The 53875-nt window shown below is 44.9% G+C and carries 69 protein-coding genes and 1 pseudogene (1 of these 70 cut by a window edge); 47 read left to right on the top strand and 23 right to left on the bottom strand.

Going from position 1 to position 53875, the window contains the following annotated elements:
- The 30 genes and pseudogenes from VGD82_RS12270 to rplQ form a co-directional block, all read left to right on the top strand.
- Positions 1-141 (top strand): annotated as a pseudogene (locus VGD82_RS12270) (elongation factor Tu); the annotation flags it as partial.
- Positions 142-206: 65 nt separating this feature from the next.
- The gene (gene rpsJ / locus VGD82_RS12275; protein ID WP_015831295.1) at positions 207-515 is read left to right on the top strand and encodes a 30S ribosomal protein S10; all 309 of its coding nucleotides are present in this window, start codon (positions 207-209) and stop codon (positions 513-515) included.
- A gap of 118 nt (positions 516-633) precedes the next feature.
- The gene (gene rplC / locus VGD82_RS12280; RefSeq protein ID WP_015831296.1) at positions 634-1284 is read left to right on the top strand and encodes a 50S ribosomal protein L3; all 651 of its coding nucleotides are present in this window, start codon (positions 634-636) and stop codon (positions 1282-1284) included.
- Entirely contained in the window at positions 1284-1910 is a 627-nt protein-coding gene (gene rplD, locus VGD82_RS12285) for a 50S ribosomal protein L4 (RefSeq protein ID WP_135277999.1), read from the top strand. The genes rplC and rplD overlap by 1 nt, the downstream gene beginning before the upstream one ends.
- The gene (gene rplW / locus VGD82_RS12290; RefSeq protein ID WP_019899752.1) at positions 1907-2221 is read left to right on the top strand and encodes a 50S ribosomal protein L23; all 315 of its coding nucleotides are present in this window, start codon (positions 1907-1909) and stop codon (positions 2219-2221) included. The genes rplD and rplW overlap by 4 nt, the downstream gene beginning before the upstream one ends.
- 11 nt (positions 2222-2232) lie before the next feature.
- Positions 2233-3066, top strand: coding sequence for a 50S ribosomal protein L2 (gene rplB / locus VGD82_RS12295; protein ID WP_015831299.1), 834 nt, complete (start codon positions 2233-2235; stop codon positions 3064-3066).
- A 4-nt stretch (positions 3067-3070) separates the two neighbouring features.
- On the top strand, positions 3071-3346 hold the full coding sequence (gene rpsS, locus VGD82_RS12300; RefSeq protein ID WP_015831300.1) for a 30S ribosomal protein S19: 276 nt from the start codon (positions 3071-3073) through the stop codon (positions 3344-3346).
- Positions 3347-3356: 10 nt separating this feature from the next.
- Positions 3357-3686: a 50S ribosomal protein L22 gene (gene rplV, locus VGD82_RS12305; RefSeq protein ID WP_013147044.1), complete on the top strand. Its 330-nt coding sequence runs from the start codon at positions 3357-3359 to the stop codon at positions 3684-3686.
- Between the two features lie 9 nt (positions 3687-3695).
- Positions 3696-4418, top strand: a complete 723-nt coding sequence (rpsC, locus tag VGD82_RS12310; protein ID WP_015831301.1) for a 30S ribosomal protein S3 — start codon at positions 3696-3698, stop codon at positions 4416-4418.
- Complete coding sequence (gene rplP, locus VGD82_RS12315; protein WP_019899750.1) at positions 4402-4818, top strand: 50S ribosomal protein L16; 417 nt, start codon at positions 4402-4404, stop codon at positions 4816-4818. The genes rpsC and rplP overlap by 17 nt, the downstream gene beginning before the upstream one ends.
- A gap of 16 nt (positions 4819-4834) precedes the next feature.
- Positions 4835-5029, top strand: coding sequence for a 50S ribosomal protein L29 (rpmC, locus tag VGD82_RS12320; protein WP_135277997.1), 195 nt, complete (start codon positions 4835-4837; stop codon positions 5027-5029).
- A 1-nt stretch (position 5030) separates the two neighbouring features.
- A complete protein-coding gene (gene rpsQ / locus VGD82_RS12325) occupies positions 5031-5276 on the top strand; it encodes a 30S ribosomal protein S17 (RefSeq protein WP_135277995.1) in 246 nt (81 codons plus the stop codon).
- 200 nt (positions 5277-5476) lie between these two features.
- The gene (gene rplN, locus VGD82_RS12330) at positions 5477-5845 is read left to right on the top strand and encodes a 50S ribosomal protein L14 (RefSeq protein WP_015831305.1); all 369 of its coding nucleotides are present in this window, start codon (positions 5477-5479) and stop codon (positions 5843-5845) included.
- A gap of 8 nt (positions 5846-5853) precedes the next feature.
- Positions 5854-6171: a 50S ribosomal protein L24 gene (rplX, locus tag VGD82_RS12335; protein ID WP_019899747.1), complete on the top strand. Its 318-nt coding sequence runs from the start codon at positions 5854-5856 to the stop codon at positions 6169-6171.
- A gap of 8 nt (positions 6172-6179) precedes the next feature.
- Positions 6180-6719 carry a 50S ribosomal protein L5 gene (gene rplE, locus VGD82_RS12340; protein WP_015831307.1) on the top strand — a complete coding sequence of 180 codons (540 nt, stop codon included), beginning with the start codon at positions 6180-6182 and terminating at the stop codon, positions 6717-6719.
- A 3-nt stretch (positions 6720-6722) separates the two neighbouring features.
- Positions 6723-7028, top strand: coding sequence for a 30S ribosomal protein S14 (gene rpsN, locus VGD82_RS12345; RefSeq protein WP_015831308.1), 306 nt, complete (start codon positions 6723-6725; stop codon positions 7026-7028).
- Positions 7029-7043: 15 nt separating this feature from the next.
- Positions 7044-7439, top strand: coding sequence for a 30S ribosomal protein S8 (rpsH, locus tag VGD82_RS12350; RefSeq protein ID WP_019899743.1), 396 nt, complete (start codon positions 7044-7046; stop codon positions 7437-7439).
- Between the two features lie 10 nt (positions 7440-7449).
- Complete coding sequence (rplF, locus tag VGD82_RS12355; protein ID WP_331020657.1) at positions 7450-7983, top strand: 50S ribosomal protein L6; 534 nt, start codon at positions 7450-7452, stop codon at positions 7981-7983.
- A 10-nt stretch (positions 7984-7993) separates the two neighbouring features.
- Entirely contained in the window at positions 7994-8347 is a 354-nt protein-coding gene (gene rplR, locus VGD82_RS12360; protein WP_015831311.1) for a 50S ribosomal protein L18, read from the top strand.
- A 27-nt stretch (positions 8348-8374) separates the two neighbouring features.
- Positions 8375-8887, top strand: coding sequence for a 30S ribosomal protein S5 (gene rpsE, locus VGD82_RS12365; RefSeq protein ID WP_015831312.1), 513 nt, complete (start codon positions 8375-8377; stop codon positions 8885-8887).
- Positions 8888-8889: 2 nt separating this feature from the next.
- Positions 8890-9087, top strand: a complete 198-nt coding sequence (rpmD, locus tag VGD82_RS12370) for a 50S ribosomal protein L30 (protein WP_019899741.1) — start codon at positions 8890-8892, stop codon at positions 9085-9087.
- Positions 9087-9527 carry a 50S ribosomal protein L15 gene (gene rplO / locus VGD82_RS12375; RefSeq protein ID WP_135277989.1) on the top strand — a complete coding sequence of 147 codons (441 nt, stop codon included), beginning with the start codon at positions 9087-9089 and terminating at the stop codon, positions 9525-9527. Before rpmD ends, rplO begins: the two co-directional genes overlap by 1 nt.
- A 47-nt stretch (positions 9528-9574) precedes the next feature.
- A complete protein-coding gene (secY, locus tag VGD82_RS12380) occupies positions 9575-10861 on the top strand; it encodes a preprotein translocase subunit SecY (RefSeq protein WP_414684502.1) in 1287 nt (428 codons plus the stop codon).
- Between the two features lie 7 nt (positions 10862-10868).
- Positions 10869-11087 carry a translation initiation factor IF-1 gene (infA, locus tag VGD82_RS12385; protein WP_015831316.1) on the top strand — a complete coding sequence of 73 codons (219 nt, stop codon included), beginning with the start codon at positions 10869-10871 and terminating at the stop codon, positions 11085-11087.
- A 46-nt stretch (positions 11088-11133) separates the two neighbouring features.
- A complete protein-coding gene (gene rpmJ, locus VGD82_RS12390; protein WP_013147060.1) occupies positions 11134-11247 on the top strand; it encodes a 50S ribosomal protein L36 in 114 nt (37 codons plus the stop codon).
- Positions 11248-11421: 174 nt separating this feature from the next.
- A complete protein-coding gene (rpsM, locus tag VGD82_RS12395; RefSeq protein WP_135277985.1) occupies positions 11422-11784 on the top strand; it encodes a 30S ribosomal protein S13 in 363 nt (120 codons plus the stop codon).
- A gap of 99 nt (positions 11785-11883) precedes the next feature.
- A complete protein-coding gene (gene rpsK / locus VGD82_RS12400; protein WP_013147062.1) occupies positions 11884-12273 on the top strand; it encodes a 30S ribosomal protein S11 in 390 nt (129 codons plus the stop codon).
- A 26-nt stretch (positions 12274-12299) separates the two neighbouring features.
- Positions 12300-12929: a 30S ribosomal protein S4 gene (rpsD, locus tag VGD82_RS12405; protein WP_135277983.1), complete on the top strand. Its 630-nt coding sequence runs from the start codon at positions 12300-12302 to the stop codon at positions 12927-12929.
- 101 nt (positions 12930-13030) lie between these two features.
- Positions 13031-14017 carry a DNA-directed RNA polymerase subunit alpha gene (locus tag VGD82_RS12410; RefSeq protein ID WP_135277981.1) on the top strand — a complete coding sequence of 329 codons (987 nt, stop codon included), beginning with the start codon at positions 13031-13033 and terminating at the stop codon, positions 14015-14017.
- Between the two features lie 42 nt (positions 14018-14059).
- Entirely contained in the window at positions 14060-14449 is a 390-nt protein-coding gene (rplQ, locus tag VGD82_RS12415) for a 50S ribosomal protein L17 (protein ID WP_015831320.1), read from the top strand.
- 87 nt (positions 14450-14536) lie between these two features.
- On the opposite strand, the gene VGD82_RS12420 is transcribed toward rplQ, so the two are convergent.
- Entirely contained in the window at positions 14537-14791 is a 255-nt protein-coding gene (locus VGD82_RS12420) for a glutaredoxin family protein (protein WP_331020658.1), read from the bottom strand.
- Positions 14792-14933: 142 nt separating this feature from the next.
- On the opposite strand from VGD82_RS12420, the gene mgtE reads away from it, so the two are divergent.
- Both mgtE and VGD82_RS12430 read left to right on the top strand, forming a co-directional pair.
- Positions 14934-16370 carry a magnesium transporter gene (gene mgtE, locus VGD82_RS12425; protein ID WP_331020659.1) on the top strand — a complete coding sequence of 479 codons (1437 nt, stop codon included), beginning with the start codon at positions 14934-14936 and terminating at the stop codon, positions 16368-16370.
- Positions 16371-16401: 31 nt separating this feature from the next.
- Positions 16402-17664: a mechanosensitive ion channel family protein gene (locus tag VGD82_RS12430; RefSeq protein ID WP_331020660.1), complete on the top strand. Its 1263-nt coding sequence runs from the start codon at positions 16402-16404 to the stop codon at positions 17662-17664.
- Positions 17665-17790: 126 nt separating this feature from the next.
- Here VGD82_RS12430 and rpmG read toward each other — a convergent pair whose 3' ends face one another.
- From rpmG to coaBC, 5 genes are all read right to left on the bottom strand, one after another.
- Complete coding sequence (gene rpmG / locus VGD82_RS12435; RefSeq protein ID WP_015831324.1) at positions 17791-17946, bottom strand: 50S ribosomal protein L33; 156 nt, start codon at positions 17944-17946, stop codon at positions 17791-17793.
- A 36-nt stretch (positions 17947-17982) separates the two neighbouring features.
- Positions 17983-18219: a 50S ribosomal protein L28 gene (rpmB, locus tag VGD82_RS12440; protein ID WP_015831325.1), complete on the bottom strand. Its 237-nt coding sequence runs from the start codon at positions 18217-18219 to the stop codon at positions 17983-17985.
- Positions 18220-18332: 113 nt separating this feature from the next.
- Positions 18333-18785, bottom strand: a complete 453-nt coding sequence (dut, locus tag VGD82_RS12445) for a dUTP diphosphatase (protein ID WP_331020661.1) — start codon at positions 18783-18785, stop codon at positions 18333-18335.
- A 114-nt stretch (positions 18786-18899) separates the two neighbouring features.
- A complete protein-coding gene (locus VGD82_RS12450; protein ID WP_331020662.1) occupies positions 18900-21059 on the bottom strand; it encodes a TonB-dependent receptor in 2160 nt (719 codons plus the stop codon).
- Positions 21060-21239: 180 nt separating this feature from the next.
- Positions 21240-22415 (bottom strand): bifunctional phosphopantothenoylcysteine decarboxylase/phosphopantothenate--cysteine ligase CoaBC, encoded by a 1176-nt coding sequence (gene coaBC, locus VGD82_RS12455; RefSeq protein ID WP_331020663.1) that lies wholly within the window; start codon positions 22413-22415, stop codon positions 21240-21242.
- Positions 22416-22557: 142 nt separating this feature from the next.
- Between coaBC and VGD82_RS12460 the strand changes: the two genes are divergently transcribed.
- The 6 genes from VGD82_RS12460 (at position 22558) to VGD82_RS12485 (ending at position 28111) form a co-directional block, all read left to right on the top strand.
- Entirely contained in the window at positions 22558-23322 is a 765-nt protein-coding gene (locus VGD82_RS12460; protein ID WP_331020664.1) for a hypothetical protein, read from the top strand.
- A gap of 101 nt (positions 23323-23423) precedes the next feature.
- Positions 23424-24098 (top strand): RadC family protein, encoded by a 675-nt coding sequence (gene radC, locus VGD82_RS12465; protein ID WP_331020665.1) that lies wholly within the window; start codon positions 23424-23426, stop codon positions 24096-24098.
- A gap of 34 nt (positions 24099-24132) precedes the next feature.
- Positions 24133-25371 (top strand): MgtC/SapB family protein, encoded by a 1239-nt coding sequence (locus tag VGD82_RS12470; RefSeq protein WP_331020666.1) that lies wholly within the window; start codon positions 24133-24135, stop codon positions 25369-25371.
- Between the two features lie 200 nt (positions 25372-25571).
- Entirely contained in the window at positions 25572-27641 is a 2070-nt protein-coding gene (locus VGD82_RS12475; protein ID WP_331020667.1) for a carbon starvation CstA family protein, read from the top strand.
- A 12-nt stretch (positions 27642-27653) separates the two neighbouring features.
- Positions 27654-27845: a YbdD/YjiX family protein gene (locus VGD82_RS12480; protein WP_331020668.1), complete on the top strand. Its 192-nt coding sequence runs from the start codon at positions 27654-27656 to the stop codon at positions 27843-27845.
- Positions 27836-28111, top strand: a complete 276-nt coding sequence (locus tag VGD82_RS12485; protein ID WP_331020669.1) for a TIGR03643 family protein — start codon at positions 27836-27838, stop codon at positions 28109-28111. Before VGD82_RS12480 ends, VGD82_RS12485 begins: the two co-directional genes overlap by 10 nt.
- Before the next feature lie 37 nt (positions 28112-28148).
- On the opposite strand, the gene VGD82_RS12490 is transcribed toward VGD82_RS12485, so the two are convergent.
- The 6 genes from VGD82_RS12490 to VGD82_RS12515 form a co-directional block, all read right to left on the bottom strand.
- The gene (locus VGD82_RS12490; RefSeq protein ID WP_331020670.1) at positions 28149-28364 is read right to left on the bottom strand and encodes a hypothetical protein; all 216 of its coding nucleotides are present in this window, start codon (positions 28362-28364) and stop codon (positions 28149-28151) included.
- 186 nt (positions 28365-28550) lie between these two features.
- The gene (gene lgt / locus VGD82_RS12495) at positions 28551-29336 is read right to left on the bottom strand and encodes a prolipoprotein diacylglyceryl transferase (RefSeq protein WP_331020671.1); all 786 of its coding nucleotides are present in this window, start codon (positions 29334-29336) and stop codon (positions 28551-28553) included.
- Positions 29337-29476: 140 nt separating this feature from the next.
- Positions 29477-29776 (bottom strand): hypothetical protein, encoded by a 300-nt coding sequence (locus tag VGD82_RS12500; protein WP_331020672.1) that lies wholly within the window; start codon positions 29774-29776, stop codon positions 29477-29479.
- A gap of 80 nt (positions 29777-29856) precedes the next feature.
- Entirely contained in the window at positions 29857-30252 is a 396-nt protein-coding gene (locus VGD82_RS12505; protein WP_331020673.1) for an RDD family protein, read from the bottom strand.
- 65 nt (positions 30253-30317) lie between these two features.
- Entirely contained in the window at positions 30318-30572 is a 255-nt protein-coding gene (locus tag VGD82_RS12510) for a hypothetical protein (protein ID WP_331020674.1), read from the bottom strand.
- Positions 30573-30591: 19 nt separating this feature from the next.
- Positions 30592-31014, bottom strand: coding sequence for a hypothetical protein (locus VGD82_RS12515; RefSeq protein ID WP_331020675.1), 423 nt, complete (start codon positions 31012-31014; stop codon positions 30592-30594).
- Positions 31015-31150: 136 nt separating this feature from the next.
- Between VGD82_RS12515 and VGD82_RS12520 the strand changes: the two genes are divergently transcribed.
- The 4 genes from VGD82_RS12520 to VGD82_RS12535 all read left to right on the top strand — a co-directional run bounded on the left by VGD82_RS12520 (position 31151) and on the right by VGD82_RS12535 (position 35697).
- On the top strand, positions 31151-32155 hold the full coding sequence (locus VGD82_RS12520) for an integron integrase (protein ID WP_331020741.1): 1005 nt from the start codon (positions 31151-31153) through the stop codon (positions 32153-32155).
- A 131-nt stretch (positions 32156-32286) separates the two neighbouring features.
- Positions 32287-34137 (top strand): dihydroxy-acid dehydratase, encoded by a 1851-nt coding sequence (gene ilvD / locus VGD82_RS12525; RefSeq protein ID WP_331020676.1) that lies wholly within the window; start codon positions 32287-32289, stop codon positions 34135-34137.
- A 64-nt stretch (positions 34138-34201) separates the two neighbouring features.
- A complete protein-coding gene (locus VGD82_RS12530; protein ID WP_331020677.1) occupies positions 34202-35140 on the top strand; it encodes a D-hexose-6-phosphate mutarotase in 939 nt (312 codons plus the stop codon).
- 227 nt (positions 35141-35367) lie between these two features.
- The gene (locus tag VGD82_RS12535; RefSeq protein ID WP_331020678.1) at positions 35368-35697 is read left to right on the top strand and encodes a c-type cytochrome; all 330 of its coding nucleotides are present in this window, start codon (positions 35368-35370) and stop codon (positions 35695-35697) included.
- Positions 35698-35791: 94 nt separating this feature from the next.
- Here VGD82_RS12535 and VGD82_RS12540 read toward each other — a convergent pair whose 3' ends face one another.
- The 7 genes from VGD82_RS12540 to dusB all read right to left on the bottom strand — a co-directional run bounded on the left by VGD82_RS12540 (position 35792) and on the right by dusB (position 44006).
- On the bottom strand, positions 35792-37207 hold the full coding sequence (locus VGD82_RS12540; RefSeq protein WP_331020679.1) for an amino acid permease: 1416 nt from the start codon (positions 37205-37207) through the stop codon (positions 35792-35794).
- Positions 37208-37323: 116 nt separating this feature from the next.
- Positions 37324-38664: a M18 family aminopeptidase gene (locus VGD82_RS12545; RefSeq protein ID WP_331020680.1), complete on the bottom strand. Its 1341-nt coding sequence runs from the start codon at positions 38662-38664 to the stop codon at positions 37324-37326.
- 6 nt (positions 38665-38670) lie between these two features.
- Positions 38671-39585, bottom strand: coding sequence for an oxygen-dependent coproporphyrinogen oxidase (gene hemF / locus VGD82_RS12550; protein WP_331020681.1), 915 nt, complete (start codon positions 39583-39585; stop codon positions 38671-38673).
- A gap of 18 nt (positions 39586-39603) precedes the next feature.
- Complete coding sequence (purD, locus tag VGD82_RS12555; RefSeq protein ID WP_331020682.1) at positions 39604-40872, bottom strand: phosphoribosylamine--glycine ligase; 1269 nt, start codon at positions 40870-40872, stop codon at positions 39604-39606.
- A gap of 91 nt (positions 40873-40963) precedes the next feature.
- Positions 40964-42550, bottom strand: a complete 1587-nt coding sequence (gene purH / locus VGD82_RS12560; RefSeq protein ID WP_331020683.1) for a bifunctional phosphoribosylaminoimidazolecarboxamide formyltransferase/IMP cyclohydrolase — start codon at positions 42548-42550, stop codon at positions 40964-40966.
- 167 nt (positions 42551-42717) lie between these two features.
- Positions 42718-42954, bottom strand: a complete 237-nt coding sequence (locus VGD82_RS12565; protein ID WP_331020684.1) for a helix-turn-helix domain-containing protein — start codon at positions 42952-42954, stop codon at positions 42718-42720.
- A gap of 8 nt (positions 42955-42962) precedes the next feature.
- Entirely contained in the window at positions 42963-44006 is a 1044-nt protein-coding gene (gene dusB, locus VGD82_RS12570) for a tRNA dihydrouridine synthase DusB (protein ID WP_331020685.1), read from the bottom strand.
- A 105-nt stretch (positions 44007-44111) separates the two neighbouring features.
- On the opposite strand from dusB, the gene VGD82_RS12575 reads away from it, so the two are divergent.
- A complete protein-coding gene (locus VGD82_RS12575) occupies positions 44112-45380 on the top strand; it encodes an MFS transporter (RefSeq protein ID WP_331020686.1) in 1269 nt (422 codons plus the stop codon).
- Here VGD82_RS12575 and VGD82_RS12580 read toward each other — a convergent pair.
- From VGD82_RS12580 to polA, 3 genes are read right to left on the bottom strand one after another with little or no spacing between them, the layout of a single operon-like run.
- Positions 45342-45611 (bottom strand): YkgJ family cysteine cluster protein, encoded by a 270-nt coding sequence (locus VGD82_RS12580; protein ID WP_331020687.1) that lies wholly within the window; start codon positions 45609-45611, stop codon positions 45342-45344. The two genes, VGD82_RS12575 and VGD82_RS12580, sit on opposite strands and share 39 nt — an antisense overlap.
- A gap of 33 nt (positions 45612-45644) precedes the next feature.
- The gene (locus VGD82_RS12585) at positions 45645-46397 is read right to left on the bottom strand and encodes a competence/damage-inducible protein A (RefSeq protein WP_331020688.1); all 753 of its coding nucleotides are present in this window, start codon (positions 46395-46397) and stop codon (positions 45645-45647) included.
- A 46-nt stretch (positions 46398-46443) separates the two neighbouring features.
- The gene (gene polA / locus VGD82_RS12590) at positions 46444-49254 is read right to left on the bottom strand and encodes a DNA polymerase I (RefSeq protein WP_331020689.1); all 2811 of its coding nucleotides are present in this window, start codon (positions 49252-49254) and stop codon (positions 46444-46446) included.
- Between the two features lie 198 nt (positions 49255-49452).
- Here polA and VGD82_RS12595 point away from each other — a divergent pair, with 198 nt between their 5' ends.
- The 4 genes from VGD82_RS12595 to VGD82_RS12610 all read left to right on the top strand — a co-directional run bounded on the left by VGD82_RS12595 (position 49453) and on the right by VGD82_RS12610 (position 52557).
- Entirely contained in the window at positions 49453-50181 is a 729-nt protein-coding gene (locus tag VGD82_RS12595) for a TIGR00730 family Rossman fold protein (RefSeq protein ID WP_331020690.1), read from the top strand.
- Positions 50182-50261: 80 nt separating this feature from the next.
- A complete protein-coding gene (locus tag VGD82_RS12600; protein ID WP_135277913.1) occupies positions 50262-50615 on the top strand; it encodes a DUF2782 domain-containing protein in 354 nt (117 codons plus the stop codon).
- 107 nt (positions 50616-50722) lie between these two features.
- A complete protein-coding gene (locus VGD82_RS12605; protein ID WP_331020691.1) occupies positions 50723-51664 on the top strand; it encodes a homoserine kinase in 942 nt (313 codons plus the stop codon).
- Between the two features lie 110 nt (positions 51665-51774).
- The gene (locus VGD82_RS12610; RefSeq protein ID WP_331020692.1) at positions 51775-52557 is read left to right on the top strand and encodes a BPSS1780 family membrane protein; all 783 of its coding nucleotides are present in this window, start codon (positions 51775-51777) and stop codon (positions 52555-52557) included.
- Positions 52558-52619: 62 nt separating this feature from the next.
- Here VGD82_RS12610 and VGD82_RS12615 read toward each other — a convergent pair whose 3' ends face one another.
- Positions 52620-53875, bottom strand: partial view of a UvrD-helicase domain-containing protein gene (locus tag VGD82_RS12615; RefSeq protein WP_331020693.1) — the 3' portion only. It continues 961 nt past the right edge of the window; 1256 of the gene's 2217 nt are visible here — the last part of the coding sequence; its start codon lies off the right edge, out of view; it ends in the stop codon at positions 52620-52622.

The raw sequence follows: 53875 nt of genomic DNA on the forward strand, positions 1-53875 counted from the left end.
GAAATGGTAATGCCAGGCGACAACGTATCAATCACTGTTACATTGATTGCACCAATCGCGATGGAAGAAGGCTTACGCTTCGCTATCCGTGAAGGTGGCCGTACTGTTGGTGCTGGTGTTGTAGCTAAGATTATCGAGTAATTTTTGTAGTTAAATCAAACGGCAGGGTGAACCCTGCCGTTTCGCTCTTTTGAAAGGCAGTAAAAATGACAAACCAAAAAATCCGTATTCGTCTTAAAGCATTTGATTATCGTTTGATTGATCAATCAGCTCAAGAAATCGTAGAAACTGCCAAACGTACCGGCGCTGTTGTTAAAGGTCCAGTACCATTACCAACACGTATCGAGCGTTTTGATATTTTACGCTCACCACACGTAAACAAAACTTCACGTGACCAATTCGAAATTCGTACCCATCAACGTTTAATGGACATTGTGGATCCAACTGATAAAACAGTAGATGCATTAATGAAATTAGATTTGCCTGCTGGTGTGGATGTTGAAATTAAGTTGTAAAAAACTTAAGTAGTAAAATCTAGTTGTAAAAAAAACTGAGGTTCGGTATAATCCGGCCTCTTTCACAGAAGTCGGTCAATTGTAATCGACTTTTTAACTAAAATATAAGGAAACGATCATGAGCTTAGGGCTTATTGGTCGCAAAGTGGGTATGACCCGCGTGTTTACTGAGGATGGCGCAAGCGTTCCGGTAACCGTGTTGGAAGTTGTACCTAACCGCGTGACACAGATCAAGACGACCGCAAGCGATGGCTATACTGGCCTTCAAGTAGCTTACGGCACACGTCGTGCCAGCCGTATCAACAAAGCATTGACTGGGCATTATGCTAAGTCAGGTTCTGCTGCAGGTGCTGGTATTCATGAATTCTCAGTCGGTGACGACGTTTTAGCTAATTACACGCCTGGTGCAAATATCACTGTTGATATTTTCCAAGCGGGTCAAAAAGTTGACGTTACTGGCACATCTTTAGGTAAGGGCTTTGCTGGCGCGATTAAACGCCATCATTTTAGTTCTAACCGTGCTTCTCATGGTAACTCACGTTCACATAACGTACCTGGTTCTATCGGTATGGCGCAAGATCCTGGTCGCGTTTTCCCTGGTAAGCGTATGCCTGGTCATTTGGGTGCTGTTAAAGTAACTACACAGAACTTGGAAATCGTTCGTGTAGACGTTGAGCGTAACCTGTTGTTGATTAAAGGTGCGATCCCTGGCTCTAAAGGCGGCGACGTTGTTGTGCGTCCAGCCATTAAAGTGAAAGGGGTTAAATAATGGAACTTAAGCTAATAGATAAAAATGGTAAGCCAGCTAAAAAAGGCGTGACTGTATCTGAAGGTACATTTGGTCGCGAATTTAACGAAGCTTTGGTTCACCAAGTTGTAGTTGGTTACATGGCAAATGCTCGTACTGCTACACGTGCTCAAAAGGGCCGTGACACAGTTGCGCATACGACACATAAGCCTTACGCGCAAAAAGGTACAGGTAACGCTCGTTCAGGTATGAGCTCAAGCCCTATCTGGCGTGGAGGTGGTCGTGCATTCCCTAACTCACCTAATGAAAACTTTAGCCACAAAGTAAACCGTAAGGCTTACCGTGCTGGTATGCAAACAATCTTGTCAGAATTAGTTCGTCAAGACCGTTTAAGCGTAGTTGAAGAGTTCTCTGTTGATACGCCTAAAACCAAGGCATTGGCAGAAAAAATCAAAGGTATGGGTTATGCAGGTGGCGTGTTAGTGCTAACTGATAGCTTTAATGAAAACTTATATTTATCTTCACGTAACTTAACTAACGTAATGGTGGTTGAAGCTCAGTTTGCTGACCCTGTTAGTTTGGTTCGCTTCCCTAATGTAGTTGCTACTGAGGGTGCAGTGAAGAAGCTTGAGGAGATGTTAGCATGATGAGCGCTATTACTAAAACTCAAGATCGTTTGTTACAAGTAATTTTAGCTCCGCAAATTACTGAGAAAGCAACTTACATTGCTGACAAACATCAGCAAATCGCATTTAAAGTGCGTACTGATGCTACTAAACCAGAAATCAAAGCTGCAGTTGAGCTTGTTTTTAAAGTTGAAGTAGCTAGTGTTGCTGTTATTAATGTTGGCGGTAAAACTAAACGCGCTGGCAAAAATATGGGCAAGCGTAAAGACTGGAAAAAAGCTTATGTTAGCTTGAAACCAGGCCAAGAAATTAACTTCGCAGCGGGCGAATAAGGAGAGAAGAGATGGCATTAGTTAAAGTCAAACCAACCTCCCCGGGTCGTCGTGGCGTACTTAAGGTTGTAACACCAGACCTTTACAAAGGTAAACCACACGCACCGCTGTTGGAGAGTCAAAGTAAAAACGCAGGCCGTAATAACAACGGTCATATTACAACGCGTCATCAAGGTGGTGGTCATAAACAGCATTACCGTTTAATCGACTTCCGTCGTAATAAAGATGGCATTCCAGCGAAAGTGGAGCATATTGAGTATGATCCAAATCGTACAGCACACATTGCTTTGCTTTGTTATGCTGATGGTGAGCGTCGTTATATTATTGCACCACGTGGCATTGCTGCAGGTGCGCAATTAATCAGTGGTTCAGATGCACCTATTAAAGTAGGTAATGCAATGCCATTGCGTAACATTCCAGTTGGTAGCACGATCCATTGTATCGAGTTGCAACCTGGTAAAGGTGCTCAATTAGCGCGTTCAGCTGGTACTTCAGTACAGTTGTTGGCACGTGAGGGCAGTTACGCTCAATTACGTTTACGTTCAGGTGAAGTTCGCCGCGTACACGTGGATTGCAAAGCAACTTTAGGTGAAGTGGGTAATGAAGAGCATTCACTACGTTCAATTGGTAAAGCTGGTGCGATGCGCTGGCGTGGTGTTCGTCCAACCGTTCGCGGTGTGGTGATGAACCCGGTTGATCACCCTCACGGTGGTGGTGAAGGTAAAACAGCTGCTGGTATGAATCCAGTGAGCCCATGGGGTGTTAAAACTAAGGGTTACCGTACACGTAGCAGCAAACGTACGGATAATATGCGCGTTAGTCGTCGTCCAAGGAATGTAAGGTAATCATATGGCACGTTCACTCAAAAAAGGTCCATTTATTGATGGTCATTTGGCGAAAAAAGTAGAAGTTGCTGCGGCAACTCGCGATCGCAAACCAATTAAAACTTGGTCACGTCGTTCTACAATTTTCCCAGATTTTATCGGTCTTACTATTGCAATTCATAATGGTAAGCAACACATTCCAGTGTTGATTTCTGAAAACATGGTAGGTCACAAGCTTGGTGAGTTTGCGTTAACACGTACATTCAAAGGGCATGCAGCCGACAAGAAAGCTAAGAAGTAGGAGCTGAATTATGCAAGTATCTGCAATATTAAAAGGTGTGCATCTCTCTCCGCAAAAAGCTAGATTGGTGGCAGACCTTGTTCGTGGCAAGAAAGTAGATCACGCACTTAACATCTTGAACTTCACACCTAAAAAAGGTGCTGAGATCATCAAGAAAGTAGTTGAATCTGCAATCGCTAACGCTGAACATAACAATGGGGCTGATATCGACGAATTGAAAGTTACTTCAATTTATGTTGATAAAGGCATTGTGCTTAAACGTATTCGTCCACGCGCAAAAGGTCGTGCGGGTCGTATTACTAAACCAACCTGTCACATTCATGTGACTGTCGGTAACTAAGGGATAATCATGGGTCAGAAAATTAATCCAATTGGTTTCCGTCTGAGCGTTCAAAAGAACTGGGCCTCACGTTGGTATGCCAATAGTAAGAACTTCCCTGCGATGTTGCAAAGCGACATCAAAGTGCGTGAGTTTTTGAATAAGAAACTAGCAAGTGCTGCAGTTAGTCGTATTATGATTGAGCGCCCAGCTAAAAATGCAAAGATCACCATTTACAGTGCGCGCCCAGGCGTGGTTATTGGTAAAAAAGGTGAGGACATCGAGTCATTACGTTCTTCATTGCAAGGTTTGATGGGCGTTCCAGTTCATTTGAACATTGAAGAAGTGCGTAAGCCAGAGCTTGATGCTACTTTGATTGCACAATCAATTGCACAACAACTTGAAAAACGTGTGATGTTCCGTCGTGCTATGAAGCGTGCTATGCAAAATGCAATGCGCTTAGGTGCACAAGGTATCAAAATCATGAGTTCAGGTCGTTTGAATGGTATCGAAATCGCACGTACTGAATGGTACCGTGAAGGTCGTGTGCCATTACATACATTACGTGCTGACATTGATTACGGTGTAGCTGAAGCTTCAACAACATACGGCATCATTGGTATCAAAGTTTGGGTATTCAAAGGTGAAATTTTTGCAGGTAATGCTCAAGCTGCGCAAGCTGCTGTAGCACCGGCTGCAGAACCTGAAAAAAGAGTAAGAAAGGCGAGGGCTAAAGATGCTACAACCGTCTAGACAAAAATACCGTAAGATGCAAAAAGGCCGTAACAAAGGCATTGCAACTACGGGTAATAAAGTAAGTTTTGGTGATTTTGGTTTAAAAGCGATTGGCCGTGGCCGTTTGACAGCTCGTCAAATTGAAGCAGCACGTCGAGTAATGACTCGTCACATTAAACGTGGTGGTCGTGTATGGATTCGTATTTTCCCAGACCAACCAATTTCTAAAAAACCTGCAGAAGTACGTATGGGTAACGGTAAAGGTAGTACTGAGTACTACGTAGCTCAAATCCAACCAGGTAAAATGTTATACGAGATGGACGGTGTTAGCGAAGAGCTAGCGCGTGAAGCGTTCCGTTTGGCTGCTGCTAAGCTACCAATCGAGACGACATTCATGACACGCCAACTTGGTAGTTAAGGACAAGGAAGCTAATATGAAAGCAACCGATTTAAGAGCAAAAAGCGTTGAAGAGCTAAATGCAGAGTTGATTGAATTGCGTCGTGCGCAATTTTCACTACGTATGCAATTAGCTACTCAGCAATTAAATAAAGTAGATCAGCTAGGTAAAGTACGCAAAGATGTAGCGCGTGTTAAGACTGTGTTAGCTGAGAAAGCAAAGCAGGCATAATATGACCGATACAACAAAAGTAGTGCGTAGTCTTACTGGCCGTGTTGTCAGCGACAAGATGGACAAAACTGTTACTGTTTTAGTTGAGCGTAAAGTTAAACACCCTTTGATTGGTAAAGTGGTTCGTCAGTCTAAGAAATTTCACGCACATGATGAAACAAACAGTTGTAAAGAAGGTGATGTGGTGACTATCGTTGAAAGTCGTCCATTATCAAAAACTAAAACTTGGGTTGTTAAACAGGCCTAAGTTTGATAATTACGCAATTACCGTTAAAAGTAATTGCGTAATTGTTTTAAGCTGTATATAATGTTTTGTTTTTCGGCGAGCGACTTCTTGTAAGTCACAAAGCTCTCGCCCCAATACTGACCGTGGTCTGTCGGCCTACATAGTTTTTAACTATAAATGGCCGGTGTTGGTTTTTACGGATTAAGTTGGAGATTACTCTCATGATTCAAATGCAATCTCGGCTAGAAGTTGCCGACAACACTGGTGCGCGCTCTGTGCAATGCATCAAGGTGTTAGGTGGTTCTAAACGTCGTTACGCTGGTATTGGCGATATCATTAAGGTGAGCATTAAAGATGCTGCGCCTCGTGGTCGCGTTAAAAAAGGCGAAGTGTACAGTGCGGTTGTTGTGCGTACTGCTAAAGGTGTTCGTCGTCCAGACGGCTCTTTGGTTAAGTTCGACGGTAATGCAGCTGTGTTGTTAAATAACAAGCTCGAACCGATTGGCACACGTATTTTTGGGCCAGTGACTCGTGAATTACGTTCAGAAAAATTCATGAAAATCGTTTCATTAGCGCCAGAAGTTTTGTAGGAGCTCACATGAATAAAATTCGCAAGGGTGATCAAGTCATCCTGAATACAGGTAAAGATAAAGGCAAGCAAGGTACAGTGTTAAGTATTCTTGATTCAGGTCATGTTGTTGTAGAGGGTCTTAACCTAGTTAAGAAACATGCAAAACCTAACCCGATGAAGGGTATCGCTGGTGGCATTATTGCTAAAGAGATGCCAGTTGACATCTCAAACGTTGCTTTATTTAACAGTGCGACACAAAAAGGTGATCGCGTAGGCTTTAAGACATTAGAAGATGGTCGCAAAATTCGCGTATTCAAATCTAATGGCGAAGCAGTTGACGCATAGGAAGAATAATGGCGCGTTTAAAACAATACTATAAAGACTCAGTTGTTAAGTCATTGACTGAGCAATTTGGTTACACTTCTGTGATGCAGGTGCCTCGCATCGAAAAAATCACACTTAATATGGGTGTTGGTGAGGCTGTTGCTGATAAGAAGGTGATGGAGCATGCTGTTGGTGATATGGAGAAAATTGCTGGTCAAAAAGCAATCGTAACCAAAGCTAAGAAATCAGTTGCTTCATTTAAGATTCGTGATGATTATCCTGTTGGATGTAAAGTTACTTTGCGCCGTGAGCGCATGTACGAGTTTTTGGATCGCTTAGTAACAGTGGCTATTCCTCGTATCCGTGACTTCCGTGGTATTTCTGCTAAATCTTTTGATGGCCGTGGAAACTATAACATGGGCGTTAAAGAGCAGATAATTTTCCCTGAAATTGAATATGATAAAATCGATGCAATTCGTGGGATGAATATCACTATTACTACTACTGCGAAAACTGATGAAGAAGCAAAAGCATTACTTGCTGCATTCAGTTTCCCTTTCAGAGGTTAAGATATGGCTAAAACCTGTATGACAGAGCGCGAAATCAAACGCCGCGCAACTGTAAGTAAATTTGCTGCAAAACGTGCGGCACTTGAAGCTGCAATGAACGATGTAAATGCTACTGCTGAAAGCCGTTTTGAAGCGCGTATGAAATTCCAAGCGCTTCCACGTAACTCAAGCCCAGTGCGTCTTCGTAACCGTTGTGCTTTAACTGGTCGCCCACGTGGTGTGTTTAGTAAGTTTGGTATTGCACGTAGCAAATTGCGTGATTTAATGATGAGTGGCCAAGTGCCAGGCGTCACCAAAGCTAGCTGGTAATAGGGGAATAGATCTATGAGTATGAGTGATCCAATTGCCGATATGTTGACGCGTATTCGTAATGCGCAGATGGTCAATAAAGCGGTTGTAACTATGCCTTCTTCTAATGTTAAGTCAGCTATCGCTAGCGTTCTTAAAGATGAAGGCTATATCGAAGACTTTGCTGTGCAAACAGAAGGTAATAAAGCAACGTTAAACATTAGTCTTAAATATTACGCAGGTCGTCCAGTAATTGAACGTATCCAGCGTATCAGTAAGCCTGGTTTACGTGTGTACAAAGGAAGCCAAGAGATTCCTAAAGTGATGAATGGCCTTGGTGTGACAATTATGTCTACATCTAAGGGTGTAATGACAGATCGTAAAGCTCAAGCTGCCGGTATCGGTGGTGAAGTGCTGTGCGTAGTGGCTTAAGGAGAAGCAAATGTCACGTGTTGCTAAAAATCCAGTAGCTATTCCTGCTAAAGTTGAAGTTGTACTTAGCGCTGATGCAATTAATGTTAGTGGTCCATTAGGTAAATTGACACAGTCTTTGACTGGTGCAGTTTTGCTAAAACGCGAAGGTGAAACTATCACTTTCGAAGCGGCTAACGACGCTCAGCATTCTCAAGCAATGTCAGGTACTTTACGTGCCTTAGTTGCTAACATGGTTAAAGGTGTTTCAGAAGGCTTTACTCGTAAATTAACGCTAGTTGGCGTTGGTTACAAAGCTGCTGCACAAGGCGCTATGTTGAATTTGGAATTAGGCTATTCACATCCGATCAACCACAAAATGCCAGAAGGCGTTACTGTTGCTACACCTACACCAACTGAAGTTGTGTTAACTGGTGTTGATAAACAGGTTATTGGTCAAGTTGCGGCACAGATTCGCGCTTACCGTGCTCCAGAGCCTTATAAAGGTAAAGGTGTTCGTTATGCGGATGAAGTTGTTGTAATTAAAGAAACCAAAAAGAAATAAGGCTTAAAAAATGAACAACGTAAATAATCGCTTGCGTCGTGCACGTAAAACCCGTGCCAAAATTGCAGAGCTAAAAGTTACTCGTTTGAGTGTGCACCGTACTAATACGCACATTTATGCGCAAATTATTGCCGGTACTGGTGATAAAGTGATCGTTAGCGCTTCTACAGTAGAAGCTGAAGTTCGCAAAAACATCAAAAATGGTGGCAACGTTGAAGCTGCCACAGCAATTGGTAAATTAATTGCTGAAAAAGCGATCAAGGCTGGTGTAACTACTGTTGCTTTTGATCGTTCTGGTTACAAATATCATGGTCGTATTAAAGCGTTGGCTGATGCCGCACGTGAAAACGGCTTGTCCTTCTAATTGGTCTGACTGCTAAAGAGGTTAATGATGGCAAAAGAAATTGAACAGCAACAGCAGCAGACTGATGGTTTGCGCGAAAAAATGATTGCAGTTAATCGTGTAAGTAAAACGGTTAAAGGTGGTCGTATTATGAGTTTTGCTGCACTTACAGTAGTAGGTGATGGCGACGGTGCTGTAGGCATGGGTAAAGGTAAGGCGCGTGAAGTTCCAGTTGCAGTACAAAAAGCAATGGATGAAGCACGTCGTGGTATGTTAAAAATCAATTTAACAAACGGTACTTTGCATCATGCAGTTACAGGTGTTCACGGTGCTGCTAAAGTGTTTATTCAACCAGCTTCTGAAGGTACTGGTATTATCGCCGGTGGTGCAATGCGCGCTATTTTCGAAGTAATGGGTGTGACTAACGTTGTAGCAAAATGTATTGGTTCAACCAATCCTTACAACTTAGTTCGCGCTACATTGAACGGTTTAGAGTCAATGAATACACCAGCGGAAATCGCTGCTAAACGCGGTAAATCAGTTGAAGAAATTAGAGGCTAATTATGGCTAAAGCAAAAAAAGATGCATCAGGCATTAAAGTAACTCTTGTTAAAAGTGTTATTGGTCGTATTGAGGCGCATAAAGCTACCGTTAGAGGTTTAGGTTTACGCCGCATGCACCATACAGTTGAATTACAAGATACTCCGGCAATTCGCGGTATGATCAATACCGTTGGCTATCTATTAAAGGTAGAGGGATAATGCAATTAAATACGATTAAGCCTGCAGAAGGCTCGAAAAAAGAACGTCGCCGTGTTGGTCGTGGTATTGGTTCTGGTTTAGGTAAAACAGCTGGTCGTGGTCATAAAGGTCAAAAATCACGTACTGGTGGTTTTCATAAAGTTGGCTTTGAAGGCGGTCAAATGCCTATTCAACGTCGTCTACCAAAACGTGGCTTTAAATCATTAACTAAAGCGAATACAGCGCACGTTCGTACTAGCGAACTTGCTTTGATTCCTAATGAAGTGATTGACTTGTTGGCTTTGAAAGCAGCAAATATCGTTTCTGGTACAGTAACTAACGCTAAGATCTTTTTGTCTGGTGATGTAACTGCTAAGTACAATATCCAAGGTTTGCTATTAACTAAAGGCGCTCGCGCTGCAGTTGAAGCAGCTGGCGGTAAAGTTTTAGAAGCTGCTTAAGAGTATATATCTTGGCACAAGAAGGCATTTTAAAAACAGCGGCAAAAATGGGCGAACTTAAAAGTCGCCTATTGTTTGTCTTAGGTGCGTTAATTGTTTACCGCTTAGGTGCTCATATTCCAGTTCCAGGGATTAATCCTGATGAACTGGCTAAATTATTTGCTTCACAAAGCGGCGGTATCTTGGGCATGTTTAACATGTTTTCAGGTGGTGCTTTGTCTAGATTCACTGTGTTTGCCTTGGGTATCATGCCGTACATTTCTGCATCTATTATTATGCAGTTGATGACGGCTGTGTCACCAAGACTAGAGCAGTTGAAAAAAGAGGGTGAAGCAGGTCGTAGAGCAATCACCAAATATACACGATACGGTACTGTAGTGCTGGCAATGTTCCAAGCGCTTGGTATTGCGATTATGTTAGAAGGTCAGCCTAATTTAGTATTTGATCCAGGCATGGCATTTAGACTGACAGCTGTGATTACTTTAGTATCAGGCACGATGTTCTTGATGTGGCTAGGTGAGCAAATTACAGAGCGTGGTATTGGTAATGGTATTTCTATCATTATTTTTGCCGGTATAGTTGCTGGTTTGCCACATGCGATTGGTTCTACTGCTGAAATGGTAAATACTGGTGCGTTTAGTATTCCACTAGCATTCTTCTTGCTGGTAGCAACAGTGCTAGTAACTGCATTGGTAGTGTTCGTTGAGCGCGGCCAAAGAAAGATTACAGTTAACTACGCTAAGCGCCAGGTAGGTAATAAAGTGTATGGTGGACAAACTACGCACTTGCCTATGAAGTTGAATATGGCTGGTGTTATTCCTCCAATTTTTGCTTCTAGTATCATTCTGTTCCCAGCTACTTTAGCGGGTTGGTTTGGTAGTAGTGAAAGCACATTCTGGTTGAAAGACGTTGCTGCTGCATTGTCACCAGGACAGCCGATTTATATCCTGTTATTTGCTGCTGCAATTTTCTTCTTTTGCTTCTTTTATACAGCATTGCAGTTTAATCCTAAGGATACAGCTGATAACTTGAAGAAAAGTGGTGCTTTTGTTCCAGGAATTAGACCAGGTGATCAGACAGCAAAATATATTGATCGTATTATGGGTCGTTTGACTTTAGTTGGTGCTGCTTATATTACGTTGGTATGTTTGTTACCTGAATTTTTGATTTTAAAATTTAATACGCCTTTCTACTTTGGCGGCACTTCTTTGTTGATTATTGTCGTTGTTACTATGGACTTTATGACACAGGTGCAGTCTCATTTGATGTCTCATCAATACGAGGGATTGCTTAGAAAAGCTAATTTTAAAGGTAACGCACCTAGCGTTAAGTAATTGCAAGATGGCTAAGGAAGATAGAATTGAAATGCAAGGTGAGATTTTAGAAAATCTCCCCAATGCTACTTTCAGAGTTAAGTTAGAAAATGGTCATGTTGTTTTAGGCTATATTTCAGGAAAAATGCGTATGCACTATATTCGTATTTTGCCTGGTGATAAAGTCACCGTTGAGATGACGCCTTATGATTTATCCCGTGCGCGAATTACGTTCCGTGCAAAATAAATAATAAGCGTTGTAAGCATACAGTTTAGTTGTATTGGAGTGAAATATGAGAGTTCGTGCATCAGTAAAGGCTTTATGCCGTAATTGTAAAGTTGTCCGTCGTCGTGGCGTTGTGCGTATTATCTGCACAGATCCACGTCATAAACAACGTCAAGGTTAATTGATTAAGTTCAATTAATCCAAATTAATAAAGGCTTAGGCTGCATATTAATTTAAGTTGGTCAATAATTTGATTGATCAGAAGATTAGCTATTTGATAAAAAATGGTTTTCCTGTTAAAATCATCGGCTTTTTTAAAGCAAGTGAATCAGTAAGGCCTAATTTGGAGTAAAGTATGGCGCGTATTGCAGGGGTAAATATCCCGAATAACAAACACACTGAAATTGCTTTAACAGCAATTTACGGTATTGGACGTAACACTGCACAAAAGATCTGCGTTGCTGCTGGTGTTTTAGCAACTGCAAAAATTAAAGATCTGAATGATGCAGATGTTGAAAAGTTACGTGATGAAGTAGCGAAGTTTAAAGTTGAAGGTGACTTACGTCGCGAAGTTTCAATGAACATTAAACGTTTGATGGATTTAGGATGCTACAGAGGCGTTCGCCATCGTCGTGGATTGCCGGTTCGTGGTCAGCGCACTAAAACAAATGCGCGTACTCGTAAGGGCCCAGTTAAGGCAATTAAGCAGTCTAAGTAATCCCTAGGCGGTAAAGCGCTTTTCACTTAAGCGCTTTAGTATGCTAAACGATTAAAAGTTTACAATTTAAGTTAGATTTATTGGTAAGGAAAATGCAACATGGCAAAAGCTAATGTACGCGTAAGAAAAAAAGTTAAAAAGAATATTGCAGAGGGTATCGCCCACGTGCATGCTTCTTTTAACAATACCATCATCACCATTACAGACCGTCAAGGCAATGCTTTGTCATGGGCTACTTCTGGTGGTCAAGGTTTTAAAGGTTCACGTAAAAGTACCCCTTTTGCAGCACAGGTTGCAGCTGAAGTTGCTGGTAAATCGGCGCAAGAGAACGGTGTAAAGAATTTAGAAGTGCGTATTAAAGGCCCAGGTCCAGGTCGTGAATCTGCTGTGCGCGCACTTAATGCAGCTGGTTTTAAAATTACCAGCATTACTGATGTGACGCCAGTTCCGCATAACGGTTGCCGTCCACCTAAAAAACGTCGCATCTAAGCGAAAAAGATTACTGGAGAACTATCTTGGCTAGAAATTTAGATCCTAAATGCCGTCAGTGCCGTCGCGAAGGCGAGAAGTTGTTTTTAAAAGCTGAAAAATGCTTTACTGATAAATGTGCAATTGAAAAACGTAACTTCCCACCTGGTCAACACGGTCAACGTCGTAACCAACGTTTATCTGACTACGGTGTTCAGTTGCGTGAAAAACAAAAAGTTCGTCGTATTTACGGCGTTCTAGAAGCTCAATTCCGTAGCTACTACGCTGAAGCTGATCGCCAAAAAGGCATTACAGGTGAGAACTTGTTACAGCTGTTAGAGTGTCGTTTAGATAACGTTACTTACAGAATGGGTCTAGGTGGTTCACGTACTGAAGCACGTCAAATCGTTCGTCATAACAGCATTTTAGTAAATGGCAAGCGCGTTAACATCCCTTCATACCAAGTTAAAGCTGGTGACGTTATCAGTGTAGCTGAAGCATCAAAAACGCAATTGCGTATCAAAGGTGCATTAGAAGCTGCTGAGCAACGTGGTTTCCCAGAGTGGTTAGAAGTAGATGTGAAAGCTTTGAAAGGTACTTTTAAAGCTAAACCACAACGCGATGAGTTGCCACCAACAATCAATGAATCATTGGTAGTTGAGCTTTACTCTAAGTAATTAAGTTCTGATTAGATTAATTAGTTAGCCCTGGGGTTAACTAATTAATCACTCGTTGTTCATAGCAGTGACGAGCATATTAAAAAATTAAAGGTATAACTATGCAAAACAGTCCTACCGAGTATTTGAAGCCTCGCGTTGTTGATGTTGAGGTGTTATCTCCATTACGCGCACGTGTTACTTTAGAGCCAATGGAGCGTGGTTTTGGTTACACGCTTGGTAATGCATTACGTCGCGTTTTGCTTTCATCAATTCCTGGCTTCGCTATTACTGAAGTTAAAATTGATGGTGTAGTGCATGAGTACTCTACTTTAGATGGCGTTCAAGAAGATGTTGTTGATATCTTGCTTAACCTTAAAGGTGTAGCTCTAAAGTTAAACTCAAAATCAGAGACTATTCTGAAATTGAATAAATCTGTTGAAGGTGTTGTTACTGCAGCTGATTTTGAAACAGGTCACGATGCTGAAATCGTTAACCCTGATCACGTGATTGCTCACTTAACTAAAGGTGGCAAACTGAATTTGGAAGTTAAAGTTGAAATCGGTCGCGGTTATCAACCTGTTCCAGTGCGTCAAAAATCTAATGATGATGACCGTGTGTTAGGTTTCATTATGGTTGATGCATCATTTAGTCCTATCAATAAAGTAAGCTACTATGTTGATAGCGCTCGTGTTGAGCAACGTACTGACTTAGATAAGTTGGTAATGGATGTGGAAACAAATGGCGTAATTGAGCCAGAACAAGCAATTCGTGATGCTGCTCGTATCTTAATGGGTCAGTTGTCTGTATTTGCTGATTTAGAAGGCGCACCTAGTGAAGTTGAAGTTAAATCAGCTCCACAAGTTGATCCTGTGTTATTACGCCCAGTTGATGATTTAGAGTTAACTGTACGTTCAGCTAACTGCCTAAAAGCAGAAAATATATTTTACATCGGTGATTTGATTCAACGTACAGAGAATGAGTTGTTAAAAGCTCCTAATCTTGGCCGTAAATCATTGAATGAAATTAAAGATGTTTTGGCTACTCGTGGCCTGACATTGGGTATGAAATTAGAAAACTGGCCACCGGTTGGTTTGGAAAAAGCTTAATACAAGCTGATATTGAAGATATAGAAAACTTAAGGAATTACTATGCGTCACGGTAATAGCAATCGTAAATTAAATCGTACAAGCAGTCATCGTGCTGCAATGTTCCGTAACATGACAACATCTTTGTTGCGTCATGAAATCATCAAAACTACTTTGCCTAAGGCAAAAGAGTTGCGTAAGTTTGCAGAGCCGTTAATTACGCTTAGTAAAACTGCAACTTTGGCAAATCGCCGCCTTGCTTTCGATCGTTTACGCGATCGTGACATCGTAGGTAAATTGTTTGCTGAGTTGGGCCCACGTTATAACACACGTAATGGTGGTTACTTACGTATCCTAAAATGTGGTTTCCGTAATGGTGATAACGCACCTATGGCACTTGTTGAGTTGGTTGATCGTCCAGATCCTTCAACGGAAGCAGTAGTGACTGAGTAGGTAGTTTCAGTTGTTATAAATACTAAAAAACCAGCAACGTTGCTGGTTTTTTAGTTTTAAGCGTACGCATTTGATGTTGTGAAACTTCTATTTTGGTATTGTGTCTGTTTTAACTAACGCTAATATCTCTTCTGCACCAAATGGCCATTTAATCTCAGAGCTTGTGCCAGTTATCTGGATTGCTGGAATGGTTGTGCCGTAAGCTTCTAGTAGTTGATTATTATCTGCAATTTCAATTGAACGCCAAGTAATGTCATGATTGTTTGCTATGCTAATTAGCATAGCTTCTGCCTCTTCGCATAGATGGCAATGTGATGTGGTGTAAAGCGTGAGCGCTATCATGATGCGTGTGGTTCCTGTGTTGAGGTTGATTTCAGCATTGCGCAGTAAGGACTAACGCAGATTTTTTGCTGAATGATTCTATTTTTAATTAAAAATAAATCATAATGGCGTAGTAACTAAAAGAAAATAGTATTGGGTCATTATGGCAGACATTCAGGAAACCAAAGAGAGTTTGAGCGAAAGCCTGCAACAGGTTATTTCGCTCCTTGAGAAGCATCGCTTAATAGAAAATATGGTGCATAACCAAGAGATGTCTAATCATGAACTGATTGAGTCTTTGGTCCATAAGCAAAACCTTAATGAACTCCAAAAGAAATTAGAACTATTACACCCTGCTGACGTTGCTTATATTCTTGAAGCTTTACCGCTAGAGCAGCGTTTAGATGTTTGGGAGTTGGTGAAAGCTGACCGTGACGGCGAAATCTTGCTTGAAGTGTCTGATGCGGTACGGCAGACCCTAATTGCAGACATGGACTCTGATGAGTTGCTAGCGGCCGCTGAGCAGCTTGATACTGATGAATTGGCTGACCTGGCGCCAGATTTGCCTAAAGACGTATTACAGGACCTGCTGGATAGCCTAGATGCGCAAAATCGTGCACGTTTGCAATCTGCACTGTCTTATTCTGATGATGCTGTTGGCTCAATCATGGACTTTGATATCGTCACGATTCGTGAGGATATTACCTTAGAGGTTGCTCTACGCTATATGCGTCGGCTAGGTGGCTTACCTGATCATACCGATAAACTATTTGTGGTAGATCGTGATGATGTGTTGCATGGTGTATTGCCGCTAAAGCGCTTGGTGGTAAGCGATTTGGATGCAAAAGTGGCTGACGTGATGTCTGAAGATGCTGTGATATTTCATCCGGAGGATATTGCCGATGATGCAGCAAAGGCGTTTGAACGTTATGACCTGGTGACTGCGCCTGTAGTGGATGAAAGTGGCAAATTAGTTGGGCGTGTGACTGTTGATGCGGTGATGGATTTGATTCGTGAAGAGGCTGAGAGCGATATGCTTTCTATGGCTGGTTTGCGTGAAGAGGAAGACTTCTTTGCTTCTGTATGGAAATCTGTGCAAAACAGGTGGGCTTGGCTAGCTATTAATTTAATTACTGCATTAATCGCGTCACGCGTGATTGGTCTATTTGAAGGTTCTATTGAAAAGATAGTTGCCTTAGCCGCGCTGATGCCTATTGTGGCTGGTGTGGGTGGAAATTCAGGCAATCAAACCACCACCATGATTGTACGTGGTTTAGCATTAGGTCAGGTAGCTTCACATAATATGAAATCACTCATTACCAAGGAGCTTGGCGTTGCTTTGTTAAATGGCTTGCTTTGGGGTGGTGTAATTGGAGCAGTAGCTTACGCGCTATATGGCAGTTACCCTTTAGGCTTGGTTATGATGTCGGCAATGACGCTTAACCTGCTATTAGCCGCGCTGATGGGGGTTGTTATCCCCTTAATGATGAATAAGATAGGCCGCGACCCTGCCGTGGGTTCCAGTGTGCTGATTACAGCGATGACAGACAGTGGCGGTTTCTTTATATTTTTAGGGTTGGCCACTATATTCTTGATATAGATTTTTGATTTAATTTCTAGGTTTAGCAAACATGAGTAATCGCATTGATTTCATATGGCAAGAAATATTAGCTGATATTGGAACGCCTGTTGCAGGCTGGCAAATTGGTGTAATTGTGATTGCTTGTGCTATTGCCTGGATGATCAATGGCGCCATACGTGCCTATGTTATGAGTCATGCGCCTGAGAGTTGGAAAATAGGTATAGGCACATTCAATCGTCTGCTGTTTCCGTTATCCACCCTTAGTATCGTTTTATTCTCAAAATGGGTACTGGGACACTGGCAGCATACGACCATGCTTCACCTTGCCAGTAATTTGCTTTTGGCGATGGCTGCGGTGCGCCTAGTGGTCTATGCCATGCGTTATATTATCGCCCCAGGTGGCGTGCTTAAAACGATAGAGCACACTCTTGCAACGATGATTTGGCTCGTGTTGGCATTACATTTAAGTGGCATCCTGCCTGAGATGCTGGAGACGCTAGAAGCCGTCAAATTCAAGATAGGCAAAAACCCTGTTAATTTATTACTTTTACTGCAGGGACTGCTCACCATATTGATTACAGTTTTTGTAGCAATGTGGCTAAGTCGCGTTATTGAAAATAAACTGATGCAGGTGGCGCAGCTCAATGCTAATACCCGTGTGATGTTGGCTAAAGTGGTGCGCATTTGCTTGCTGTTTATTGCCGTGTTGATGGGGCTTTCTGCTGTTGGCTTAGATTTAACTTTAATTTCCGTATTTGGTGGTGCATTAGGCGTGGGGTTGGGTTTTGGTTTGCAGCGTATTGCCAGTAATTATGTGAGTGGCTTTATTTTGCTGATGGATAAGTCTATAAGCATTGGTGATATTGTGACCATTGATGTGCATTACGGGATTATTAAAGATTTACGTACACGCTATTTGGTACTGAAAAAATTGGATGGTACCGAAGTTATCATTCCTAATGAAACCTTGATTATCAACCCTGTGATTAACCACTCTGGTATGGATAGAAATACCAGGGTGCAGGTGGCGGTACAGGTTGGCTATGAGAGTGATTTGGAGTTAGTCTTGCAGTTGTTAATTAAGGCAGCCGAGGATCATCCTAGGGTGCTGGTAACGCCGGCGCCAGGCTCTGTTGTCACAGGCTTTGCTGAGAGTGGAATAGATGTTCGCTTAACGGTATGGATTCATGATGCTGAAGAGGGCACTTCTAGCTTGCAGTCTGATCTTTTTATGGCGATTTGGCGCTTGTTTAAGGCGCATGATATATCTATCCCTTACCCACAGCGAGAAGTGCGTGTATTGGGCGGTTAGTAGTAGATTTTGGGTTTTGCTATGCTCATCTGCTGCTCACCGTATTTATTAAATACAACTCATTAAAGCATTAGGCAATAAAAAAAGCTCACGTATAGTGAGCTTTTTTATTGCTGAAATAACGAATTATTTCAATTTTGTTTCTTTGTACATAACGTGCTTACGTACAACTGGGTCAAATTTTTTGATTTCTAATTTGCCTGGCATTGTACGTTTGTTTTTTGTAGTGGTATAGAAATGACCTGTACCAGCACTTGACTCTAATTTGATTTTTTCGCGCATTTTACTTTCCTTTATTTGCTAAGTTAAGTTAGCAGCTTAAATCTTTTCGCCAGCAGCACGCATATCAGCTAAAACAGCATCAATACCGTTTTTGTCGATAGTGCGTAGCGCAGCGTTAGTAATACGCATGCTTACCCAGCGGTTTTCGCTCTCAACCCAGAATTTGCGGTTTTGCAAATTAGGTAAAAAACGACGTTTTGTTTTGTTTTGTGCGTGAGAAACATTGTTACCCACCATTGGCTTTTTGCCTGTTACCTGACATACACGTGCCATGGTTATCTCCAAGAACTCTATTTTTGAGAAAGAGCGTGATTATAGTACACATTCTTTATTTGTTTCAAGCTAAATATGTGTTTCTTTTCAGTAAATTCACATATTATTTTTTGTTAGTGTTTTCCGGTGCTACCAAAGCCACCTTCACCACGTTCTGAAGTATCAAAATCGTCTACTACATGGAACTCAGCCTGCATGACCGGTACGATGACCAATTGCGCGATTCGCTCCAACGGATTCAACTCAAACGCTGTATTACCACGATTCCAGCAGGATACCATTAGTTGCCCTTGATAGTCTGAGTCAATTAGCCCAACCAGGTTGCCCAGTACAATGCCATGCTTATGGCCGAGCCCAGAGCGCGGTAAAATAAGTGCGGCATAATAGGTGTTGTCGATATGAATCGCCATGCCTGTAGGGATCAGTGTAGTTTCCCCTGGATTTAAAGTGATAGGGGATTCAATACAGGCGCGTAAATCCAGGCCTGCAGAGCCTGGCGTTGCGTAGGTAGGGAACTGGCTACGTAAACGATCGTCTAGAATTTTTAGATCAATGAGTATGGACATAATGTTTGTATTTTTATAGTGGTTGGCTCAGGTTTGTATTAAACACTAAATATGGTTAATAAAAAAGCCAGCATAATTAATATGGTTGCTGGCTTGAGTTGTTTGGTTACGTCTCTAGAATTTATACTGAGCGCTTAGGCCTAACAGATAGTTTCTACCTGCTGCAGGTTCAAAGAAGCGTAGGTTAGAATCATTCACACGCACTGAACCTATATAATTTTTGTCACTTAGATTTTCCACGCGTACGTATTCAGTTAAACGCCAATTCGCTAGGTTTTGCTCAAACCCAGCTCTTATATTGAATATTGTATAAGCGTGAGCTGAGTCGGTGTTAATGTCGTTCACATAGGCTTTGCTATTGTGTCTTGCTTCCAGCGCAGTTTTGAAGCCTAGTGGTGCGTATCTCCATGCCAGTTCACCATAAATTTGACTACGATAAGTACCGGGGATTTTATTGCCTGATTGAATCATGGTTGGTGTACCTGAAGATGGTATGTAGGTGAAGTCTGAGTCAAACTTTGCATTTAAGAGTGAGTAGGAAAGGTACGTTGATATATTGTTATCGTATTGAGAGTCAATAGATAGTTCTGCGCCTGTACGCTTGGTTTTGTCTGCATTGCCAAAAACGCTTCTATTAAAGCTGTTTGTTTCTTTAGTGACAATTTCGTTCTTAGTGTCTATTTTAAATACATTAAAGTTTAGTTGATGATTATCAGCAATTACTGACTTTAACCCCAGTTCATAGTTAGTGCTTTCGCTTGGTTTAAGTGTTAAGTTAGGTGCGCCGTTATTAACTGAGTTGTATGCTGCTTCAATAAAAGTTGGTGTTTCAAACCCTTTGCCATAATTGGCATATAGGTTTATTGTTGGGGTTACCTTCCAAATGGCGCCGATTACTGGCGTGGTTTTTTGGTACTCAACAGAGCCACTGTTATTACCATTATTTGCTGTGCCAGATAAGAAGTGATCTTTTACTTCTAGTTCTACTTTGGTGTGTCTGGCGCCGGCATGAATATCCAGATTGTCACTTAGTGATATTTTTCCTTGGATATATTGGTCAAAATTGGTCGAGATATTATCTTCATCACGGTTTAGTGCTGAGTTGGCATTGTTCGCAATAATTGGTCTTTTAATGCCTTTGTCCGTATTGATATCTAACCTTACGTCATTCATCTTGCCATAAGTGAGCCCCATAGAAAGACTGTATTGAAGATTAAATAGGCTGCCTTTGTTATCCCATCTTAAATCCGCGCCCCAGAAGTCGCGTGAGATTGAGCTTGCCCTGCCTGCGTTGCTGGACACATTAGTTGATAGATATTGCAGGTTTTCACGATTACCAGCGTATGTCATCAAATTGATTTTATTGTTTGTGTTTAATGCATGCTCAATATTAAAACCTACTTGAGTGTGATTTCTGCTTACCTTTGTATTTGCATTGTAAGCACTATTTGGAGCTGCTTTGGGGTTCACAAAGGCAGACGGGTCATTAGCAGTCGCAACTCTAGGTAGTCCTAATGGATCTTCTGCCTCTTGCTCAAACCAGTTTAGAAGTGCATTAATTTTAGTATCTTCGCTAACGTTGATTTTGAATTTTGCGGTAGCTTGTTGTTTATTGCTGGCACTATGGTCGCGATAGCCGTTGGTCTCAAAGTTCGAAACATTAACAAGGTATTCAATGTTTTCTGCTGTGCCTGCCGCATCCAAAATCTGGCGTTTAGTATCATAGCTACCAAACATGACAGTCGCACCTACTTCAGGTGTTTTGGGTGCATCTTTCGTCAGCATTTGGATCACGCCACCAGAGGAGTTGCCGTATAGCGCAGAGAATGGGCCGCGCATCACTTCTACGCTTTTGACTGCTGATAAATCTACTACACCGGGCTGGCCTTGGCCATCTGGCATGGTGAGTGGAATGCCATCTACATAAACGCGTACGCCGCGCACACCAAAGCTGGAACGGGAGCCAAAGCCTCGGCTGGATATTTGCGGGTCCTGTGCCGATTGTGTTCTGTTTTGTGCAGTAATGCCTGGAACGCGAATTAGGCTTTCGGAAAGCGTCATTTGTAGTTGGCCGTTTTGGATGTCTTTGCTTTCTACTACATCAATCGCTACCGGTAGGTCGAAGCTATTTTGCTCTACGCGTGTTGCAGTAACAACTACTGGTGCGGTGACGATTTTTTCAGTTGTTTCTGCTTGCGCTTGTTGCGCGATGCCAAAGGTGCTGAGCACGGCAAGCGTGAGCGCGCTGTATTGAAATGTGGTGGTGTATGACATATGTTGCCTTAGAGATTTTTTGATTTGTTAGTAATGAGTTGCTGCGATTCTAGTGTTTAAAGCACATCAAGGAATCAGGATTTTCATGAGTTGCCAGATGCTCTTAGCTATGTTTGATTTATATCAAACATAGCGGTGGGTTAGGGTTGATTAATCTTAGTTTTATTAGGATGGTGTAATTTAGAGCATGGTTGCCACATGCACTAATATCGATCTGGCAACTTGAATTTTAGCAGCAGTCTCAAGTGGGTGTGTGCCATCTTTATCTAGCAATAATACTTTGTTGTTGTCGCTGCCCATGGCGTCGCTAGTAAGGTTGGCTACAATAAGCGGTAGTTTTTTCTTTAGGCGCTTTGCTTCTGCATACGCCAGCAAATTTTCAGTTTCTGCCGCAAAGCCTACACAAAATGGCGGGCTGGGCAGGCTTGCCACCTCTGCGATGATGTCCTTGTTACGTGTTAGTTCTAACGATAGTGACTGTTCACTTTTTTTGATTTTCTGTTGCTGTGCGTGGGTTGGGCTGTAATCTGCAACGGCGGCGACACCAATGAAAATGTCTTGGCTGGCAATGTTTTGCATCACGCTTTGGTACATTAATGATGCCGATGTAGCCGTGATGTTGCGCACACCATTCGGCCGTGTGAGTGCGGTTGCGCCGCTTACCAGTGTGACCTCTGCACCCATTTCATAAGCGGCTTGTGCAATAGCGTAGCCCATTTTGCCTGAGCTTAAGTTGGTAATGGCGCGTACTGGGTCTATCATTTCTAAAGTGGCGCCTGCCGTAATCAGTATTTTTTTACCTTTGAGCAGCTTTGGTTGAAAGTGCGCGACTATTAAATCTAGTAAATCTTCTGCTTCTAGCATGCGGCCTAAGCCAATTTCACCACATGCCTGCTCGCCGCTGCCGGGGCCGAGGATGCTGATACCGTCTTGCATCAATTGTGTGATGTTGCGCTGAGTGGCAGGGTTCTCCCACATTTGTTTGTTCATGGCTGGGGCAACCAGTAAATCACAGTCTCTGGCTAAACATAGAGTGGACAGCAAATCGTCCGCACGACCATGCGTGAGTTTAGCCATGAAGTCTGCACTCGCCGGGGCAATCACAATTGCGTCAGCGGCGCGGCTTAGTTCAATGTGCGGCATGCCGTTAGTGATGGATGCATCCCACATGTCAGTAAATACCGGTTTACCAGAAAGTGCCTGCATTGTGACTGGTGTAATAAATTGGCAGGCAGACTGTGTCATCACAACCTGTACTTCAATATTATTTTTTACCAATAGGCGTACAAGCTCGGCAGCTTTATAAGCGGCGATCCCACCTGTGATTCCCAATACGATAGATTTTTTATTTTGCATAATGCTGGTCATTCATGTAAGTCATTCATTCTAATACGAACATTGTTTTGTATAAAATATTCTTTACGCTTAATCTAAACTAAAGAAAATGTTTTATAGTGGATGTAACAAAAATCAATAATACTCATGCGGCTAATACACAATGTGGCGTAAATTCAGAATCATTATTCTGTTGTTAATTTTAGCAACAGCATTGCAAGAGCTGTGGCTGGATAAAGCGGATTTGGCTTGGAAGCATAATCTTTATGTTGCAGTGTATCCAATTAACGCAGATGGTAGGGAGGAAGTTAGTGCTTACTTGCGAACCTTGAGCCGTGAAGATTTTGAGCCTATGGCAGAATATTTTGCAGAAGAGGCAGAGTCTTATAAGTTAGGTTTACGGCGCCCGATAGAGGTGCAGCTAGGCGCAGTTGTGAATGAGCTGCCGCCAGAGCCACCTAGAAACGGTAGCATATTAAGTACCATGCTATGGAGCTTAAAGTTCAGATGGTTTGCCTGGCAAAATAGCCCTAAGGTAAATATTAAGCCAGATATCCGCTTGTATTTGTTGTATCACGACCCTAACACTACCTCAATGTTGGGTCACTCTACCGCGCTCAATAAAGGGCGCATCGGGCGTGTGAATTTGTTTGCTAGCGCGGCATATGCCAAAAAGAACTTGGTAGTCACAGCCCATGAGTTGTTGCATACCTTGAATGCGACAGATAAATACGATTTACATAATAACTTGCCTATTTATCCTGATGGTTATGCTGAGCCACATAAGATGCCGCTATATCCGCAGAATTTTGCTGAGCTAATGGGTGGGCGTGTGCCACAAAGTACAGCCGAAGCTGATATTCCTAAAAGTTTGAGGCACACATTGATAGGTGAGCAAACTGCACGTGAAATTGGCTGGCTTGAATAGGCTTTATTAGCAATGTGCCAGGCGACCATGCTGATTGAAGCTAAGTGCATAACTGAGGTTGGGCTGTAGCGCCAGTGTGGAAATATTGAAAGGGGTATGGAGTGGCAATTACTGATTGGCCTGCAAACGAGCGTCCAAGGGAGAAGTTAATCGAGCTAGGTGCGGAAGCGTTATCAGACGCTGAATTGCTGGCAATTTTCTTGCGTGTAGGTGTGGTTGGCAAGAGTGCGGTGGATCTAGCGCGTGATTTACTGAGTCAGTTTGGTAGCCTGAACGGTATATTTGCGGCAAGTGAGCAGGCTCTAAGCCAAGTGCATGGTATTGGCAGCAGTAAGTATGTGCAGTTACAGGCGATTTTTGAAATGAGTCGCCGCGCATTGAATGAACAATTGCAGCAGCGCGATGTTTTTCAATCACCGCAACAGGTACGTGATTATTTGGTGCTTAAATTGGGTGCGCTGACACGTGAAGTATTTATGGTGCTGTTTTTAGATACGCAAAATCGCCTGCATGCAGCAGAGGAGCTATTTAGCGGTACCCTGACCCAAACTAGCGTTTATCCTAGAGAAGTGGTCAAACGCGCGATTCATCACAATGCTGCCAGTGTTATTTTGGCGCATAATCATCCTTCAGGTGCCGTGCAGCAAAGTGCGGCGGACGAGCTATTAACGCAGCAATTGAAGCAAGCCTTAGCTTTGGTAGATGTGCGCGTGTTAGATCATTTTATTGTGGCTGGCAATCAAACGCTGTCATTTGCTGAGCGTGGTTTGCTGTAAATAAAATCTAAAAATTAGTAAATGGAAATGTTGTATGTTGATTAATACTGCACACTGGTTAAATTTAGCGGTTGCACTGGGCATAGGCTTGCTGATTGGCGCCGAGCGTGAGCGTAGTAAGGGCAGTGGTGGCGAGAGCACAATTGCCGGTGTGCGCACCTTTACCATTGCATCTTTGCTTGGTGCGGTTAGCACTTCGATTAACTTCTGGTTACTGGTTGTTTCTATTATTTGCGTCACCATTTTTGTCGCAACCGCTTACTTCTCAAGAAAAGATAGTGACCCAGGCTTAACCACGGAAATCAGCCTAGTTTTTACTGTTATTTTGGGTGGCTTGGCCATGAGCACTGCTTCTATGGCGGCTAGTTTGGCCGTGGCTGCGGCGATATTGCTTGCTGCAAAACAGCCGATACATGGTTTTGTGCGGGGTGTGGTGACCAAGGATGAGATGATTGACTTCTTGATTCTGGCTGCTGCTACCTTGATTGTATTGCCGTTGGTGCCCAATGAGTTGATTGGCCCATTTGATGCGATTAATCCACGCAACCTATGGTTAATCGTGATACTGGTCATGTTTATCGGTGCGCTCGGGCATTTAGCGCTACGCTTGCTTGGTAGCCGCACAGGCTTGCCATTAGTGGGCTTGGTCTCGGGGTTCATATCCAGCATTGCCACTATTGGTGCGATGGGCGCACGTGTAAAAAAAACGCCAGAGCTGATGGGCACGGCAGTGGCCGGTGCAACGCTATCCAGTCTGTCTACAGTGCTGCAGTTGGCAATGTTGCTGACAGCGATTCATCCATTAACCTTGCATGCTTTAAAAATACCGTTGCTGCTTGGCGGCTTGTCCATCGGCATATATGGCTTAGTGGTGACTTTAAACTCCTTTCATCATCACACGCCTGAACTAGGTAAGCCTAGTAGGTCATTCAGTGTCAAAACCGCAATGACTTTAGCCTTGGTGATTGCGCTAGTACTGGTGGCCTCTGCCGCGCTTAAGGCTTGGTTTGGTCAGGCTGGCTTGGTGGTGGCTTCCGGCGTTGCCGGCCTGGCCGATGTGCATGCCTCCACAATTTCAGTCGCTTCTTTAGCTTCTACGATTAAAATCACGCCTGCCAATGCCGCAGTGGCAATACTGGTGGCGGTTTCAACCAATGCCATCTCTAAGGCGATTACAGCCTTGGTGACAGGCGGCAAGGCATTTTTTCAGCAGGTGACCTTGGGGCTGGTGTTGCAAGTGTCGGTGATGTGGTTAGGGTGGTGGTTGTTTTAATTTTTTACGTATAAGCAGATAAACAAAACAGGGATAGCGTTTATTGCAACATGCTGAGTTACTAAAGTGCTTTTATCTACAATTTTTGTTGATAAAACCCATTTAAAACAATTGGTTCCAAAAATTCCAGTAGTGGGGGTGCGCTTGTGTGATTTATACTAATGCCAACCCTTTTATTTAACTCAAAACGCTTAAATTACATGAACAAAAATATTAAAACCATGCTTTGGGTCGCCGTTGCATTGCTAGGTGCATTTGCTGTTGCCGGCATAGCGTTGAACCGCGGCGAAAGCATTAATGCATTATGGCTGATTACCGCTGCAGTGTGCGTTTACGTAATTGCTTATCGCTTTTACGCGGCGTGGATTGCCGCCAAGGTGTTAGTGATAGATGAAACCCGCGCCACGCCAGCAGAGCGGCTGGATAACGGTAGGGATTTTGTCCCTACTAATAAGTGGGTGGTATTTGGCCATCATTTTGCTGCAATTGCAGGCCCCGGGCCTTTGATTGGGCCTACATTAGCGGCGCAGTTTGGTTATTTGCCAGGCACGTTATGGATTTTAATCGGCGCGGTATTGGGCGGCGCAGTACAGGACATGGTTACGCTGTTTTTCTCAACACGCCGCAACGGACGCAGCCTAGGGCAGATGGCGCGAGATGAAATCGGCGTGGTCGGTGGTAGCGCAGCACTTATCGGTACGTTTCTTATTATGATTATCTTAATTGCCGTGTTGGGGTTGGTGGTCGTTAATGCCATGAAGCATAGCCCTTGGGCAACCTCAACCGTAGCAGCTACCATCCCGATTGCCATGATCGTCGGGGTTTATATGCGCAATATTCGCCCTGGACGTGTGTTAGAGGCTTCTATTATTGGCGTGGTTTTATTATTGCTCTCAGTTGGGCTAGGGGGCTGGGTGGATCATCACGAAACGTTGCGTTCACTATTTGACCATGATGGTTTGCCATTAGCTTACGGCATTATTCTGTATGGTTTTGCAGCAGCAGTATTGCCGGTATGGCTGCTTTTGGCGCCACGTGATTATCTCTCTACTTTCATGAAGCTAGGCACCATTATGTTGCTGGCGATTGCCATCGTGATACTGCGTCCAGATATGCATATGCCGGCAGTGACGCAGTTTGTGGATGGCACAGGGCCGATTTTTGGCGGTAAGCTGTTCCCTTTTGTCTTTATTACCATTGCTTGCGGCGCTATTTCAGGTTTCCATGCATTAATTGCCTCTGGCACCACGCCAAAATTACTTGGTAATGAACGCGATATCCGTATGATAGGTTATGGTGGCATGTTGCTAGAAAGTTTTGTCGCCATTATGGCGATGATTGCCGCAACGGTGCTGGAGCCTGGCGTGTTCTTTGCCATCAACAGCCCTGCAGGTGTGGTGGGTAAAGAAGCAGTAGATGCCATTGCCAAAATTAACAGCTGGGGTTTTGCGGTGACGGTAGAGCAAATGCAGCAGCTTGCCAATGATATGGGTGAGTCCACCTTGTTCTCGCGTACTGGCGGTGCACCAAGCCTAGCAGTGGGTATGGCGAGTATTTTCGGCAGCGCTTTTGGTAAAGAGTTATTGGCGCTTTGGTATCACTTTGCCATTATGTTTGAGGCCATATTCATCCTGACTACGCTGGATGCAGGCACACGCGTTGGCCGTTTTATGCTGCAAGACTTATTAGGCAACTTTAACAAAAAACTGGGCGAAACCTCATATACGCCTTCGGTGATACTGACTAGCAGTATTGTCGTGGCAGGTTGGGGCTACTTCTTGTATATAGGCGTGATAGACCCTAACGGCGGCGTTAATATTTTATGGCCGCTATTTGGCATTGCGAACCAAATGCTTGCGGCCATTGCCTTATGTGTGGCAACAGGCATTCTAGTGAAATCTGGTAAGTTGAAATATGCGTGGGTAACAGGTTTACCGCTGGTTTGGTTGGTGACCATTACCACCTCAGCAGCTTACGAAAAGATTTTTAGTGCTGATGCGCGGGTGGGCTTTTTTGCCGCGGCGAATGATATGGCCGCAAAGTTGGCGGCAGGAACATTGCCAGCTGATAAAGTAAGCGTTGCACCGCAATTGATATTTAACCAGCACTTAGATGCCTATCTCACCATGTTTTTTGTGGTGGTGCTGTGGGTGGTAATACTGGATATGGTGCGATTATGCCTGCGCTACTTGAGTGGCAAGCCGGTATTGCAATTATCAGAAGTGCCGCATGAACCAAGTCGCTTAGTAGAAAACTGGGTGCGCGATTAGTAGGGGATTGGTATGTTAAAGATGTTAAAGAAATTATGGTGCTATGTGCGCCATGTTTCAGGTGATGATGCTTATGAGCAATACTTGAAACATCATGCCGAGTTTCACCAAGCCACGGTAGATGCGCCGCCAGCACTATCGCGCAAAGAGTTCTTTAAGTTATGGCAAGATAGCAAATGGAAAGGCATTAATCGATGCTGTTAAGCTCGGTTAGTGCGCAGCCGTTAGATGAAGCGCAAGTTTCCCGTGTGATAGAAATGGCGTGGGAAGATCGTACCCCGTTTGAAGCAATCGCTTATCAGTTCGGCCTGAATCAAGATGGTGTGATTAAGTTGATGCGCGCTCACTTAAAGTTCAGCTCATTTAAGTTGTGGCGTGCTCGCACCCACGGGCAAACGACCAAGCACGCAAAACTAAGGCCAGATACCGTTACTAGACATAAAGCCAACCACAGAGTAAAACAGTTTTAAAAGTATTTAAAGCCTGCAGTGCTTGCTAAGTGAGTGCTTACTGAGCTCGCCTGCGTTCCTCATGTACCTCTGCCGCAGCCACTCTGCGTTCTGGGCCAGCATATTCTACATATTCATCATAACTCAACTCAGTTACCTCAAAATCAGATTTTGAATGGCTGTTATGGGTGCTGATAAACTCTGGATTTAGCGGACGTGACTTAGCCGTTTGATGGTTTCTAAAGAACACAAGTTTTAGAAGTTTCTTAATCATAGGGCTCCTTACATTAACAGATCAATAACCCGTCAGATAATAAGCCTAATGATTCGTTGCGCCAAGTTAACAATTGTTAACTGAAGGTTGAGAGAGGGTGCTAGCCAGTAGGTGTACCTAGAAACAGATTGTAGGTACACCATACAGCTAAGAAAGTTGAATCAGGTTGCTACTGTGCCGCCTGTACTAAAAACCACGTTTTTTATTGCACAAGGCAAACATCACCACGCCAATTAAAATCATCGGCAAGCTTAACCATTGCCCCATACTTAAGCCCATAGAGAGTAAACCTAAGTAATCATCTGGCTCACGTGTGTATTCCACAATAAATCTGAAGCTACCGTAACCGATTAAGAATAAAGCCGAAATAGTGCCTGTTGCACGTGGTTTTGCTGAGTAGATCCAAAGGATTAAAAACAACAACACACCCTCAAGTGCAAACTCATACAACTGTGACGGGTGGCGTAATGCAGTGTCGACTTTAGGGAAAATCATGCCAAATGGCGCGTTTGTAACTCTGCCCCATAGTTCTGCATTGATGAAATTGCCCATACGTCCGGCACCCAAGCCAATAGGGACTAATGGCGCAACGAAATCCATGATTTTTAACCAGTTTTGCGGATACTTCCTGCCAAAAAGCCACATAGCTACAAGCACACCTAAGAAGCCGCCATGAAAGCTCATGCCGCCTTGCCACACTGCAAAAATCTCTGTGGGGTGGCTGGTGAAATAGCTTAGCTGATAAAACAAGACATAGCCCAAGCGTCCGCCGATGATTACCCCTAATGCACCAAAAAACAGTGCATCATCAAGCATTTGCATGGTCCAGCCATGCCAACTTCTATGGTTGATTTGGTATCTGCCTAAAGCTAAAAATGCCAGGAATCCTAGCAAATACATTAAGCCATACCAATGGATGCCAAAATTACCAAGGTGGATCGCAATAGGGTCAAACTGGGGGTGAACAAACATGAGCGCTAACATCAATTGAATAGAAGTGAGATTTTACCTAAGTTTCGTGAGTTCACAATGACTTAGTTGCGCAGATGTAATTTTATGCAGCCCACTAAGCGAATCACAATGCTCACTTAGCGGGCAGTTGGGAATAAAAATTATACTTGGGCAATATTCAGGCTTGCTCTGGCTTCAGCCATTGTTTGCTCTGAGTCTTTTAACACATAGCCTTTTTCTAACATTCTCGTCATGTACTGTTTATTGTATAAAAAGGAAACAATTAGCTGCCATAAGCCAAAAGTGAACAGTGTGAACAGCATATGCAAGGCAGCAACGCCCAGTTCCCCCCTGAATAAAGGCACTAACCAGCCAAAAAACAGATATGTCCAGCTATATCCAAAGTAGCCATTTTTAGTGAGGCCATTCACTGGGTGCTGAATAATTACTTTTTTTGCCATGTTGCGTTCCTTTTTTGTTATGTCGATATGAAGTTGTTACAAAAGATATAAGGTTTAAATAAGGCTGGGTAAACCGAACGTTACATTTTTACTACTATAGTAGATGCTATAAAGTCACCTAGCCTGCGATGAGAGCCGAAAAAGATAAATACCCAATCAAGAATACCAAATGGAAAAGTAATATTTCTTAAAAATGATTCAGCCAAGGAGCATGGCAGCAATGTTTCTTGATTAACTACTCTTATTTTTAACAGCTTTTTCCCGATGCTCTGACCGTTGGGTAGTGCGTCTGAAAACAGAAAGTAAGTTACTCCAATTGCGATTGCTACAAGAATAGACATGTCCTTACCGATGACTGTATGTAAAAGGTAAAAGGCAATAGCACCCAATAAATAAGCGACAAAACCATCAATAAATTGACCTTGGAACCTCTTGCCTGGGTGGGCTAACTTTATTGCTCTATCTTGCAAATCCAATTATGACTCCTTCTGCTTAACGTCTGAATTGAGGCCGCTGTTAGGTGTCCCGCTTGAATGATGGGTTAGGCTGTAATTTGATAATGCCATAAGCCAATATACATAAATACAATAGATATACCAACATCATACAATGCCTTGCCAGTATTAACTCCCACTCCTAAAATTTTTGCAATTATCTCAGCCAAAGCGCACCCTCGTCCGTGAGTGAGGCTGACTGTTTGAGAGCTTGCATCAAGAAATGCAAAAATCAAGAACAACACAGCTATAGAAACTGATAAAACGAGCACAGGAACTCTTTGTTCTTTAGACGCTTTCACTCTGAGCCTAACGTTTGAATTAAGGGGCGCGCGTCAGCGCGTCCCGCTTGAATGATGGGTTAGAGCGCCAAGCCTTGCCATCTGGGGAAGCCCGCCATTTAGACAAAGATATAAATTCACCCTCGGTGTTATCAATATAAATTTTGTTTCCAATTTGGCTGATATAAAAGTCGTGCCAACGGTGGATATGATCGCCTTCGTCAGAGTAAGCGGAAAGCTTAGAAAAACACTTATTTTTTAAAGTTTCCGTTTCAATTTCCTTTGAAATAATTGGCTTTTTACCTTTATGTGATAACACGTACGATTTCCAGTTTATTACTTCAGGAACTGCCCAGAACTTTGAGATAGCAGCAGATTTTTCAGATTCTGAGATATTGCAGACTGCAAAGGAGCTATAACTTACACAAAGAAAAGTTAAGGTAATAATGGCTCTGAGTATCATGGCGCTCTAACGTAAAGTAGCCATCCTATTTGACGCAAAACTTTGCGTCGATGAATGATTTTTGTAGTTAATTGAATTTAAAGTATATAATAAAATCATATTGTTATAATTTTTTAGTGCTTCCTAAAATAATATGATGACTACGTCAAATACCCCAGTGCCCAGCGAGCCTAAGTTGTTGGATATAGTGCGCGGAAAAATCCGTTTAAAGCATTACAGTATTCGTACTGAGCAAGCTTATTTGGATTGGATTAAACGCTATATTCTGCATTTTGACAAGCAACACCCTAAAGACTTAGGGGCGGCTGAGGTTGAGGTGTTTTTAACGCATTTGGCGGTTGTGCGTAATGTTTCTGCAAGTACGCAAAATCAGGCTAAAAGTGCGCTGTTGTTTTTATATAAAGAGGTGTTAGGTACTGAGTTTCCTTGGTTGGATGATGTTGAGCAGGCAAAAACACCTAAGCGCTTGCCTGTGGTGTTGACGCAGGATGAAGTGGGTAGAGTTTTAAAGCGTTTAGATGGCACGCAGCATTTGGTGGTGAGTTTGCTTTACGGCACCGGGATGCGCATTTTAGAAGCGCTGCGTCTGCGGGTGAAAGATGTGGATTTTGCGCGTAAAGAGATTTTGATTCGTGATGGTAAGGGGTTTAAAGACCGCATCACGATGTTGCCAGTGAGTTTGATTGCACCGCTTAAACTGCATTTTGAAAAAGTTAAAACTTTGCATGAGGCGGATTTGGCGCAAGGTTATGGTGCAGTGTATATGCCGCAAGCTTTAGGTAAAAAGTATCCATATGCGGCACGAGACTGGGGTTGGCAGTATGTGTTTCCTTCAGGCAAGTTGTCGGTTGACCCGCGTAGTATAGATGAAAATGGACAGGGTGAAACGCGCCGTCATCATGTGCAAGATCAGGCGATTCAGCGTGCGGTGCGTCAGGCAGTGGTTGACGCCGGGCTTACCAAGCCAGCTACGCCACATACGTTTCGGCATAGTTTTGCCACTCATTTGCTTGAGAGCGGTTACGATATCCGTACAGTGCAGGAGTTATTAGGACATAGCGATGTTGCTACCACCATGATTTATACGCATGTGCTTAACAAGGGTGGGCGTGGGGTGGGTAGCCCACTTGACGCTTTATAAGGCGTTGGCGTAGGTTTTAGTACTTTTGTATAATGAAGTCATACGTTTCTTTCACATTTCTTTGGCTAGTTGGCGCTAGCTAGTCTAAAATCATACTTTATCTATTAATCAATTTTTTACGGATTTTTATCATGCCAGTTTATCGTTCACATACCACTACTCACGGCCGCAACATGGCGGGTGCGCGCGCACTATGGCGTGCCACTGGCATGAAAGACGGTGACTTTGATAAACCAATTATCGCGGTGGCTAACTCGTTTACCCAGTTTGTACCGGGCCACGTACATTTAAAGGATATGGGGCAATTAGTTGCCCGTGAAATTGAAAAGGCAGGCGGCGTAGCCAAAGAATTTAATACTATTGCGGTAGATGATGGTATCGCCATGGGCCATGGCGGCATGCTGTATAGCTTGCCCAGCCGCGATTTAATTGCAGACAGCGTTGAATACATGGTGAATGCACACTGTGCAGATGCGCTGGTATGTATTTCAAACTGTGACAAAATCACACCGGGCATGCTGATGGCAGCCTTACGTTTGAATATCCCAGTGGTATTTGTATCAGGCGGCCCAATGGAAGCCGGTAAAGTGAACTGGGGTGGCAACACACACAAACTAGACTTGGTTGATGCAATGGTTGCAGCAGCAGATAGCAATGTGAGTGATGCAGAAGCTGACGCGATTGAGCGTTCAGCTTGTCCTACCTGTGGTTCTTGCTCAGGTATGTTTACTGCTAACTCAATGAACTGTTTAACTGAAGCTTTAGGTTTGAGCTTGCCAGGCAACGGCTCAACCTTAGCTACACATGCAGCACGTAAAGAGTTGTTCCTAAAAGCAGGACGTTTGATTGTAGATCTTGCAAAACGTCATTACGAGCAAGATGATTACACCGTATTGCCGCGTAGTATTGCCAATATGAAGGCGTTTGAAAATGCAATGAGCTTAGACGTGGCAATGGGTGGCTCTACCAACACAGTATTGCACTTGCTAGCAGCTGCACATGAGGCTGGTTTAGATTTCACTATGAGTGATATTGACCGCATCTCACGTAAAGTGCCATGCGTAAGTAAAGTAGCACCAGCAACGGCTAAGTACCATATGGAAGACGTGCACCGTGCAGGTGGCGTGATGGGTATTTTAGGCGAGCTTGATCGTGCGGGTGTGATTCACCGTGACACGCCAATGGTACATAGCCCAAGCTTGGGTGATGCACTCAATGAGTGGGATATTAAAGTCACAAAAAATGAGGATGTGAAGAAATTCTTCCGTGCAGCGCCTGGCGGCATTTCAACCACCATCGCGTTTTCTCAAAGTATGCTTTACCCAACACTGGATGATGACAGAAGCGAAGGCTGTATCCGTGATAAAGCGCATGCCTACTCACAAGACGGCGGCTTGGCAGTGCTCTACGGCAACATCGCATTAGATGGCTGTATTGTTAAAACTGCGGGTGTGGATGACAGCATTCTAAAATTTAATGGCCGTGCACGTATTTTTGAAAGCCAAGATGCTGCGGTAGAAGCGATTCTTGCTGATGAAATCGTAGCAGGTGATGTAGTGGTGATTCGCTACGAAGGCCCTCGTGGTGGCCCAGGTATGCAGGAAATGCTGTACCCGACCTCTTACTTAAAATCTAAAGGCTTAGGTAAAGCGTGTGCGTTGCTAACTGATGGGCGTTTCTCAGGTGGTACCTCTGGTTTGAGTATCGGCCATGCTTCACCAGAAGCGGCTGAAGGCGGCGCAATTGGCCTAGTGCAGGAAAACGATACGATTGAAATTGATATTCCAAACCGTACTATTCACCTAGTGATTAGTGATGAAGAAATGGCGCACCGTCGCGCCAAAATGGAAGATAAAGGCAAAGACGCCTGGAAACCGGTTAACCGTGAAAGAGCAGTTTCACCGGCATTGCGCGCCTATGCGGCAATGAGTACCAGTGCTGCACGTGGTGCAGTACGTGACGTTTCTCAAATTGAGAAATAATTTATTCAGATTAAAAGTCACTTTGATAAGTAAAACCTAAAGTGAGCAATTGATAAGGTAATGTATGACATTAGATTCACTAGAAGACCATATCTTTAGAAAAAGAGACGGGCAGGGTTGCTCAACACTGCACCCACATGTGACCGTGACTGAAGACGAAAATGGTTTGCAATATTTAGAGATAGATAACCCATTAGCGACCGCAAAAATTGCGTTGCAAGGTGGCCATGTGATGCAATGGCAGCCTAAAACAGAAAAACAGCCTGTGCTGTGGCTTTCTGATCATGCGCGCTATGTAAAAGGCCGCTCAATACGTGGTGGTGTGCCTATTTGCTGGCCTTGGTTTGGTGCGCATCCAACCGATAGCACCCTGTGCCCACATGGCTTCGCCAGAGTGATTCCTTGGCAGTTGGTAGATGTAGATTCAACAGAAACAGGCGCAACGCGCATTGTGTTGCAAATGATAGAAACACCAGAAGCGAAAAGACAGCTTTCGTACTCATACGTGCTCACTATGATGGTGACTATCGGTAAGCGTTTGAAAATTGACTTGGCTACTACTAATAAATCCGACCATCCATTCTTAATTGGCGAAGCATTCCACACTTATCTTAATGTGAGTGATGTGGGTAATATTAGGGTAACCGGTCTGCAAGATTGCCTGTATGCCGATAAATTGCGCCAGTACAGACGTTACGTAGAGCATAACGTATTGAAGTTTGATGGTGAGTTTGATCGTGTTTACCTAGACCACAATTCAGATTGCTTAATCCATGACCCTGTTTATAACCGTTTGGTTCGTGTCGGTAAATCAGGCAGTGATACTACTGTTGTATGGAGCCCGGGTGCAGAGAAAGCACACGCAATGGGTGATATGGGCGATGCCGATGAGTGGCGTAAAACCGTTTGTGTAGAAACCGCTAATGCATTAGAAAACTCTGTGGTGATTAGCCCGAACAGAACGCATACCATGTCGGTTGAATATAGCGTGGAAGCGCTTTAATTAGCTTTTATTTTTTATTTTAGGTTGCTGTCAACCCGTGACATTGTCGGTACGTTGAGTGTACCCTAGGTACTGCAAATTTATTTTAATTGCTTAAGATTCTATATATTTTAATTGGTTGAGATAGATTTGATTTAACTCACTTGTCATAAGTTAAATTATGAGTATGATATGCGGGTTGTAAAATTTATAACTACTATTATTAAGCGTTAATTCAAGGAGATAGCATGAAAGCTTTATTATTAACAATCGCTACTGCTGGTTCTATGTTGCTTACTGCGCAAGCAGGTGCTGCGGTAGATGCAAAAGCTGCTGAAGCTCTAGCACAAAAAAGTGGCTGTTTAGCATGTCACTCAGTAGATAAAAAAGTATTAGGCCCAGCTTACAAAGATGTTGCGGCTAAATACAAGGGTGACAAAACTGCAGAAGCAAAGCTAGTTGAAAAAGTTAAAAAAGGCGGTAGCGGTGTTTGGGGCCCAATGCCAATGCCACCAATGGGTGCACAAGTTAAAGAAGCTGACATCAAAACAGTAGTTGAATGGGTGTTGTCACTGTAATCGCTTGCTCGAGCTTTTGAATACAATTTAATCGCTTGTCACATAAAAAAAGCCAGCTCAAAAAGCTGGCTTTTTTATTAGGTGTTAGTAGCAGCTATGCTTTATGTTTATGCAGTAAATTCAATTTACTGTGGTGCATAGAGTAAGCAAAGTAAAACACGATACCCACTAATATCCAGGTGCCGAATCTAATCCAGGTACTTGCGGGCAGAAATGACATTAATGCGCCGCATGAAATAACCCCCAACACCGGAATCAGCGGATTCCATGGGTTTTTGAATGGGCGATGCAGGTTAGGTTGACGAATACGCAGAACGATTACGCCAATACATACCATCACAAAACTTGCCAGCGTGCCAATATTCACAGTTTCTGCTAACTCGCCTAAAGGAATAAAGCCAGCCACTAATGACACAACAAAACCGCACATGAGAATAATGCGGGTAGGGGTTTTACGGTCTGGGTTAACTTTTGAGAAAATAGGTGAGATCAGGCCGTCGCGGCTCATTGCAAACAAGATGCGTGTTAGACCGTAGAGCAGAACCAATAACACCGTAATAAGGCCAGCAAGCACACCGGTTGCTACTAGGGTAGATGACCAGGTATGGCCAATTCTGGTGAGCGCATAGGCGACTGGCGATGATACGTTGAGCTCAGTGTAAGATACGATACCGGTAAGCATGCCAGACACGACAATATAAACCAGCGTGCAGAACACCAGTGAGCTAAGCAAGCCTATTGGTAAGTCACGTTGAGGGTTTTTAGCCTCTTCAGCTGCGGTAGAAACCGCATCAAAGCCAAAATAGGCAAAGAACACTAAGGATGCGCCAGCGAGCACACCAATGTTTTTGCCGTTCTCTAATGTGCTAAACCAGCCAAATGGCATAAATGGCTGCCAGTTATCTGTGTTGATATGCGCGGAGGCTAAGGCAATAAAGATGGCGATGGTCGAGAGCTTAATAATGACGATAATATTATTAAAGCGCGCACTTTCTTTAACGCCAATAATTAATAAAATCGTGAGTACCCAAATAATAGAGAACGCTGGTAAATTAATGATGCCGCCCATCACCGGGGCTTTGGTCATGGCCTCAGGTAGGTGTATATTGAAATTAGTGAGGGTGTTGATAAAGTAGCCAGCCCAGCCATTAGCCACGGCAGCAGCGCCTACGCCGTATTCTAGCAGTAGAATCCAGCCCATAATCCATGCGATAAACTCGCCAAATGCCACATAGCTGTAGCCATAAGCGCTGCCTGATCCGCCAACTGAGGCAGCAAGCTCGGCGTATGCTAGCGCGGCAAAACCTGATGCAACGCCAGCAATAATAAACGAGAGTACTACCGCCGGGCCCGACTGCGTGGCCGCTGCAATGCCAGTTAATACAAAGATACCGGTGCCGATGGCGCAGCCTATGCCTAGTAGCGCTAAATCAAACGCTGATAAGCATTTTTTAAGCTCGCTATCAGCGTGAGCGCTGATTATTTTAGTTCTAAGTAGCTGCTTGAGCATAACGGTTATCCCTTTGGTGTATTACGTTATGCATGGCCGATGACGATAAATCGGTCATGCATTGTTAACGGATGCTAAACATTAAACAATTGCTGGTCAATCACCCTCGCGATTAACTAGCTATTAAACAACGCGCTCAGCGCTTGTATCATGTAATAGTGGTCGAGTACGCCTGCGCTTTCTCTAATGCTGTGCATCGCCCACATCGGTGAGCCTACATCCACGCTGGCAACCCCTAAACCTGAAGCAAGAATCGGCCCTATTGTGCTGCCACAGCCTAAATCTGTGCGATGTGAGTATTGTTGTACAGGCACTTTGGCGCGTTCGCACAGCGCAATGAAGCGTGCAGCGGTGTCGGCATTGCTTGCATAGCGCTGGTTGGCATTGGTTTTAATCACTGGGCCTTTGTTGACCATAACGTGGTGACAAGGCTCGTATGCACCAGCATGGTTCGGATGGTATGCATGCGCCATGTCTGCGCTGACAAAAAAGCTTTGCGCCAAAGCACGTAGGCGCTCTTCTTCACTCATACCAACATTACTTGTGATGCGGTTGATTACATCAGACAAAAAGCTACCGCTGGCGCCTGTGGCGCTCTCGCTGCCGACTTCTTCATGGTCGAACAATGCGCAGATATTGCTGCCATCTTGATTGCTGCTATTGAGCATGGCGGAGATTGCTGCGTGGCAGGAGGCTAAGTTGTCTAATTGGCTATTCGCGATGAATTCTTGGTTGGCACCCCAGAATTTACCTTTTTGTGTATCAAACACGTTAAATTCAAAGGTCAGGATGTCGTTCGCTGCAACATTAAGCGCTGCGGCAATGTAAGCCAGAAATTGCTGTTCAGCCGCAATGCCTTCTGCGCTTTCTCCAAACAGTAAGGGTAATTCCGTTTGCTTGTTGAGCTTGAGGCCTTTTTCATTCACTTCGCGGTTCATGTGAATCGCCAAGTTGGGCAGGCGCATCAGTGCGTCGTCAAACTTGAGCAGTTTAATGTCGTGACCTGTTGCCGTGCGTACCGTAACGCGCCCGGCAATGCTTAAGTCACGGTCAGTAAAGGTTGCCAGAATCGGCCCGCCATATACCTCTACGCCTATGCGCAGTAGGCCGTCTGTTTCATAAGCAGCTTTAGGTTTTAGCCTTAGGCTAGGGGAGTCTGTATGCGCGCCCACCATGCGGAAGCCGGTATTGGCGAGTGGCTTGCTGCCGAGGGTGAAGGCAATAATGGAGGAGCCACCGCGTACGACAAAATAACGCTTACCGGTGCTCAATTGCCAGGCTTGCGTTTCGTCTAGCTTGCTAAACCCTGCATTGAGTAGCTGCTGTTCAATCTGCTCAACCGCGTGCCAGGGGCTAGGGCTTAGGTCAATAAAGTTAAGTAAATCTTTTGCTAGCGTGCGTGCTTGGTCAGAAATGCTTATTGGGGTAGAAATATTGACTGGGGTTGAGGTATTCATAAGTGCCTACTGGTTAAGGGAGAGCCAGTCTTTCGCAATAAGAAAGTCAGTATAGAGTTTTGCTTCTGGGCTGCCTGCTTCTGGCTTCCAGTCGTAACGCCATTTCACAATCGGCGGCATGGAAAGCAAAATAGATTCAGTGCGGCCGTTGGATTGCAGGCCGAAAATCGTGCCACGGTCGTAAATTAGGTTAAATTCTACATAGCGGCCACGGCGATAAGCCTGGAAGTCACGTTCACGTTCGCCGTATGGTGTGTCTTTGCGGCGTTGTACGATAGGTAAATAGGCCTGCAAGAATGCATCACCTACTGCGCGATGAAAGTCGAAGCTACGTTCAAAACCGAGTTCGCTGAAATCATCATAAAAAATGCCGCCTATGCCGCGAGGCTCCTGGCGGTGTTTTAAGAAGAAGTAGTCATCACACTCTTTTTTGAATTTAGGGTAAAAGCTGGTATCAAACGCATCTAATACTGTTTTGTTAGTGCGGTGGAAATGTTCAGCATCTTCACTAAAGCCATAGTAAGGGGTTAAATCCATGCCGCCTCCAAACCACCAGATATCCTGCTCGCTGGCATTTTGTGCTTTGGCTACAAAAAAGCGTACGTTCATATGTACGGTAGGTACATACGGGTTACGTGGGTGAAACACCAAAGATACACCCATTGCTTCCCAAGGGCGGCCTGCTGCCTCTGGATGCGCCACACTGGCAGCTGGTGGCAACTTAGTACCTAATACGTGAGAAAAACCTACACCAGCACGCTCAAATACGTTGCCTTCTTCAAGCAGGCAAGATGTGCCGCCGCCACCTTCAGGACGTTGCCAGCTATCTTGTAGAAAATTTTTACCATCCACTAATTCAATGGCCTCTACAATTTTGGCTTGCAGGTTTTGTAAGTAGCTGAAAACGTCTTGAGTGTTCATGTCGTAAGCTCGTATTTCTTAACTTTTAATGGCACGGTAGCCGATATCACTACGGAATTGTGCACCATCAAACTTAATTTCTTTCATGGCTTGGTAAGCTTGCTGCTGTGCAAACTTAACGGTTTCGCCTAGTGCTGTAACGCATAGTACGCGACCGCCGCTGGTGACTACTTTGCCATCTTTTTGTGCAGTGCCTGCGTGGAAAATATGCGTATCTGCTACTTGGTTGGTGAGGCCGGAAATTTCATCGCCTAGTCTTGGTGTTTCCGGATAGTTGGCTGAAGCCATGACTACACCTAGCGCCACACGTCTGTCCCACTCAGCTTCGGCACGGTCTAAGGTGCCATTCACGGCGTGTTCCATCAAGCCTACTAAATCACTCTTCAAGCGCATCATGATAGGCTGGGTTTCTGGGTCGCCCATGCGGCAGTTAAACTCTAAAGTTTTAACATCGCCATTTGGACTGATCATTAAACCTGCGTATAAAAAGCCTGTATATGGGATGCCATCTTTGGACATGCCTTCTACCGTAGGCTTGATAATCTCGCGCATCACTTTGGCGTGGATAGCCGGTGTTACCACCGGAGCCGGTGAGTAAGCGCCCATGCCGCCAGTGTTAGGGCCTTGGTCTGCGTCTAGCAGGCGTTTGTGGTCTTGGCTGGTAGCAAGCGCTAAAATATTTTTGCCATCTACCATCACCATGAAGCTGGCTTCTTCGCCTTCTAGGAACTCTTCAATCACCACGCGTGCACCAGCAGCGCCTAGTTTGTTGTCTTCCAGCATGGCGTCAATTGCAGCATGGGCTTCATCTTCGGTCATGGCAACTACCACGCCTTTGCCTGCAGCTAAGCCATCAGCCTTAATCACGATAGGTGCGCCTTGTTGCTTCACGTAGTCATGGGCAAGTTTAGCGTCGGTAAATGTGCCGTAAGCGGCGGTAGGGATGCTGTGACGCATCATAAACGCTTTAGCGTAGTCTTTAGAAGATTCTAGCTGTGCTGCGGCTTTTGTTGGGCCAAAAATCTTTAAGCCTGCGGCGCGGAATGCATCAACGACGCCTTGAGAGAGGGGGGCTTCTGGGCCCACAATGGTGAGGTATATTTGTTCGTCTTGTGCGAACTTAACTAAATCATCAACTGCGGTAATAGGTACATTAACCATGTCCGGGTTTAATGCGGTGCCTGCATTGCCTGGCGCTACATAAACACGGCTAACCTCTTTGTTGTGAGTAACTTTCCAGGCGAGGGCATGTTCACGACCACCACCACCGATGACTAAAATTTTCATGTATTTGAAACCCTTAAAAATCTTTCGCCACAACCAGTTGTGACACAGGCTGTGGCAAAAAGAAGAACAAACGTATTATTTTAATAATTGTTTAATGCCTAAAGTGGCGAATACCAGTCACGACCATCACCAAACCATGCTCATCAGCTGCAGCAATCACTTCTTCATCGCGCATACTGCCACCTGGATGAATCACGCAAGCTGCACCAGCTTCTGCCAGTACATCAATACCATCGCGGAATGGGAAGAATGCATCAGAGGCAACCACTGAGTTTTTTAATGTGAGGCCAGCATTTTGCGCTTTAATCGCTGCAATTTTAGTGCTGTCCACACGACTCATCTGGCCTGCGCCTACACCTAGTGTCATGCTGTTGCCGCAGAATACAATCGCGTTGGATTTAACGTATTTTGCAACGCGCCACGCAAACAGCATGTCTTGCAATTGCTCTGGGGTTGGTTGTTTTTTGCTGACAATTTTTAAATCGTTAACGCTGATTTCATGGTTGTCTGCAGTTTGAATAAGCAGGCCAGAACCAATGCGTTTGGTGTCATGTGAGTTGCGGCCTTGTGCCCACGCTGTATCGCCACCTTCTGGTAATGCGATTTTAAGTACGCGTACATTGGCTTTAGCACTAAAAATAGCCAATGCTTCAGCGGTGTAGTCAGGGGCGATTAACACTTCTACAAACTGCTTGCTCACTGCTTCTGCCGCGGCTTTATCCAGCGTTGTGTTGAACGCGATAATGCCGCCAAATGCTGAGGTCGGGTCAGTTTGGAATGCTTTGCTATAAGCTTCTAACGCATCTTTACCTAGTGCTACGCCGCATGGATTGGCGTGTTTAACGATCACACAGGCTGTTGAATCAAAACTCTTCACGGCTTCCCATGCTGCATCGGCATCGGCAATGTTGTTGTAGCTTAACTCTTTACCTTGTAGCTGTACTGCTGTCACCAAAGAGCCTGGTGCTGGGTTGGTGTCACGGTAGAACGCTGCGCTTTGATGCGGGTTCTCGCCGTAGCGTAAGTCTTGCAGTTTTACAAAGCGGCTATTGACCTGCGCTGGGTAAGGGTTGCGTGAACCGTCAGCGTTGAAGCTAGAGAGGTAGTCGCTGATGGCGCCGTCGTAGTTGCTGATGCGGTTAAATGCGGCAACAGATAAAGCAAACTTTGTGGCTTGGCTGGTTGCGCCGCCTGTGCTTTTTAGCTCACGTAGTACATCTGCATATTGGCTGGCGTCTGTTACTACGGCAACGTCTTTCCAGTTTTTTGCAGCTGAACGTACCATTGCTGGGCCGCCGATGTCGATGTTTTCAATCGCATCTTCCAGGGTGCAGTTTAGGTTAGCTACTGTGGCTTCAAACGGATAAAGATTCACCACTACCATATCAATGTTAGGGATGTCTTGCGCTTGCATGGCTGAGACGTGTTCTGGCAAGTCACGGCGACCTAAAATGCCGCCATGTACTTTTGGGTGCAGCGTTTTAACGCGGCCGTCTAACATTTCTGGGAAGCCTGTGTAATCACTTACTTCAACGACAGGAATGTCGTTGTCACGGAATAGCTTAGCGGTGCCGCCAGTCGATAAAATTTCAATGCCTAAAGCTTGCAAGCCTTTTGCAAAATCAATAATGCCAGTTTTATCAGAAACGCTAATTAGCGCACGTTTAGTAGTTGCCATAAAATTATTCCATAATACAAATGATAAGCTGTATTCGCTAATTGCCAATACACGTTAAATTTTTGCTGCCGGTTGTTTCCTGGTAACCAAGCGTGGCTGGTTAAATTACCGCCAAACTAAATTGCCAGAATGCAAGATTGGATAAAAAAGCGTGTTACGTGCTTGTTTTATTCGATCTTGTACTGCTGAAGTTTTTTACGCAGGGTGTTGCGATTGATGTCTAGTATCTCGGCTGCCTTGCTTTGGTTGCCGCCTACTTTATGCATGATGTAGCTAAGCAATGGCTTTTCTACGCAGCCCAATACCATATCGTAAACGGCATGGGGCGGCTCACCATCTAAATGGGTAAAATAATCATCTAAAGACTCTTGCACTGCTTGGCTGAGCTTACAATTCTCTGACATACAAGTTCCTAGGCTGCTAATGCTGAAGACGCATCTGGATTAGTATCATCAGCGTCATTATCAATGTAAACCAAGCGTTCATTTTTTGTTTTCAGTTCAACAAAAAAGTCATTAATTGCTTGTAGTTGTAATTCTATGGTCTGCAGGGTGTTCATGCTGTGGCGGAACTGTGCAGAGCCGGCTAAACCTTTGGTGTACCATGAGATGTGCTTACGTGCCATACGCATACCAGTCAGGTCGCCATAAAACTCATATAAATCATGCAGATGCTCTAGCATCACGGCATGGATTTCGTCTACGGTAGGCGGTAGCATATACGTGCCGGTCGTGAGGTAATGCTCAATTTCGCGGAATATCCACGGGCGGCCTTGTGCGGCACGGCCTATCATTACTGCATCGGCACCGGTGTAATCGAGTACAAACTTTGCTTTTTCAGGCGTGGTGATGTCGCCGTTAGCAATCAGCGGAATCTTGATCGCTTGTTTTACTGCGGCGATGGTGTCGTACTCAGCGTCACCCATATAAGCACATGCGCGGGTGCGGCCATGCATAGCCAGTGCTTGTACGCCTAAATCTTCCGCCATTTTGGCAATTTGAATTGCATTGCGGTTTTGCTTGTCCCAACCCGTACGTATTTTTAAGGTGACCGGTACATCGACTGCGGCAACTACTGCGCGCAGAATTTGTGCGACTAATGGCTCATCTTTCAGCAATGCAGAGCCAGCCATCACGTTGCAGATCTTTTTAGCCGGGCAACCCATGTTGATATCGATGATTTGTGCGCCATTATCCACATTGTGTTTAGCGGCCTCGGCCATCATTTGCGGGTCTGCGCCAGCAATTTGCACAGAAATCGGGTTAACTTCACCTTCGTGGTTGGCACGACGTTTTGTTTTTTCACTGCCGTACAGTAGCGAGTTAGAGGTCACCATCTCAGATACAGCCAAGCCCGCACCCATCTTCTTACAAAGTTGGCGGAAAGGCCTGTCAGTCACGCCCGCCATGGGTGCGACAACTAGGTTGTTTTTTAAGATGTGATTGCCGATTTGCACTAGTGTATTTCTCGAACGCGAAAGTTGCTTATTTTATACGCAATCTGGGTTTGAGAAAACAATTTTCAGCATACAATTGGCAATAGTTTGTTATTGAGTCGGATTATGCAGAAGCCATCAACCACGCACATTGCCTTTGCCAGCTTTATTGGTACTGCGATTGAGTTTTACGATTTTTATATTTACGCCATGGCGGCGGCTTTGGTGATTGGGCAGGTGTTCTTTCCTGCTAGTGACCCCGCAACACAGTCCCTTAACGCATTTTTAACTTTCGGCATTGCTTTTATTGCCAGACCGGTTGGCGCGGTTGTGTTTGGTCATTTTGGCGATAAGGTTGGGCGTAAAACAACGCTAGCGGCCTCTTTGCTACTGATGGGTATTTCTACCTTGCTGATAGGGCTGCTGCCCGGGTATGAAGTGTTAGGGATTTGGGCGCCAATTGCACTATGTATATTGCGTTTTGGTCAGGGCTTGGGCTTAGGTGGTGAGTGGGGTGGCGCGGCATTGCTGGCTACCGAACATGCGCCGCAAGGTAAGCGCGCTTGGTTTGGCATGTTTCCGCAATTGGGACCATCGGTTGGTTTTTTAATGGCTACCTTGAGCTATCTTGCTTTGTCGGTATGGCTAACGGACGCACAGTTTAAAGCTTGGGGCTGGCGCCTGCCTTTTATTGCCAGTGCATTGCTGGTGGGAGTGGGGTTGTATGTGCGTTTTAAATTAGCAGAAACGCCAGCCTTTGCGACTGCGCTGCAACAGAATAAAACCCATGCCATGCCAATTAAGCCTTTGTTAAACAAACATTTGCGTCCTGTGTTGTTGGGTGCGTTAGCGATGGTGGTGTGCTATAACTTATTTTATACTGCCACGGTGTTTTGCTTGAGTTATGGCACGGCTAATTTGGGCATTACGCGCAGCGACTTTCTGGGCATGTTATGTGTTGCTATTTTGTTTATGACGCTTGCTACGCCTATCTCTGCAAAGTTGAGTGATGCCTATGGGCGGAAGCCTGTGCTGTTAATTAGTAGTGCACTGGCGGTGCTGGCAGGCTTTGCGCTGAACCCCTTGCTTGCAAGCGGCTCAGTAGCGCAGGTAACCCTGTTTTTATCTCTAGCACTGTTCTTAATGGGAGCCACATTTGCGCCTATGGGAGCATACCTACCTGAGCAGTTTCCGGTGGCGGTGCGTTATACCGGCGCGGGCTTGGCTTATCAGCTTGGTGGTATTTTAGGCGCGTCAATGGCACCTTATATTTCACAAGTGCTGGTGGCAACCGGCGGGCTGGCATGGGTGGGGGCTTATGTTTCCATTGCTGCCGCTGTGAGTTTTGTTGCGGTGTTATTGCTGGGTGAGCGTAGGAGCGGTGATTTGCTCTAGATTTGTTAGCCATGTAATCGCTTGTTCACGCGTGTCTCCACACATTTCTGCACTAGGCTGTAGGCCGCCACAAAATGCGGGCCGTTCTGGCTGGCCAAAAATCTTGCACATGTTTTTCTCATTGAGGTGTACGCAGCGCACGCCAGCAGGCTTGCCGTTCGGCATGCCGGGGATGGGGCTGTTAATAGAGGGCGCGATGCAACACGCGCCACAATGCTCTCTACATTTCATGGTGAATTAATCAGCCTTAGTGCTAGGCAACCCTTAGTGCTCTGTCCATGGAAAATTCAATGCGCTGACTGCCAGTTTGATTTCCTCCAATGCCGTGTTTGCCATTGCCGCAGCGCCTTTGACTCCCACTTCTGTGGTGCGGCGATTATCCAGCTTAGGCAGGCTAAAAAGCTTAAGCCCCGGGTATTTTTGTACGATATGATTCATTAAGTCAATTAATTGGCTTTCACCGGCGTCCATCACCAAAATCGATAGCTCGGTGTAATCCTGCTGGTGAAACAAGTGGGGGTAATGCGTGTCCAGCACCCACTCCACCATAGGGTGTGCCATTTGTGGAAAGCCTGGCACAAAATAATGCTGGTTGATGGCAAAGCCCGCTACGCGATTCACTGGGTTGGGGATCAGTTCTGCTCCTGCTGGTAAGTCTGCCATCAACACTCTTTTGGGGTAGGCGCCTTCGCCATATTGCGCCTCAATTTCGGCAACGGCACCCGGGTGGCGGGTGAGTGCTACTCCGGCAGCATCAGCCGCACACTGGCGCGTGTAATCATCTGGCGTGGCACCAATGCCACCAAAGCTCAACACAATATCGCCATGCTGCATACTGGCTTGTAGCAGGCTAGTAATCTGTGCAGGTATATCCCCCAAATAATGCGCCCATGCCAGTTGCAAACCGCGTGATTTTAATGCCTGTATAACAAAGCTTAGGTGCGCATCCTGCCGTTTTCCAGAGAGGATTTCATCGCCAATGATATAAATGCCGATAGACTGATTATCTTTTTGCATGATTGTTTAAATACGCCCGTGAACCGCTATGAGTCAATGTTAAGGATTAATGCGCGCTTTCCCAGTTGTTACCTACGCCAACTTCAGCCAGTAACGGCACATCCAGTTTGGCTACACTTTGCATGAGTTCTGGTAGTTTTTGTTTCACTAACTCAAGCTCTGCGTCTGGCACTTCTAATACCAGCTCATCGTGCACTTGCATGATAAGTTTGGTGTTGAGTTTTTCATCTTTCAGCCATTTATCTACCGCAATCATTGCTAGTTTGATTAAGTCTGCCGCGGTGCCTTGCATCGGTGCGTTGATGGCGGCACGTTCGGCGCCTGCTCTGCGCATGCCGTTGGCGCTATTGATTTCTGGCACCCACAATCTGCGGCCAAAGTAGGTTTCTACATAGCCTTTTTCTTTGGCGAGTTCGCGTGTGTCCTGCATATATTGGCGCACACCTGGGTAGCGCGCGAAGTAGCGTTCTATGTAACTTTGTGCAGCGCCGCGCTCAATGTTGAGGTTTTGCGCCAAGCCAAAAGCACTCATGCCATAAATCAGGCCAAAGTTAATCACTTTGGCATAGCGGCGCTGTTCGTTGTCTACAGCACTGCGTTCTACGCCAAAAATCTCGGCAGCGGTGGCGCGGTGGATATCTTCATTGTTGGCAAAGGCTTGCAGCATGCCTGTGTCTTTAGATAAATGCGCCATGATGCGCAGCTCAATTTGTGAGTAATCGGCAGAAACAATATGGCTGCCCGGCGGTGCGATAAACGCTTCACGGATACGGCGGCCTTCGGCGGTACGTACCGGAATGTTTTGTAAATTAGGGTCGCTACTGGCTAAGCGGCCGGTAATTGCCACAGCTTGGTTGTAGTTGGTATGCACACGCCCGGTGTGCGGGTTAATCATTTTTGGCAGTTTGTCGGTATAGGTGGATTTTAATTTGGCTAAACCGCGATACTCCAGCAGCACTTTCGGCAATGGGTAATCTAGCGCCAGTTCCTGTAGTACGTCTTCATCTGTGGACGGTGCACCAGAAGGGGTCTTCTTAATCGGCTTGATGCCGAGTTTACCAAATAGGATTTCCTGCAATTGCTTAGGTGAGCCTAAGTTAAATGGCTGCCCAGCAAGCTCAAAAGCTTGTGTTTCTAGCTCCATCAGCTTCATGCCGATTTCGTTGCTTTGGCGGTTGAGCATATTGGCATCAATCAGTACGCCGTTGCGCTCGATAGTAAACAGGCATTCCATTGAAGGCATTTCAATTTGGCTGTAAATAAAATGGAGTTTGCTGTCCTGCAGTACTTGTGGTGACAGTGCCTCATGTAGTTGCAGGGTAATGTCAGCATCTTCAGCCGCGTATTCTGCGGCAACCTCTACCGTTACCTGATTAAAGCCCACTTGCTTGGCGCCTTTGCCTGCCACTTGCTCAAAGCTGATGGGTTCAATGCCTAAGTGTCTGGCGCTGAGTTCATCCATGCCGTGTCCACGGTGGCTTTCCAGCACGTAAGATTGCAGTAAAGTGTCGTGCGCAATGCCATTAAGTGCAATGCCGTGGTTAGCCAATACGTGTTTATCGTATTTTAAATTTTGCCCTACTTTTTTAATGGCTGGGTTTTCCAGCAAAGGCTTAAACTTGGCTAAAACTTGCGCCAGTGGTAGCTGCGCGGGTGCGTCAAAGTAATCATGCGTGAGCGGTAAGTAGGCGCCAGTACCTGCGGCCACGCTAAACGACATGCCTACAATTTGGGCGGTGAGCGGGTCTAGTGAAGTGGTTTCTGTATCAAAGCATATGAGCTCAGCTTGGTTAAGCTTGGCAAGCCATGTATCTAAAGTTGCCTCGCTGAGTATGGTTTCATATTGGCGGCTGGTGTTTGGGGTGTAGCTGAACTGCTTAGTTTCAGTTCTAGCTTCGGTATTAGGTTTAGGCGTGGGTGCGGGTGTGCTGAATAAATCACCTGAAGTACCTGCCGGCTGGTTTTCAATACTGGGTTGCGGTGCTGCGTCTGGCATGTTGTCCAACTCGCGCTTCCAGCTTCTGAATTCAAAGTGGTCAAATAATGCGGCCAGTTTTGCTTTGTCCGGCGCTTGCTGTACCAGCTCATCAAAGTGGTCGCGGATGCCTACGTCGCAGCGGATGGTAATCAGCTCGCGCGCGGTGGGTAACCACGGCAGTGCTTTGCGTAGGTTCTCGCCGACCACGCCTTTGATGCTGTCTGCATTAGCGACTATGTTATCCAGCGTGCCGTATTCTTTTAGCCATTTAACCGCGGTTTTTGGGCCTACTTTTTCTACCCCGGGCACGTTGTCTGAAGTATCGCCAATCAGCACTAGGTAATCAATAATTAAACTTGGCGGGATGCCAAATTTGTTTTCTACGCCGGCTACATCCAGCACGTCATCGGTTTTGCGGAAAGCATCGCGCATAGTGTTGACCACGGTAATGTGCTCGTTCACCAGTTGTGAAATGTCTTTATCGCCTGTAGAAATCACGGTTTTAATGCCTTGGCGCTCAGCTTGTTTGGCCAGTGCACCAATTACATCGTCCGCCTCTACGCCATCTTCAACAATCAATGGCCAGCCCATGGCGCGTATGGTTTCAAATAATGGCTCAATTTGCGAGCGTAAATCATCGGGCATGCTGGCGCGGTTGGCTTTGTATTCTGGGTAAATGTCATCGCGGAAGGTTTTGCCTTTGGCATCAAATACGCAGGCGCTGTATTCAGCAGGGTAGTCTTTATGTAGGCGACGCAGCATGTTAAGTACGCCCTGAATGGCGCCTACCGGCTCGTTGGCCGAGTTGCGCAGGTCGGGCATGGCATGAAATGCCCGATACAAATAAGATGAGCCATCCACCAATAATAAAGTTTTCATATATAAATCCAAAAAATGCGAGCATGCATTGCATTAAATCGCCCAGCTTTAGGCAAATAATTGCAATAGGTTGTTGCCAACGGTCTTTAATCGCCTACATAATAAAACATATATGACATGCTTAAAAATTGTTTATGCGCAGCTGCTTAATTTAGCCTGTGTAAATTTTGGTATTTCATTCATCAAGGATTAATCGTCATGACCATAGTTAAAAAAATTCCAAAAATTACCGACCCTGACGTACAAGGCATGCACCATACCGGCCTTGAGTCTTGGCATGCGTTTAAGATTATGTCTGAGTTTGTGGATGCGACCGAGCGGCTTAAAGAAATTACGCCTGCGGTTTCTATTTTTGGCAGTGCACGCACCAAGCCGGATAGCCCGTATTATGAGTTGACAGTGGACATCGCAAGACGCCTTTCTGATGCTGGCTTTGCTGTGATCTCTGGCGGAGGCCCTGGTATTATGGAGGCTGCCAACAAGGGCGCATTTGCAGGCAAGTCGCCAAGCATAGGCTTAAATATTGAGTTGCCGCATGAACAAAATGCTAATCCTTATCAGGATATTAGCCAGAACTTTAAGCACTTTTTTATGCGTAAGGTCATGTTTGTAAAATATGCGAGCGCGTATGTGGTGATGCCTGGCGGCTTTGGTACTTTAGATGAGCTGATGGAGGCGATTACTCTGGTGCAAACTGGTAAAACGCTGAGGATTCCCATCATCTTAGTTTGCGAACCATTCTGGCGTGGACTGGTGGACTGGGTGAAAACTACTTTGGTGAACGAAGATATGATTTCTAGCAGCGATTTGGATTTAATCCAAATGATTGATGACCCGGAAGAGATTGTGCAAGCCATTTTCAAACATTACGAAACCCGCGGTTTCAAGCTTTCTGCAGAAGAAGAGCGCATCCAGCTTTATTTGTAATGATATGGCCTTATACCGGATGGTTTTTGATAGAATGGGCACTTATTTAGTTGATGATGTTGATGCCGTAAAGGGTGGTAATGATGATGCGTAAAAATTACAAAAATCTAAGTGCTTTATTACTCGCAGCAATGCTAGCGCCAACGCTGTTGCAAGCTAGAGAGTTGCCATCTAATCTGCAGCCGTTGGAAGATATCCCACCGCCTAGCATCAGCTCAGAAGATGTTCCAGATGAGCCGGAAGTTACCATTGTTAAAAAGAATGGTGAAACCATAGAGGAATATCGTGTTGGTGGCCAGCTGTACATGATGAAGGTGACCCCTAAGCATGGCGTGCCTTACTACCTGCATAGAGAAGACCAAGACGGCGCCTGGGTAAACGTAGGGCCTAATCCGCCGCTATCTATCCCTAAATGGACTATCTTTAGATTTTAATTCACCATATTGACCAAAGCGGGCATGTGGATGCAAACAGCGCTTTCATCTACATGCTTGATATAATGCCCCGCCTTTAATTTTTTCCAGTTTTTTAAATTATACCTATGTCTGTTTTTACCTCAGTTAACAACCAACAACTACAAGCATGGCTTCAAGATTACTCCATCGGTGAGCTGGTTGAGTTGAAAGGTATTTCTTCAGGCATTACCAATACCAATTATTTTGTGACTACCACACAAAATAAATATGTACTGACACTGTTTGAACACAACACGATAGATGAACTGCCTTACTTCATTGATTTGATGCACCATTTATCCACGCACGGTGTGCCTTGTCCAGACCCGATTAGCAATAAAGCTGGCGTTAATTTGCACATGCTTAATGGTAAACCTGCCGTGTTAATCAGCTGCCTGAATGGTCAGGACATTACAGCCCCTAATAGCGTGCATTGTGCCGAGGTTGGCCGTGTGCTGGCGCAAATGCATCAGGCAGGGCAGTCGTTTGTTTCGCAGTACTCCGGGCAGGCGCATCAAAACCCGCGTGGTGCAGACTGGCGTAATCAAACTGCACAAAAGGTGATGGCGCATTTGCCGGCAGATGACCAAAAGTTACTGAATGAAACATTGGCGTTCCAAGCTGGGCTGGATGCTTCAGCCTTACCTAAAGGTATTATCCATGCTGATTTGTTCCGCGATAATGTATTGTTTGATGGCGATAAAGTCGGCGGCTTGATTGATTTTTATTACGCATGTCATGATGTACTGGCGTACGATTTGGCAATAGTGGCAAATGACTGGTGCGTGCAGGCGGATGGGCAGTTAGATGCCACAAAAGTGGAAGCGTTGTTGCAGGCTTACCAAGCGGTGCGTCCATTTGAGCAGGCAGAGCATGCGGCATGGAATGGTTTGTTACGTATTGCCGCCTTGCGTTTCTGGCTGTCGCGACTGTACGACCAGATTTATCCGCAAGCGGGCGAGTTAACGCACGCAAAAGACCCAAATCATTTTAAAAATATACTTAAGTTAAGAACCGCACAATCTTAATTAAAAATAGGATTAATCAAACTGGATTAAGCTGTTGTACGTTAGCGTAGAATGGTTATTACAGTAGGCTGATTTAAAACTACTGATTTGAAACTAGAGGTGAAGGCATCATGGCAGACGATCTAAACACGCAATCTCCAGCAGTTAAACAAGTGCCGGCGGCAAATGCATGGCTTTGGATTGTAAACGGCATTAGCTTGTTTAGAGCTAACCCTGTGATGTGGGTAATTCTGCTGCTGATTTATTTGGCTATCATGATTCCTATCTCAATGGTGCCGATTTTGGGCTCTGTGGTCAGCACTTTGTTAGCGCCAGTATTTGCGGCAGGCATGATGTGGGGCTGCCAAGCACTCACACGTAATCAAGATTTAGAAATCAACCATCTGTTTCAGGGCTTCAAGCAAAACACTTCACAGTTAGTGGCAGTGGGCGGCTTTTATATGATGAGTTTGCTGGTGATTGCGGTTTTAGTGGTGTTGATGCTAGATAGAGGAGCGGTAGAGTTGATTGCGCAAGGTAAAGACCTGAGCCCTGAGCAGGCAAGTACTGTAATCTTGCCGCTGTTTATTGCCATGTTTTTGTTGATGCCAGTCTTGATGGGCTACTGGTTTGCACCTGTATTGGCTGGGCTTAACCAATTAAAAGCAGTGGATGCAATGAAATTAAGCTTTGTGGCCTGCTTGAAGAATATGCTGCCATTCTTGCTTTATGGCTTGATGTTTATGGCAGTTCTAATGGCTGCCATGTGGTTGGTTGTAAGTGTGCATGTGGTTTTTTCTGTGGTGTTTGTCGCCATTATTCCAGTCATGATGGCCAGTTTATATACTAGCTACGCTGATATTTTTAGCATAGACAACACTAGTCAGGCTAGCTCGCCTGAACAAGCTATCTAACTTAATTGAATTAGCAACCTGCCTGGCACACCTGTTAAGGTTTACGCTAGGCAGAACAGGGTTTAGATAGCAGTCAATTTAGCAAACTCTAGCGCCAGCCATTTTAGGCCTTCACGTCCAAAGTTCACTTGCACGCGCATATCGTTAGCGTTGCCTTCGTAGCTCACTACTACGCCATTGCCAAATTTATTGTGAGCCACTTGCTGGCCTACTTTCCATGGCATTGCGCTTTTTTGCGTGCTGCTTTGCTGTTTACTCATCACTGCAGGCAGCTCGTTGTAATCTCTGCCGTAGCCTGATTTTGCCACAGGTTTACTGTTTAAATGTTTGAGCAGTTCATCCGGAATTTCATCTAAAAAGCGTGAAGGAATGCCGTAGCGTACCTGTCCATGCAACATGCGGCTTTGCGCGTGGCTTAAATACAGGCGTTGGCGCGCACGCGTTACCGCTACGTACATTAAACGACGCTCCTCTTCTAGGCCATTGGCTTCGTAAGTGCTCTGCTCATGCGGGCACAGGCCTTCTTCCAAGCCGCTGATAAACACTACTTTAAACTCTAGGCCTTTAGATGCGTGCACGGTCATCAACTGCAAGGCTTCGCGTCCTACGTCTGCTTGGTGTTCACCTGCTTCTAAACTGGCATGGCTTAAAAACTGTGTAAGTAGGTCTTGCTCGGTTTCGCCATCCGCATTGCTATGGTTACCAAAATCCTGATTGGTGAAAGCTACTGCCGCCGTGACTAGCTCTTCCAAGTTGGCAATACGGTCTTCGCCTTCTTTTTCATTCTGGTAATGTGCTTTGAGGCCAGAGAGGGTGGTAGCAAGCTCCGCAAGTTCTGCCAGACTGATGCCATAAGCTTCGTCTACCATTTGCCTGATTAATGCGACAAAACCATCTATGCCCTTGCCGCCAATTTTGCCATTACCTACTTTGTTAATTGCAGCTTGCCATAAGCTGCAGTTCTGCGCGCGCGCTGCCTCTTGCAGTTGTTCCAAGCTACGTGCGCCGATGCCACGCGCGGGGAAGTTAATCACACGTAATAAGGCGGTATCGTCATTAGCGTTGGCAATCAGCCTCATGTAAGCGAGCGCGTGTTTAATCTCGGCGCGTTCAAAGAAGCGCAGGCCGCCATATACTCGGTACGGTAAATTGGCAGAGAATAATGCATGCTCCAATACGCGCGATTGCGCGTTGGAGCGGTAGAGCATAGCCATTTCGCCCAGCTCTGTGCTTTCTGCATGCAGCATTTTAATTTCATCTACAATAAACTGGGCTTCATCATTATCGTTGTAGGCTTGGTACACGCGCACCGGCTCAC

This window comes from Methylotenera sp., assembly GCF_036401095.1.
Lineage (GTDB): Bacteria > Pseudomonadota > Gammaproteobacteria > Burkholderiales > Methylophilaceae > Methylotenera.

What these genes read in the sequence shown, in the direction of transcription:
- rpmB (WP_015831325.1), bottom strand. Translation starts at nt 18,219, where the DNA reads ATGGCACGTGTATGTCAGGTAACAGGCAAAAAGCCAATGGTGGGTAAC.
- VGD82_RS12470 (WP_331020666.1), top strand. Translation starts at nt 24,133, where the DNA reads ATGTTGATTAATACTGCACACTGGTTAAATTTAGCGGTTGCACTGGGC.
- rplC (WP_015831296.1), top strand. Translation starts at nt 634, where the DNA reads ATGAGCTTAGGGCTTATTGGTCGCAAAGTGGGTATGACCCGCGTGTTT.
- rpsK (WP_013147062.1), top strand. Translation starts at nt 11,884, where the DNA reads ATGGCAAAAGCTAATGTACGCGTAAGAAAAAAAGTTAAAAAGAATATT.
- VGD82_RS12585 (WP_331020688.1), bottom strand. Translation starts at nt 46,397, where the DNA reads ATGCAAAAAGATAATCAGTCTATCGGCATTTATATCATTGGCGATGAA.
- VGD82_RS12480 (WP_331020668.1), top strand. Translation starts at nt 27,654, where the DNA reads ATGTTAAAGATGTTAAAGAAATTATGGTGCTATGTGCGCCATGTTTCA.
- VGD82_RS12420 (WP_331020658.1), bottom strand. Translation starts at nt 14,791, where the DNA reads ATGATAGCGCTCACGCTTTACACCACATCACATTGCCATCTATGCGAA.
- polA (WP_331020689.1), bottom strand. Translation starts at nt 49,254, where the DNA reads ATGAAAACTTTATTATTGGTGGATGGCTCATCTTATTTGTATCGGGCA.
- VGD82_RS12580 (WP_331020687.1), bottom strand. Translation starts at nt 45,611, where the DNA reads ATGAAATGTAGAGAGCATTGTGGCGCGTGTTGCATCGCGCCCTCTATT.
- rplX (WP_019899747.1), top strand. Translation starts at nt 5,854, where the DNA reads ATGAATAAAATTCGCAAGGGTGATCAAGTCATCCTGAATACAGGTAAA.
- mgtE (WP_331020659.1), top strand. Translation starts at nt 14,934, where the DNA reads ATGGCAGACATTCAGGAAACCAAAGAGAGTTTGAGCGAAAGCCTGCAA.
- VGD82_RS12515 (WP_331020675.1), bottom strand. Translation starts at nt 31,014, where the DNA reads ATGATACTCAGAGCCATTATTACCTTAACTTTTCTTTGTGTAAGTTAT.
- rpsH (WP_019899743.1), top strand. Translation starts at nt 7,044, where the DNA reads ATGAGTATGAGTGATCCAATTGCCGATATGTTGACGCGTATTCGTAAT.
- infA (WP_015831316.1), top strand. Translation starts at nt 10,869, where the DNA reads ATGGCTAAGGAAGATAGAATTGAAATGCAAGGTGAGATTTTAGAAAAT.
- rpmD (WP_019899741.1), top strand. Translation starts at nt 8,890, where the DNA reads ATGGCTAAAGCAAAAAAAGATGCATCAGGCATTAAAGTAACTCTTGTT.
- lgt (WP_331020671.1), bottom strand. Translation starts at nt 29,336, where the DNA reads ATGTTTGTTCACCCCCAGTTTGACCCTATTGCGATCCACCTTGGTAAT.
- coaBC (WP_331020663.1), bottom strand. Translation starts at nt 22,415, where the DNA reads ATGCAAAATAAAAAATCTATCGTATTGGGAATCACAGGTGGGATCGCC.
- VGD82_RS12500 (WP_331020672.1), bottom strand. Translation starts at nt 29,776, where the DNA reads ATGGCAAAAAAAGTAATTATTCAGCACCCAGTGAATGGCCTCACTAAA.
- rplV (WP_013147044.1), top strand. Translation starts at nt 3,357, where the DNA reads ATGCAAGTATCTGCAATATTAAAAGGTGTGCATCTCTCTCCGCAAAAA.
- rplQ (WP_015831320.1), top strand. Translation starts at nt 14,060, where the DNA reads ATGCGTCACGGTAATAGCAATCGTAAATTAAATCGTACAAGCAGTCAT.
- dut (WP_331020661.1), bottom strand. Translation starts at nt 18,785, where the DNA reads ATGTCCATACTCATTGATCTAAAAATTCTAGACGATCGTTTACGTAGC.
- rplE (WP_015831307.1), top strand. Translation starts at nt 6,180, where the DNA reads ATGGCGCGTTTAAAACAATACTATAAAGACTCAGTTGTTAAGTCATTG.
- rplP (WP_019899750.1), top strand. Translation starts at nt 4,402, where the DNA reads ATGCTACAACCGTCTAGACAAAAATACCGTAAGATGCAAAAAGGCCGT.
- VGD82_RS12565 (WP_331020684.1), bottom strand. Translation starts at nt 42,954, where the DNA reads ATGTCAGAGAATTGTAAGCTCAGCCAAGCAGTGCAAGAGTCTTTAGAT.
- VGD82_RS12575 (WP_331020686.1), top strand. Translation starts at nt 44,112, where the DNA reads ATGCAGAAGCCATCAACCACGCACATTGCCTTTGCCAGCTTTATTGGT.
- rpmJ (WP_013147060.1), top strand. Translation starts at nt 11,134, where the DNA reads ATGAGAGTTCGTGCATCAGTAAAGGCTTTATGCCGTAATTGTAAAGTT.
- VGD82_RS12520 (WP_331020741.1), top strand. Translation starts at nt 31,151, where the DNA reads ATGACTACGTCAAATACCCCAGTGCCCAGCGAGCCTAAGTTGTTGGAT.
- rplB (WP_015831299.1), top strand. Translation starts at nt 2,233, where the DNA reads ATGGCATTAGTTAAAGTCAAACCAACCTCCCCGGGTCGTCGTGGCGTA.
- rplR (WP_015831311.1), top strand. Translation starts at nt 7,994, where the DNA reads ATGAACAACGTAAATAATCGCTTGCGTCGTGCACGTAAAACCCGTGCC.
- VGD82_RS12605 (WP_331020691.1), top strand. Translation starts at nt 50,723, where the DNA reads ATGTCTGTTTTTACCTCAGTTAACAACCAACAACTACAAGCATGGCTT.
- purD (WP_331020682.1), bottom strand. Translation starts at nt 40,872, where the DNA reads ATGAAAATTTTAGTCATCGGTGGTGGTGGTCGTGAACATGCCCTCGCC.
- rpsN (WP_015831308.1), top strand. Translation starts at nt 6,723, where the DNA reads ATGGCTAAAACCTGTATGACAGAGCGCGAAATCAAACGCCGCGCAACT.
- VGD82_RS12410 (WP_135277981.1), top strand. Translation starts at nt 13,031, where the DNA reads ATGCAAAACAGTCCTACCGAGTATTTGAAGCCTCGCGTTGTTGATGTT.
- rpsC (WP_015831301.1), top strand. Translation starts at nt 3,696, where the DNA reads ATGGGTCAGAAAATTAATCCAATTGGTTTCCGTCTGAGCGTTCAAAAG.
- VGD82_RS12430 (WP_331020660.1), top strand. Translation starts at nt 16,402, where the DNA reads ATGAGTAATCGCATTGATTTCATATGGCAAGAAATATTAGCTGATATT.
- VGD82_RS12475 (WP_331020667.1), top strand. Translation starts at nt 25,572, where the DNA reads ATGAACAAAAATATTAAAACCATGCTTTGGGTCGCCGTTGCATTGCTA.
- VGD82_RS12595 (WP_331020690.1), top strand. Translation starts at nt 49,453, where the DNA reads ATGACCATAGTTAAAAAAATTCCAAAAATTACCGACCCTGACGTACAA.
- VGD82_RS12485 (WP_331020669.1), top strand. Translation starts at nt 27,836, where the DNA reads ATGCTGTTAAGCTCGGTTAGTGCGCAGCCGTTAGATGAAGCGCAAGTT.
- rplN (WP_015831305.1), top strand. Translation starts at nt 5,477, where the DNA reads ATGATTCAAATGCAATCTCGGCTAGAAGTTGCCGACAACACTGGTGCG.
- rplD (WP_135277999.1), top strand. Translation starts at nt 1,284, where the DNA reads ATGGAACTTAAGCTAATAGATAAAAATGGTAAGCCAGCTAAAAAAGGC.
- rpsM (WP_135277985.1), top strand. Translation starts at nt 11,422, where the DNA reads ATGGCGCGTATTGCAGGGGTAAATATCCCGAATAACAAACACACTGAA.
- VGD82_RS12610 (WP_331020692.1), top strand. Translation starts at nt 51,775, where the DNA reads ATGGCAGACGATCTAAACACGCAATCTCCAGCAGTTAAACAAGTGCCG.
- rpsJ (WP_015831295.1), top strand. Translation starts at nt 207, where the DNA reads ATGACAAACCAAAAAATCCGTATTCGTCTTAAAGCATTTGATTATCGT.
- VGD82_RS12540 (WP_331020679.1), bottom strand. Translation starts at nt 37,207, where the DNA reads ATGCTCAAGCAGCTACTTAGAACTAAAATAATCAGCGCTCACGCTGAT.
- rplO (WP_135277989.1), top strand. Translation starts at nt 9,087, where the DNA reads ATGCAATTAAATACGATTAAGCCTGCAGAAGGCTCGAAAAAAGAACGT.
- secY (WP_414684502.1), top strand. Translation starts at nt 9,575, where the DNA reads ATGGGCGAACTTAAAAGTCGCCTATTGTTTGTCTTAGGTGCGTTAATT.
- VGD82_RS12490 (WP_331020670.1), bottom strand. Translation starts at nt 28,364, where the DNA reads ATGATTAAGAAACTTCTAAAACTTGTGTTCTTTAGAAACCATCAAACG.
- hemF (WP_331020681.1), bottom strand. Translation starts at nt 39,585, where the DNA reads ATGAACACTCAAGACGTTTTCAGCTACTTACAAAACCTGCAAGCCAAA.
- VGD82_RS12460 (WP_331020664.1), top strand. Translation starts at nt 22,558, where the DNA reads ATGTGGCGTAAATTCAGAATCATTATTCTGTTGTTAATTTTAGCAACA.
- VGD82_RS12530 (WP_331020677.1), top strand. Translation starts at nt 34,202, where the DNA reads ATGACATTAGATTCACTAGAAGACCATATCTTTAGAAAAAGAGACGGG.
- rpsQ (WP_135277995.1), top strand. Translation starts at nt 5,031, where the DNA reads ATGACCGATACAACAAAAGTAGTGCGTAGTCTTACTGGCCGTGTTGTC.
- purH (WP_331020683.1), bottom strand. Translation starts at nt 42,550, where the DNA reads ATGGCAACTACTAAACGTGCGCTAATTAGCGTTTCTGATAAAACTGGC.
- VGD82_RS12535 (WP_331020678.1), top strand. Translation starts at nt 35,368, where the DNA reads ATGAAAGCTTTATTATTAACAATCGCTACTGCTGGTTCTATGTTGCTT.
- rpsE (WP_015831312.1), top strand. Translation starts at nt 8,375, where the DNA reads ATGGCAAAAGAAATTGAACAGCAACAGCAGCAGACTGATGGTTTGCGC.
- VGD82_RS12545 (WP_331020680.1), bottom strand. Translation starts at nt 38,664, where the DNA reads ATGAATACCTCAACCCCAGTCAATATTTCTACCCCAATAAGCATTTCT.
- rplW (WP_019899752.1), top strand. Translation starts at nt 1,907, where the DNA reads ATGATGAGCGCTATTACTAAAACTCAAGATCGTTTGTTACAAGTAATT.
- rpsS (WP_015831300.1), top strand. Translation starts at nt 3,071, where the DNA reads ATGGCACGTTCACTCAAAAAAGGTCCATTTATTGATGGTCATTTGGCG.
- rplF (WP_331020657.1), top strand. Translation starts at nt 7,450, where the DNA reads ATGTCACGTGTTGCTAAAAATCCAGTAGCTATTCCTGCTAAAGTTGAA.
- rpmC (WP_135277997.1), top strand. Translation starts at nt 4,835, where the DNA reads ATGAAAGCAACCGATTTAAGAGCAAAAAGCGTTGAAGAGCTAAATGCA.
- VGD82_RS12450 (WP_331020662.1), bottom strand. Translation starts at nt 21,059, where the DNA reads ATGTCATACACCACCACATTTCAATACAGCGCGCTCACGCTTGCCGTG.
- ilvD (WP_331020676.1), top strand. Translation starts at nt 32,287, where the DNA reads ATGCCAGTTTATCGTTCACATACCACTACTCACGGCCGCAACATGGCG.
- VGD82_RS12600 (WP_135277913.1), top strand. Translation starts at nt 50,262, where the DNA reads ATGATGATGCGTAAAAATTACAAAAATCTAAGTGCTTTATTACTCGCA.
- rpmG (WP_015831324.1), bottom strand. Translation starts at nt 17,946, where the DNA reads ATGCGCGAAAAAATCAAATTAGAGTCAAGTGCTGGTACAGGTCATTTC.